The sequence below is a fragment of the Streptomyces sp. NBC_00690 genome, assembly GCF_036226685.1.
Classification (GTDB): domain Bacteria; phylum Actinomycetota; class Actinomycetes; order Streptomycetales; family Streptomycetaceae; genus Streptomyces.
The window spans coordinates 1-57671 of sequence record NZ_CP109010.1 but is presented as its reverse complement, the minus strand read 5'-3'; the positions used below and the strand labels follow the sequence as shown (position 1 = coordinate 57671).

44 protein-coding genes and 4 pseudogenes are annotated in these 57671 nt (G+C 68.5%); 26 read left to right on the top strand and 22 right to left on the bottom strand.

The window, feature by feature from the left end; translation table 11 throughout:
* Positions 1-113 precede the first annotated feature (113 nt).
* A pseudogene (locus OID54_RS37800) lies at positions 114-873 on the bottom strand (IS5 family transposase).
* A 110-nt stretch (positions 874-983) separates the two neighbouring features.
* Between OID54_RS37800 and OID54_RS37795 the strand changes: the two are divergent.
* Together OID54_RS37795 and OID54_RS37790 are read left to right on the top strand one after the other, a co-directional pair.
* The gene (locus OID54_RS37795) at positions 984-1343 is read left to right on the top strand and encodes a hypothetical protein (RefSeq protein ID WP_329012059.1); all 360 of its coding nucleotides are present in this window, start codon (positions 984-986) and stop codon (positions 1341-1343) included.
* Positions 1344-1775: 432 nt separating this feature from the next.
* Positions 1776-1961 carry a hypothetical protein gene (locus OID54_RS37790; protein ID WP_329012056.1) on the top strand — a complete coding sequence of 62 codons (186 nt, stop codon included), beginning with the start codon at positions 1776-1778 and terminating at the stop codon, positions 1959-1961.
* A 32-nt stretch (positions 1962-1993) separates the two neighbouring features.
* Here OID54_RS37790 and OID54_RS37785 read toward each other — a convergent pair whose 3' ends face one another.
* Complete coding sequence (locus tag OID54_RS37785; RefSeq protein WP_329012053.1) at positions 1994-2356, bottom strand: helix-turn-helix transcriptional regulator; 363 nt, start codon at positions 2354-2356, stop codon at positions 1994-1996.
* A 93-nt stretch (positions 2357-2449) separates the two neighbouring features.
* Between OID54_RS37785 and OID54_RS37780 the strand changes: the two genes are divergently transcribed.
* Complete coding sequence (locus OID54_RS37780) at positions 2450-2854, top strand: STAS domain-containing protein (RefSeq protein ID WP_329012051.1); 405 nt, start codon at positions 2450-2452, stop codon at positions 2852-2854.
* Between the two features lie 281 nt (positions 2855-3135).
* Here OID54_RS37780 and OID54_RS37775 read toward each other — a convergent pair whose 3' ends face one another.
* Together OID54_RS37775 and OID54_RS37770 are read right to left on the bottom strand one after the other, a co-directional pair.
* Complete coding sequence (locus OID54_RS37775; protein ID WP_329012048.1) at positions 3136-3897, bottom strand: N-acetyltransferase; 762 nt, start codon at positions 3895-3897, stop codon at positions 3136-3138.
* A gap of 253 nt (positions 3898-4150) precedes the next feature.
* A complete protein-coding gene (locus tag OID54_RS37770; protein WP_329012044.1) occupies positions 4151-4546 on the bottom strand; it encodes a hypothetical protein in 396 nt (131 codons plus the stop codon).
* A gap of 46 nt (positions 4547-4592) precedes the next feature.
* Between OID54_RS37770 and OID54_RS37765 the strand changes: the two genes are divergently transcribed.
* Positions 4593-5720, top strand: a complete 1128-nt coding sequence (locus tag OID54_RS37765) for an SAVED domain-containing protein (RefSeq protein WP_329012041.1) — start codon at positions 4593-4595, stop codon at positions 5718-5720.
* A 182-nt stretch (positions 5721-5902) separates the two neighbouring features.
* Here the strand turns inward: OID54_RS37765 and OID54_RS37760 are convergent, their stop codons facing one another.
* Positions 5903-6058, bottom strand: a complete 156-nt coding sequence (locus tag OID54_RS37760; RefSeq protein ID WP_329012038.1) for a helicase — start codon at positions 6056-6058, stop codon at positions 5903-5905.
* Positions 6059-6339: 281 nt separating this feature from the next.
* Here OID54_RS37760 and OID54_RS37755 point away from each other — a divergent pair, with 281 nt between their 5' ends.
* From OID54_RS37755 to OID54_RS37740, 4 genes are all read left to right on the top strand, one after another.
* Positions 6340-7722, top strand: a complete 1383-nt coding sequence (locus tag OID54_RS37755) for a hypothetical protein (protein WP_329012036.1) — start codon at positions 6340-6342, stop codon at positions 7720-7722.
* A 72-nt stretch (positions 7723-7794) separates the two neighbouring features.
* Entirely contained in the window at positions 7795-8097 is a 303-nt protein-coding gene (locus tag OID54_RS37750; RefSeq protein ID WP_329012032.1) for a hypothetical protein, read from the top strand.
* 104 nt (positions 8098-8201) lie between these two features.
* The gene (locus OID54_RS37745) at positions 8202-8402 is read left to right on the top strand and encodes a hypothetical protein (RefSeq protein ID WP_329012029.1); all 201 of its coding nucleotides are present in this window, start codon (positions 8202-8204) and stop codon (positions 8400-8402) included.
* A 14-nt stretch (positions 8403-8416) separates the two neighbouring features.
* Entirely contained in the window at positions 8417-8599 is a 183-nt protein-coding gene (locus OID54_RS37740) for a hypothetical protein (protein WP_329012026.1), read from the top strand.
* 350 nt (positions 8600-8949) lie between these two features.
* On the opposite strand, the gene OID54_RS37735 is transcribed toward OID54_RS37740, so the two are convergent.
* Positions 8950-9585, bottom strand: a complete 636-nt coding sequence (locus tag OID54_RS37735; RefSeq protein ID WP_329012024.1) for a hypothetical protein — start codon at positions 9583-9585, stop codon at positions 8950-8952.
* Positions 9586-10100: 515 nt separating this feature from the next.
* A complete protein-coding gene (locus OID54_RS37730; protein ID WP_329012021.1) occupies positions 10101-10286 on the bottom strand; it encodes a hypothetical protein in 186 nt (61 codons plus the stop codon).
* Positions 10287-10436: 150 nt separating this feature from the next.
* On the opposite strand from OID54_RS37730, the pseudogene OID54_RS37725 reads away from it, so the two are divergent.
* Positions 10437-10625 (top strand): annotated as a pseudogene (locus OID54_RS37725) (CBS domain-containing protein); the annotation flags it as partial.
* 110 nt (positions 10626-10735) lie between these two features.
* On the opposite strand, the gene OID54_RS37720 reads toward OID54_RS37725, so the two are convergent.
* A complete protein-coding gene (locus OID54_RS37720) occupies positions 10736-12151 on the bottom strand; it encodes a beta-propeller fold lactonase family protein (protein WP_329012018.1) in 1416 nt (471 codons plus the stop codon).
* A gap of 980 nt (positions 12152-13131) precedes the next feature.
* Here OID54_RS37720 and OID54_RS37715 point away from each other — a divergent pair.
* Both OID54_RS37715 and OID54_RS37710 read left to right on the top strand, forming a co-directional pair.
* Positions 13132-14553: a YVTN family beta-propeller repeat protein gene (locus OID54_RS37715; protein ID WP_329012015.1), complete on the top strand. Its 1422-nt coding sequence runs from the start codon at positions 13132-13134 to the stop codon at positions 14551-14553.
* Between the two features lie 367 nt (positions 14554-14920).
* Positions 14921-15514, top strand: a complete 594-nt coding sequence (locus OID54_RS37710) for a hypothetical protein (RefSeq protein WP_329012012.1) — start codon at positions 14921-14923, stop codon at positions 15512-15514.
* Positions 15515-15851: 337 nt separating this feature from the next.
* On the opposite strand, the gene OID54_RS37705 is transcribed toward OID54_RS37710, so the two are convergent.
* From OID54_RS37705 to OID54_RS37695, 3 genes are all read right to left on the bottom strand, one after another.
* Complete coding sequence (locus OID54_RS37705; RefSeq protein ID WP_329012009.1) at positions 15852-16091, bottom strand: hypothetical protein; 240 nt, start codon at positions 16089-16091, stop codon at positions 15852-15854.
* Between the two features lie 391 nt (positions 16092-16482).
* Positions 16483-17070, bottom strand: coding sequence for a hypothetical protein (locus OID54_RS37700; protein WP_329012005.1), 588 nt, complete (start codon positions 17068-17070; stop codon positions 16483-16485).
* Between the two features lie 595 nt (positions 17071-17665).
* Positions 17666-19063 (bottom strand): hypothetical protein, encoded by a 1398-nt coding sequence (locus OID54_RS37695; RefSeq protein WP_329012003.1) that lies wholly within the window; start codon positions 19061-19063, stop codon positions 17666-17668.
* Between the two features lie 1414 nt (positions 19064-20477).
* Between OID54_RS37695 and OID54_RS37690 the strand changes: the two genes are divergently transcribed.
* From OID54_RS37690 to OID54_RS37645, 10 genes are all read left to right on the top strand, one after another.
* Positions 20478-23024 carry a SufS family cysteine desulfurase gene (locus OID54_RS37690; protein ID WP_329011999.1) on the top strand — a complete coding sequence of 849 codons (2547 nt, stop codon included), beginning with the start codon at positions 20478-20480 and terminating at the stop codon, positions 23022-23024.
* Positions 23025-23037: 13 nt separating this feature from the next.
* Positions 23038-23538 (top strand): hypothetical protein, encoded by a 501-nt coding sequence (locus OID54_RS37685; protein WP_329011996.1) that lies wholly within the window; start codon positions 23038-23040, stop codon positions 23536-23538.
* A gap of 812 nt (positions 23539-24350) precedes the next feature.
* On the top strand, positions 24351-25403 hold the full coding sequence (locus tag OID54_RS37680; protein WP_329011993.1) for an LnmK family bifunctional acyltransferase/decarboxylase: 1053 nt from the start codon (positions 24351-24353) through the stop codon (positions 25401-25403).
* Entirely contained in the window at positions 25400-26572 is a 1173-nt protein-coding gene (locus tag OID54_RS37675) for an SDR family oxidoreductase (RefSeq protein ID WP_329011990.1), read from the top strand. The genes OID54_RS37680 and OID54_RS37675 overlap by 4 nt, the downstream gene beginning before the upstream one ends.
* Entirely contained in the window at positions 26536-26787 is a 252-nt protein-coding gene (locus tag OID54_RS37670) for an acyl carrier protein (RefSeq protein WP_329011987.1), read from the top strand. The genes OID54_RS37675 and OID54_RS37670 overlap by 37 nt, the downstream gene beginning before the upstream one ends.
* Complete coding sequence (locus OID54_RS37665; RefSeq protein WP_329011984.1) at positions 26784-28010, top strand: beta-ketoacyl-[acyl-carrier-protein] synthase family protein; 1227 nt, start codon at positions 26784-26786, stop codon at positions 28008-28010. The genes OID54_RS37670 and OID54_RS37665 overlap by 4 nt, the downstream gene beginning before the upstream one ends.
* Positions 28011-28037: 27 nt before the next feature.
* Positions 28038-29201 carry an acyl-CoA dehydrogenase family protein gene (locus OID54_RS37660; RefSeq protein WP_329011980.1) on the top strand — a complete coding sequence of 388 codons (1164 nt, stop codon included), beginning with the start codon at positions 28038-28040 and terminating at the stop codon, positions 29199-29201.
* 394 nt (positions 29202-29595) lie between these two features.
* On the top strand, positions 29596-30354 hold the full coding sequence (locus OID54_RS37655) for a hypothetical protein (protein WP_329011977.1): 759 nt from the start codon (positions 29596-29598) through the stop codon (positions 30352-30354).
* Between the two features lie 111 nt (positions 30355-30465).
* On the top strand, positions 30466-31266 hold the full coding sequence (locus tag OID54_RS37650; RefSeq protein ID WP_329011974.1) for a glycine-rich domain-containing protein: 801 nt from the start codon (positions 30466-30468) through the stop codon (positions 31264-31266).
* Between the two features lie 225 nt (positions 31267-31491).
* Complete coding sequence (locus tag OID54_RS37645; RefSeq protein ID WP_329011971.1) at positions 31492-32391, top strand: FG-GAP repeat domain-containing protein; 900 nt, start codon at positions 31492-31494, stop codon at positions 32389-32391.
* A 444-nt stretch (positions 32392-32835) separates the two neighbouring features.
* Here OID54_RS37645 and OID54_RS37640 read toward each other — a convergent pair.
* The 3 genes and pseudogenes from OID54_RS37640 to OID54_RS37630 form a co-directional block, all read right to left on the bottom strand.
* Positions 32836-33603, bottom strand: a pseudogene (locus OID54_RS37640) (helicase associated domain-containing protein); the annotation flags it as partial.
* A gap of 274 nt (positions 33604-33877) precedes the next feature.
* Positions 33878-34621, bottom strand: a complete 744-nt coding sequence (locus OID54_RS37635) for a tectonin domain-containing protein (protein ID WP_329011968.1) — start codon at positions 34619-34621, stop codon at positions 33878-33880.
* A 641-nt stretch (positions 34622-35262) separates the two neighbouring features.
* Positions 35263-38103 carry an FG-GAP-like repeat-containing protein gene (locus tag OID54_RS37630; RefSeq protein WP_329027183.1) on the bottom strand — a complete coding sequence of 947 codons (2841 nt, stop codon included), beginning with the start codon at positions 38101-38103 and terminating at the stop codon, positions 35263-35265.
* Between the two features lie 693 nt (positions 38104-38796).
* Here OID54_RS37630 and OID54_RS37625 point away from each other — a divergent pair.
* Positions 38797-41538, top strand: coding sequence for a helix-turn-helix transcriptional regulator (locus tag OID54_RS37625; protein WP_329011965.1), 2742 nt, complete (start codon positions 38797-38799; stop codon positions 41536-41538).
* Between the two features lie 131 nt (positions 41539-41669).
* On the opposite strand, the gene OID54_RS37620 is transcribed toward OID54_RS37625, so the two are convergent.
* Together OID54_RS37620 and OID54_RS37615 are read right to left on the bottom strand one after the other, a co-directional pair.
* The gene (locus tag OID54_RS37620) at positions 41670-42656 is read right to left on the bottom strand and encodes an ABC-three component system protein (RefSeq protein WP_329011962.1); all 987 of its coding nucleotides are present in this window, start codon (positions 42654-42656) and stop codon (positions 41670-41672) included.
* A gap of 1572 nt (positions 42657-44228) precedes the next feature.
* The gene (locus OID54_RS37615; protein WP_329011959.1) at positions 44229-45569 is read right to left on the bottom strand and encodes a TnsA-like heteromeric transposase endonuclease subunit; all 1341 of its coding nucleotides are present in this window, start codon (positions 45567-45569) and stop codon (positions 44229-44231) included.
* 203 nt (positions 45570-45772) lie between these two features.
* Here OID54_RS37615 and OID54_RS37610 point away from each other — a divergent pair, with 203 nt between their 5' ends.
* From OID54_RS37610 to OID54_RS37595, 4 genes are all read left to right on the top strand, one after another.
* Positions 45773-47968, top strand: coding sequence for a dsDNA nuclease domain-containing protein (locus OID54_RS37610; RefSeq protein ID WP_329011955.1), 2196 nt, complete (start codon positions 45773-45775; stop codon positions 47966-47968).
* A gap of 306 nt (positions 47969-48274) precedes the next feature.
* The gene (locus OID54_RS37605; RefSeq protein ID WP_329011952.1) at positions 48275-49453 is read left to right on the top strand and encodes a dsDNA nuclease domain-containing protein; all 1179 of its coding nucleotides are present in this window, start codon (positions 48275-48277) and stop codon (positions 49451-49453) included.
* A complete protein-coding gene (locus OID54_RS37600; protein WP_329011949.1) occupies positions 49437-50006 on the top strand; it encodes a hypothetical protein in 570 nt (189 codons plus the stop codon). Before OID54_RS37605 ends, OID54_RS37600 begins: the two co-directional genes overlap by 17 nt.
* Positions 50003-51922 (top strand): hypothetical protein, encoded by a 1920-nt coding sequence (locus tag OID54_RS37595; protein WP_329011947.1) that lies wholly within the window; start codon positions 50003-50005, stop codon positions 51920-51922. The genes OID54_RS37600 and OID54_RS37595 overlap by 4 nt, the downstream gene beginning before the upstream one ends.
* A gap of 101 nt (positions 51923-52023) precedes the next feature.
* Here the strand turns inward: OID54_RS37595 and OID54_RS37590 are convergent.
* From OID54_RS37590 to OID54_RS37565, 6 genes and pseudogenes are all read right to left on the bottom strand, one after another.
* Positions 52024-53058, bottom strand: a pseudogene (locus OID54_RS37590) (helicase associated domain-containing protein); the annotation flags it as partial.
* Between the two features lie 203 nt (positions 53059-53261).
* Positions 53262-53819 (bottom strand): hypothetical protein, encoded by a 558-nt coding sequence (locus tag OID54_RS37585; protein WP_329011944.1) that lies wholly within the window; start codon positions 53817-53819, stop codon positions 53262-53264.
* A gap of 69 nt (positions 53820-53888) precedes the next feature.
* Positions 53889-56555, bottom strand: coding sequence for a DEAD/DEAH box helicase (locus OID54_RS37580; protein WP_329011941.1), 2667 nt, complete (start codon positions 56553-56555; stop codon positions 53889-53891).
* Positions 56556-56592: 37 nt separating this feature from the next.
* On the bottom strand, positions 56593-56757 hold the full coding sequence (locus OID54_RS37575) for a hypothetical protein (RefSeq protein WP_329011938.1): 165 nt from the start codon (positions 56755-56757) through the stop codon (positions 56593-56595).
* A 2-nt stretch (positions 56758-56759) separates the two neighbouring features.
* On the bottom strand, positions 56760-57005 hold the full coding sequence (locus tag OID54_RS37570; protein ID WP_329011934.1) for a hypothetical protein: 246 nt from the start codon (positions 57003-57005) through the stop codon (positions 56760-56762).
* A 5-nt stretch (positions 57006-57010) separates the two neighbouring features.
* Complete coding sequence (locus OID54_RS37565; protein WP_329011931.1) at positions 57011-57229, bottom strand: hypothetical protein; 219 nt, start codon at positions 57227-57229, stop codon at positions 57011-57013.
* Positions 57230-57671 lie beyond the last annotated feature (442 nt).

The window sequence follows — 57671 nt, the reverse complement described above, 5'->3', positions numbered from 1 at the left end:
CCACTGGCGCAGCCCGAGCCGTACCGGCTGCTGCTGCGCACCGCCCACCACCTGCCTCCGCTCCTGCTGCGCACCGGGGCCGCAGTCCACAGTTGCCCGCCTAACTGATCGTTTCAGAATGAGGTCCGGAGCCGTCTCAAACAGATGATGTTGTAGGCAAGTTGGAGCAGTCCGAGGTGGAGGTCGGCTCGTATCTCGTAGCGGATGCGGAGTCGCTTGAACTGGTGGAGCCACGCGAAGGTGCGCTCGACGACTCAGCGTGTCTTGCCCAGGCCGGAGCCGTGCGGGGTGCCGCGGCGGGCGATCTTGGGTGTGATCCCACGCGCCCGGATGAGACGGCGGTATTTGTCGAAGTCGTAGCCTCGGTCGGCGAACAGCTGCCGGGGCCGGTGGCGTGGCCGGCCGCGCAAACCACGAATGTGGGGGATGGCATCGACGAGGGGCATCAGCTGGGTGACATCATGCCGGTTGCCGCCGGTCAGTGACACCGCGAGCGGCGTGCCGTGCTGGTCGACGATGATGTGGTGCTTGCTTCCAGGGCGGCCCCGGTCGACCGGAGATGGTCCGGTGTGAGTTCCTCCTTTGAGGGCGCGGATGTGCGAGCCGCCGATGGCACAATCGTCCATTTCCAGCAGCCTGGCCGCCCGCAGCTCGGCAAGGATCGCCGAGTGCAGTCGGGGCCAGACGCCAGCCTCGGTCCAGTCCCGTAAACGGCGCCAGGCCGTGACCCCGGAGCAGCCCACCTCCTGACGTGGCACGTCGCGCCAGGTCACGCCTGTGCGAGGACGAAGGTGATGCCTGCCAACGCGATGCGGTCGCTTGTTCGGTGTCGTCCTGCATACCGATGCGGCCGCTGTGGAGGGGCGGCAGCATCGCAGCGATGCGCGTCCACAGGTCATCGGGCACAAGATCACTGTTCACGCCCGGCAGCGTGGCGGAAGATCCCGGTTGAGGTGGGCCGATTGACCCGGCAAGCTCGCCTGATGAGTCAGAGCAGACAGCCGGGAGCCTGGGACGGCCCCTTCTACCGAGTTCGTACAGAACATTTCGAGGCCGCGTTCATACCGAATGCCGGTGAGGACCTGGAGTCCGTGGACAACGTTGACGTCTTCGTCGACCTTCCGGACGGCTCTCGATGGAGCGCGACCATCATCACTCTCGCCCAGGTCGAGCTTGTAATGGAGAGGTGGGCGGCAAGCGGGGAAGCCTTGGGAGGTCGCTACTTCTGGGTCTCGGACGGTCTCATCGTCCGCGATGCCGGCATCAGCAACATGACCCGAGTACTCGTCGGCCTTGTTGAGAACGAGGAGTTCGCGCAGGTCCTTCAGCGACTCGACGTCTGACAGGCTCCAGCAGTCACGAGATCCTGATTCTGAAATGGTCAGTAAGTGTTCCCCTGGTGCTGTTGGCCCGTGCGGACTGGGTTTGGCTCGTCTTCCTTGCTCAGTACGGCGAGTGGCAGGATGAATGGGGGAGTAGCGAGGGCAATTCGGCGGTGATCGTCGCCCGCGCCGCTTCCTGTATCGAGACTCCTCGTCATGCACACCAGCAGCCACAGCGTCCTGTATGACCCACCGGCCTGATCGAAGCCGGTCTCCCGCTCGACCGCGAACTGTACGAGCGTCTCGTCAGCGCCGTCCTGGCCTGGACCGGCAGGGACGTGCTCGCGCTACGCGACTACGAACAGAATCGGCCTCCAACTGACCGGCCACGCGTTCGCGCTCGTCGCCGTCGTCCGTCGTCCGTCGTCCGTCGTCCGGCGCCAGGCCGCCGCCTTGCCCGAGGACGACGGCCGCGGCATCCTCGCCCAAGTCGTCCTCCGCGAAGCCAACAGCCGCCTGTCCGCCCCGCTCAAGGGCACCGCTCTCTGCGTTCAGAACCGGGCCCGCCTCGTACCGGCCCTCTACACCCGGCTGGACTGCCTCATCGGACCTGCCCCGGCCACCCCACCCCATAGCTGACGGAAGAAGCCAGAAGGAGCCCGGAGTTTGCTCTATTTCGCGGTGGTGGCGTCGGCCGGGGGTTGCGTGTGTGCGGCTGGTGGGCGGGTGCGTTCGGTTTCGTCCTGCACGAGGAGGGAGAGTAGTGAGGCCACGGGCAGGCCGGCTTCGGCGGGATGGCGCAGCACTTTGTCGGGGTCGATGCGGTAGGTGTTCTGGCGTCCTTCGCGGGTGTGTGAGAGGTACCCGTTCTGCTCCAGGTCGGAGATGATCCGTGATACGGCACGCTCGGTGAGTCGGCAGTGGGCGGCGATGTCACGGATGCGGATGTTGGGGTTGTCGGCGATGGCTGCCAGCACGCGTGCGTGGCTGGTGATGAACGTCCATCCGGTGTGGGAGTCAGGTACTGCGGCCATAGCCAGCACTTTAAGCGACGCAGGTTGCATGACATACTTTTCCGGTAATCGATGGCGTGCTCCCGCACGGGAGAGTCACAAAAGGAGCTTCAGGTGTCCTGGAACGAGGCCGCCTTGTCCACATGCACGAGCAGCACCAGCGGGACGCTAACCCTGGAGGAGACCACTGTGCACGCCCCGTACGGTCCGGTGGTGCGGCAGTACGAGTACCGCGGGGCCTGGGTGATCGCCGCCGCCGGCGACTACGACCTGGGCTCGATCACAGCGCTGCGCCAGGCGCTGCACACCGCGGCGAGGCGCTATCCGAAGGTCGTCCTCGACGCCTCCGCTGTCACTTTCGCCGACTCGACGTTCCTGAACCTGCTGATCCTCACCCATCAGATGGGAACGCTGCGCGTGGTCGCACCCTCCGCGCAGGTACGACGCCTCTGCGAGATCACTGGCGTCGACCGCTTCTTGGAGATGCGACAGACGATTGAGGAAGCGGCCGCCTCGTAACCCCCGCGCCTTTCTATCTGCACCTCGGTCTGCCCGGCCAGGAACCGGCCGGGCTGTGGCTGATGACGGCCACCACGGACCGGGAACGCGAACTGATCGGCCAACAGTGCGGCGGCCAGCCCCTGCTCGTCCTGTACACCGCTGACTTGGACACGTCAGCAGATGACTGCGCGAGAACGGGGTGCGCGTCTGGAGCGAGCAGGTGGACGACGACAGCCGGTCCCTGCACTTCGCCGATCTGTACGGGAACATCATCATCGCCGCAGGGCTGGTCTTGCTGGTCAGGGTTGCGGATCGGCGCGGAGGGTGTGCCTGACCCAGATGTTGGGTTCGACGTAGACGGCGTATCCGCGTTCGGGTTCGCAGTGCACGGGCACGAGGGCTCCGGGGACCTCCACCGGGCCCGGTGTGTCGAAGGCAAGCCCCGTCCAGGCGCGCCACTGGGCCAGAGTTCCGGGAATGGTCATGGAGGCGGGAGCGACCGTTTCCACGGTGGCGCCGAGGCGGGCGTGGACCCTCAGCCAGGGATCGTAGGGCAGGCCGTCCGGGCGGGTGCGGAAGGCGTACTCGTGGATCGAGCAGCTGGTCTCGAGGTGTTTCGCTGTGGGTCTGACCGGTGCGACGAGGGTGGTGATGCCGAGCCGTCGGACGTTCTCCCGGAGCGCGGTGACCATGCGGACGGAGATCCCCTCGTTCTGGCGGCCCGCCGCCACGGTGATGTCCAGCGCGCTGACCGTGTCCGGTTGTTCGCCACTGTGCAGGTCGGCGAAGGCCCACAACAGGACCTGGTCCCAGCCCGTGCCCGGCAACTCGCCGCGGCCCGCCGCATCCAGACGGAACGGGGCACTGAACGCGTGCGCGACGACTTCGCCGTCACCGTCTGTGGCGATCAGCACATGCTCGGGGAACTCCCTGGGGACATGGGCGTAGCAGGCCCAGCCGACCGGGTCCTCGGCCATGAACGCGGGCCAGGTGTCCGGCATCTGCAGCATTGGCTCGTGGAGTTCGGGCCGTTCGGCGAGGGTGGTGATCGTCAGAGCCATGGGCCGAACGTTAGTGGCGGACCTGACCGGTCAGCATCACGATTTTTGTCGGACGCAGCGGCTCATCGGGGCCGGGTGCCGCTGTACTGGCGCCCGTCTGTAGCGGCTTCGATATCAGCTCCGCTGCCCACCTCCGACTGGTGAGCTCGATCGTGACGGTTGACGATCAGGAGCCGGACCCCTGCGTCGCCCGGGGCGATTCGTCCGTCTGTGGGGTCCGTCCGCCGCCGTCCGGTGCGGGCGGGGTGTGTGGTTAGGGCATCTGTGGTGGGTTCGGGTGCTGGCGGAGCCAGTGTTGGAGTTCCCGGTGCCGGTACTGATAAGCGGCCCCGCTGTATCGCAGCAGCCCCGCGTCGGTCGCCCAGTCGAGGAACCGCCCGAGACGGAACGGCAGCTGCCCGCGCAAGCAGAGCAGGAACACCAGATACCTGCGGGAAGCCGCGCCGACCACGAGTCCGATCATGAGGCCGACCGTGAGCCCGAACACGATCCCGGCCAAGACCACGACCATCAGCCCGGCCGTGATACCGGCCATGAGCCCGAGACGGGCGTCGGTTCTGATGGCGGCCCGGGTCCTGCGGCCCGTACCCGGCTCCTGCGTGATCCCGGCCATGAGCCCGACCGCGATCACGACCGCGATCCCGGTCATGAGCCCTGCCGTGAGCCCGGCCGCGACCCCGAACACGAGCCCACCCGTGGCCGCACGCCAGCTGTCGTTCCAGGCGGCGCGGCGCGGGTATGTCCAGCGCTGGGGCCTGACTGCTGGGACGGTCAGTGCCGCGGCCGGCAGGGCGGACAGCACCACGACCAGCCACCCCGGAAAAGCACGGGCGGCGAGTCCGAGCACGAGGACACCCAGGGCGGCCGAGCTCCACGACCTCCTCGCCCGTCTGCGCTTCGACTTGTCCCGGGAACTGGCCCACGTACACGAGCAGCTGCAGCTCCTGATGGCCGTCTGCGGTCTGCGCAACGACAGCCGCGCGGTCGACGAAGGCGCCAACTGGGTCGCCCAGCAGGTCCGCGACGGCCACCGCACCCTGACCCTCGACATGGTCAAGGCAGCCGTCGACAGTCTCGACCTCAAGACGGGACCCGCCCACGCGATCCTGTCGATCGCCACACTCAAGCCCGACCCGCTCGCCGCCGAAGCCGACCACACCATCAGCTGGATCGACCGGTTCGAAACCGACTCCGAATACACCAAACGCCGCCCGCTCGCCCCCGCCACCTGGGCACAGCTCCAGGCCGACATCGAGGCGGCCCCCGCCCGGCTGCCCGGCCGCACCGGCATCTCTGTGTCGGGAAGTCTCCGCCTCGCCCCCGCCTTCCTGACCGGCACGGCCTTCCGCATGGTCACCGGAGCCGACCTCGCCGTCCTCCAACGCGGAGACCTGTGGTCCACCCGCGACACCTACGACGCCGAATGCGCTCCCGTCGTCGAGGAGTACGACATCGGCCAGGGCGACGACCTCGCCGTCGGCATCAACATCACGGTCAGGGCCGAGGATTTCACTCAGGACGTCCTCGAATACGTCGAAGGACAGAACATCCCCGCGTCCAGACTCCTCATCCTCACACCACCCGCCGGCCCCAAGGACCGCTCTGTCCTCGACAGCCCCGCCGCCAACGCCCTCGCCGTCGGCATTCGCAACGCCCTGCGTCGCCCCGCCCGCACCACCCCTCGGATCCACCTCTTCCTTGCCTGCCCCATGGGGCTCGCCCTCCTCCTCGGCCACCGCTGGAACCGGTTGCGCCCCACCGTGGTGTACGAAGACGTCAGCACGGCACAGGTGTACGAACCGGCCTTCTTCATCCAGGCATGAACACCACCGTCAACCGGAGATCCGGCCCCGGGCCACGCGAGACCGGCACAGGGGGTCGCCTCTCGCCAGACCTCCCTGCGAGGCACCAACCCACGAGACGCCGCAACCCCTAGCAGGCCGCCTTGCCGTGACCCGACAGCAGCGACCTGGCCAGACGAGGCAGACCAACCCGTACGCCAACGTCATTCCGTAGCCCATTCCAGTCCGAGGGCGGCGAGCGTCTGTAACTTGTCGGCGGTCAGCTTGGCCTGGCGGCTCCGGCTGTTGCTGAGGAGTACCCCGAGCTTGGCCTCCGACCTGTCCGGCAACACCTCTACGTGGGCCCTGGGAACCGTCACGGAACCGGTCCGGGCTTTGTTACTGCGCCCAGGGCCGCCACGCTCTTCTCGAACGTGCTCACGGCTGTCTTGGGGTCCTGTGGGTGTTCCTGCTTTGGGGGGTAGCGGCATGACGCCTACCGGGCCCTGGGCTGGTACCAGTGCCGACACCGAACGCGCCCCGGCCCACTGTCTCCAGCCTGGCGAGTTGTGTCAGGCGCTTCGGACCGAGCTGGTCGCGTTGGAGGTCGGGCGTCTTGAATTTCTGACCGGGTGTCGGTGCCTTCTGCGAGGATCGGCGGATGGCCGCTAGCAGGGATCGCTCGACCCTTCGGCAATTGGTCGGCGAGGTCGCCGCTCGTCTGGGCGGGAACACGCACGCCACGCTCAGCGAAGCCTTTACGAAGGTGGGGATGCCGCAGTCGGACGAGGGGACGAAGCACGAGCGAGTCGAGCGGAGTTTCGCGCAGGTCTCCGACAGCGACCTCCCCGCCGTTGCGCAAAACCTTCTGGCAGGTGGCTACGCGAATACCGCGCAGAGGCACAGGATCGAAGACCTGCTGTGGGCGGAGTCCTCCCCTCCAGAGATACCCAGGAGGATCCGGCGCGAGCTTGCCCGCTCCCTCGATCTGGCCGATATTGTCCGCAGCGAGAGCCGGTTCATGGCGCTGCTGGAACGGTTCTGGGTCCTCGGCGACGAGATGAGCCCGCTTGTCGACGCGTTCTTCGGTTCCCCGGGCCCAAGCCTCAGGCGCGACATCGAGCAGCACGTCCTTCGCAACCCGGGGGACTGGTCGGCCGAGGATCTTATTGAGAACCTGGGTGCCTTCGAAGCTGGCGACGCCAGGTTCGCCCGGTTCCTCGAAGAGCTGGTCTCTGCCGACGTGCTCCTTGACGAAACGGTGCAACGGCCCCTCGTTGCCGCGATCAACGAGCACCTCCGCGGTGCCGCGATCGAGCTGAGGGAAACAGGGACAGACGGCGGCTACCCGCGCTTCAGCATGGTCTCCACCCGGCTCGCCGAGAACCGTAAGCCGAAGAACATCATCTTCGCCTCGCTCACCAAGCCCGACATCCGCTTCCAGTCCGCCATGGACAACGACATCGAGATCGTCGGTGACCCCGACAAATCTCTTGTCTACGACCGTCCCACGCCAGCAGCCGGCCTTCGCTGGCGAGACCTCCAGACCTGGTGGCAGGAAAAGCACAAGATCCCCACCGATGCCGACGCCAAGTCCTCCCTCTACCGCCGGCTCCGCCGCAGCCTGCCCGACAACTCTCCCGGGCAACAGAACCTCTTCGACTGCTACCACCAGATCCTCGGCGCCAAGGTCTACGACCACCCTGTACTGCTGCCCGAAGTGTGGCTCCACTGGGACCCCCAGACCGCCCGCGAACGCGGCCCCCAGGCATTGCTGCGCTCACGCATGGACTTCCTACTCCTGCTTCCTCACGGACAGCGCATCGTGCTCGAAGTCGACGGATCCCAGCACTACACGCGAGACCGCGGCCAGCGCCCCGACAGCGCGAAGTACGCGCAGACGATGGCCAGCGACCGAGACCTCAAGCTCAGAGGCTACGAGGTCTTCCGGTTCGGCCACGACGAACTGATGGACACCAGCGCAGCCCAGGCCCTCTTGGAGCAGTTCCTGCCAGCCCTGTTCCAGCGCTTCGACTGTGCTTAGATCCGCGCCCGCTCACACGAGGGAGAAATTAACCCAGCGGCGTCAACTCGACAGCGGGTAGCGTCCCAGGCCATGTACATCGCTGTGAGCGCCGACGAGGCGTGGGAGCGGCTGCCGGCCAGCCGCTGGAAGCCACCGGGCAGGGCCAGCAGCGGATCCCGCTGCAAGACCTACGCGGCGGCCCTGGAGCTCACGCTCGGCCGACGGCAGGAGCTCCCGATCCACACCGCGCACACCGCCGGGCTCACCCGGCTCTTCCGCGACGCCACCTACACCATCGACGTCCGCGACGATGCCGCGAGCGGCTTGTGCTTCCACTGCGACGGGAGTGGGCTCGCCCGCTCCCTGTGGAAGCCGGCCCCCGGGGAAGCCTGAACGGCTCGCAGGACAACGCAGCGCCCCGCGCCGCCTTCCGGCCGGTCGTGGGGCGCAGTGGGTGGAGACCGCCTGGAGGGTTAGGACTGGCCCTCGGTCAGCTGGTGGCGGTGTTCTCGAAGCCGGCCCGCAACACTGCCCTCCTGGACCTAGCCGCTGGGCTCCCCGCCGTTGTCCTCAGCCGGCTCCTCGGCATCCCCATCCGATCCGCCACCCGCTGGACTCAGTACTCCGGCGCATCCCGAAGCGCCTACGCGGCCGACCTCTCCCGCCGCCAGAAGGGAGAACTCCGCAAGTCCCAATAGCCGGACCTACCAATATGGAGCCGGACGAGCTCCGGCGCCTGGTCCTCGCCGCCGTCGACCCGTACGTCGACCGCGGCGTCCTCGCGCGGCAGATCGCCCCCGAGGAACAGCAGCGCCGCGTTCTGGAGGACTTCGCTGGTCGGTGGGGTGCAGAGCCGCTCACGCCCAGAACCTCCTGGACTTCTACGATCTCATGACCGCCCTGTTGGCAGGCGACGGTGTTGGCGGCACCCGAATCACCGACCGGCGCATCCCTCACGCCCCCGGCTGACGAGGGCGGCCGTACTCGGGGGAGCGTTCTTCGGCGTCTGCCCGGTACTGCTGTGCCGGCGCCCGCAGCACTGCGGGCGGTCTCGCCGGATGGCCGACCGCCCGCGATGCCTGACACGCGGCCCAAGGCGTGTTGCAGGAGCATCAGCACGATCACTCGACATGGCATCCATGGGATCGACTTGGGTGGGCCGACCAGATCAGAAGCGGCTAGTTCATCCGCTGAGCCGCTGGATCATGGCGCGAATAAAGTGTCTCGCAGGTTCTGCCACACCCTTCAGTGGAGGACGGTTAGGGAGACGGGACCGTGGGTCTGGGTGATGCCCTGGCTGGTGAAGCAGCCGAGGGGGTTGGCGGGGAGGAGAACGCTGACGAGTTCGACGGTGGATCCGGCGAATTTGCCGGAGGTGATGGGGCCGGTGGCAACGATCACGGGGATTCCGCCGGGGCGCAGGTCGACCACGGAGGAGAGGGTGGCGTTGCTGACGGCTCCGGTGTTCCAGAGGATGGTGCCGGTGGCGTCGAAGCCTCCCGAGAGACAGCCGAGGTCGCCCTGGCCGGTGCCGCTGTAGGCGGAGACCGCGGTGATGGCGGGGTCGGTGCTCGTACACGGGCCGGCGCTGCCGGTGAAGGAGAGACTGGTCTGCCGGGGGGCGAGGACGATGCCGGGTGTGTAGTTGACGGTGCCGGTGCCGACCGGGCAGGCCGCGTCGATGGTGAGGGCCGAGGAATTGGCACTCGTCCCGGCCGGTGCGGCGGGAGCCGCGGTCCCGGGGCCCGCAGAGGCCATGAGCAGGGCACTCGCGGCCAGAGAGGCGGCCGTCAGGGTCCGCAGGGTCGCGGAGGCGACGGACCGCCGCCGCGCGGCCGGCCGGCCGCGGCTCGCTGAGGACAGAGGTGAGGACAGATGCATGGCGATTCCTTCGACTTTTGTGTGCGATTCCGGTTCCGGGGACGCCGGGACAGGTGAGAACGCCGTCGGCCGAGGGGCCCGTCACCGGTGCCGCCCACTGCGTGCTTCGGGAAGAACACCCGGTCGCAAGGCTCCTGGAGCTGGTTTGCCCGCCCTGGTGGGCACGAAAGGCAAAGTAGTCCGAATGAGTGACTCGTAGGATCGGCGACACATTCGTGGAGCTCCGCCACCGTCCGCTCGCGCCCGGCAGGGGTGGCGAACTCGGGAAGCGGGGTGGCAACGGCGGGGCCACACACGTGGCTCCGCCACCGCCCGCGCGCGTACCGCTCCTGCGAGGGGATCCGGCCGCTCCGGTCCTCGATCCCGCGTGGGGCAGCGGCCCGCCCCCTCATGACAGTCGCGGCTCCAACTCCCCGGCCCCGGAGACCGTGTCCGGGCAGTGCTGGGCGAACTCCTGTCCGTGCACTCCGACCCCGGGTGCGCGGGCGTGGTCGGGCGAGTCCCCGGCGCTTCGGCTACAGGCCGATGAAGGTCCAGGTGGCGGTCCCGATGGTCTGGGTGAGCCCGGGTGAGGCGAAGCAGGCGGTCACATCGGTGTTGGGTTCGATGACGATGTTGTTGAGGCTGGCGCCCGCGTAGCGGCCGGCGACGATCTCGCCGTCGTAGGTTCCGACGAGCTGTCCGGCGGCGTTGGTGGCCACGGTGGAGGACCAGTTCCAGGTGGAGGTGGTGCCGTCGTTCCAGGTGAGGGTCTCGGTGCCGCTGCCGGACTGGATCGGGGAGATGCACGAGGCGGTGTAGCTGCCGGTGAAGGAGTTTTCAGGCCACTGATCCTGTTCGGGCCCGTACGTGAGGCGGTGCCCATCGGTGCTGACGACGACGCGGACGAGATCCTGCGGACCATGATCTCCCGCAAGGTCCGCCGCCTGCTCGTCATCGACGGGCACACCCTCATCGGCGTGGTCGCCCAGGCCGACGTCGCCCGTGTCCTGCCCGACCCGCAGGTCGGCCGGCTCCTCGACGCGCTGTCCACCGACTGAGCACACTGCGGCTCGGCAGGTGAACTCGTATGGCCCGCCCTTCGGCGGGGCTGTGGTCCTGTTTCGCGGCGTTGGTGGTGGTGGGGCGGGTTGTTGTGGGGTGTGGGTGGTCAGGTGCAGTTGATGATGAGGGTGGTGGTGGCGGTGCAGGTGCGGGTGGCGGTGTTGTTGGCGGGGTTGGGGTCGTTGGGGGTGCTGGTTGTGCGGGTGGCGGTGACGGTGTAGGGGGTGCCCAGGCTGAGGAGCGCGACGGGGACGGTGAGGCGCCTGGTGGTGGACGTTCCGGGGGCGAGGGGTGTGGTGAGGGTGCAGGTGGCGGTGTTGGTGGCGATGGCGCAGTCGGGGCTGGTCGCGGTGGTGGATGGGGGCAGGGCCGCGGTGACGGTGGCTGCGGTGAGAGTGGCGGGGCCGTTGTTGGCGAGGGTGAGGGTGTAGTTGATCCGGCCGTTCAGCAGGCCCGGGACGGGGACGGCCGTGAGGGTCACGGCGAGGTCGGCGTCGGGGCCGGGAACAGTCCCGACCGCCACCCCTTCCGGCACGCTGCCGACGGGGATGCCGGTGACGGCGTTGGTGGTGGTGTTGATCACCGACACCGTGTCGTCGCCGCTGTTGGCGGTGTAGGCGCGGGTGCCGTCGGGGGAGAGTGCCACCGACAGCGGGCCGTCACCGGTGGGGATGCCGGTGACGGCGTTGGTGGTGGTGTTGATCACCGATACCGAGTCGTCGTTGGGGTTGGCGGTGTAGAGGCGGGTGCCGTCGGGGGAGACCGCCACCGAGAACGGGAAGGCATCGACGGGGATGCCGGTGACGGCGTTGGTGGTGGTGTTGATCACCGACACTGAGCCGCTGAAGGGGTTGGCGGTGTAGGCGCGGGTGCCGTCCAGGGAGACCGCCACCGAGACCGGATCGTCACCGACGGGGATCGTGGCGGTAACCGTGTTGGTGGTGGTGTTGATCACCGATACCGAGTCGTCGCCACTGTTGGCGGTGTAGAGGCGGGTGCCGTCGGGGGAGACCGCCACCGAGAACGGGAAGGCCCCGACGGGGATGCCGGTGACGGCGTTGGTGGTGGTGTTGATCACCGATACCGAGTCGTCGCCACTGTTGGCGGTGTAGGCGCGGGTGCCGTCCAGGGAGACCGCCACCGACTGCGGGCCGTCACCGACGGGGATCGTGGCGGTAACCGTGTTGGTGGCGGTGTCGACCACCGACAACGTGTCGTCGTCGCTGTTGGCGGTGTAGGCGCGGGTGCCGTCCAGGGAGACCGCCACCGAGACCGGATCGTCACCGACGAGGATCGTGGCGGTAACCGCCTGCGTGGTGGTGTCGATCACCGACACCGTGTCGTCGCCGCTGTTGGCGACGTAGGCGAGGACTCGGTCGCCCGGGGCCGCGTGGGCGGGGTCGGCGGACAGGAGCGGGAGGATACAGGCCGCGACGGCCGTCGTGACGGCCGCGGCCAGGACACGCACCGGACTGCGTGCACCCCGGCCGCAGGAACGGGAGAACCAGGACAGGGAAGGCATGGAGGATGTTCCTCTCGGGCATGCGCCGTCGAGGGTCTCCCGCGACCGGCGGAGGGGACGACGCGAGCGTGTGGATCGGTCGGTCCGGACGCCGGAGCTTCACCTAGTGTGAGTCCATTGTCACATCCAGTGATCACCTGGAAGCGTCGCGCCCCCTTTGACGGATGGCAACGCCCCGGAACGCCGTCCCCCCCAACGAGCGCCCCCGCCGGGAAACATGGAACACCCGTACTGCCTCCGCCTCCGGGGCTGGGCCCGCGCGGACCTCGCCGAGATGGTGCCGCAGAAGATCAAAGGGCCTTCGCGCTGGCGCCGCCGGCCGGGGCGCGGTCGACGAAGCCCGGCAGTGGCTGTGCATCGCCCGCCGGGCGAGCGCCGCAGCGGTGGAGCGGGCCTCCGCCGAGTGCGCGGACCAAGCCCCGCCGGGCCGGGACATCCCCGCGCCGGCGCACGGCGCGCGCGGTCACTCGACGCAGCGTCCCGCCTCCGGTCGTACGAGGCGAAGTGCAGCGCGCCCGGCAGCGCGGCATCGCCCCGCCCCGCGCACCCGGCGGCGGCTTTCGTGCGCGGCTGTGCGCACGAAAGCCCCGGAGGAGGGGTGGCGGACGGGCATGCCCGTCCGTCCGCTTGCCGTCCGGGCGGGGGTGCTTCTCGTCTTCCGGTTCCGCGGTCCCGCGGTGCCGCCCGGCGGCGTGCCGCGTCCCGGCCGGGCATGTTGGCCGCCCGCCCGGGCAGGGTGCCGACTGCGGAGGGGGCTGCCGTGTTTCCCGGTGGCGTGCTCGTTCGGGGGAAAGCCGTGTCGGGGGGGTTGCTTCACCCGTGAGGGGCACACCATCCTTCGATCACAGGATGTGACCATGGGCTCACTTTGTGTGGAGTTCCGGTGTTCGGACCGACCGCTTCCCATGTCAGCGTCGTCCTCTTGCGCCGGCCCCGGGAGACCCCCTGGGCGACGCGTACCCGAAAGGAACCTCCCTTTCATGCCCAGGACCTCCGCCTCCACCCCCCGCGCTCGATGTTCCCGCAGGCCGGTGCGCATGCTGGCCGCGGCCGCCACGGCACTCACGATCGCCGCCTGCGTCCTACCGCCGGCCACCCCCGCCCTGGCCCGCGCCGCCGGGCCCGGCTACGTCTACGCCGCGAACAGCAACGGCAATTCCGTGTCGGTGATCGACACTGCCACGAATGCGGTCACCGACACCATCGCCGTGGGGGACGGGCCGGTGTCGGTGGCACTGTCCCCGGACGGCGCCCTCGTCTACGCCGCGAACAGCAATGACGATTCGGTCTCCGTGATCGACACCGCCACGAATGCGGTCACCGACACCATCGCCGTGGGGGACCGGCCGGTGTCGGTGGCCTTCTCCCCGGACGGGGCCCGCGCCTACACCGCCAATGAAGTCGATGGCTCGGTGTCGGTGATCGGTACCGCTGCCGGGACGGTCACCGCCAGTATCCCGGTCGGCGAAGCCCCTCTCTCGGTGGCGTTCTCACCCGACGGGGCCCGCGCCTACACCGCGAACAGCTTCGGCAATTCGGTCTCCGTGATCGACACCGCCAGCAGCACCGTCACCGCCACCGTTCCCGTCGGCTCTCGCCCGTCCGCGGTGGCCTTCTCCCCGGACGGGGCCCGCGCCTACACCGCAGACGGCCTCAGTGACTCGGTGTCGGTGATCGACACCGCCACGAATGCGGTCACCGACACCATCGCCGTGGGGGACCGGCCGGTGTCGGTGGCCTTCTCCCCGGACGGGGCCCGCGCGTACACCGCTGCCAGCGGCGATGACGCGATCTCCGTGATCGACACCGGCACGAATGCGGTCACCGGCAGTATCCCGGTCGGTGAATTCCCCCTCTCGGTGGCCCTCTCCCCGGACGGGGCGCTGGCCTACACCGCCGACAACTTCGCCGACACGGTCTCCGTGATCGACACCGCCGCCGCAACGGTCACCGCGACCGTCCCGGTCGGGGACGGTCCGTCGTCGGTGACGGTCGCCGCGGCTGCCATCCCCCCTGGTGCGGATCTGGCGCTGTCCCTGACGGCCACTCCCGTGCCGGGCCTGTTCAACGGACGCATCAACTACGTCCTCACCCTCACCAACCAGGGCCCCGTCACCCTCACTTCCGCGACGGTGACGGCGACCCTGCCCGCACCGATGTCGGCGACCAGCCCCGACTGCACCGTCACCACCGGCACCGCCACCTGCACCGCCACCAGTCTCGCCCCCGGCACCAGTACCACCCGGCACTTCTCCGCCCCCGTCGCCCTCCTCTCCCTCTTCACCCCCTACACCGTCACCGCCACCCGCACCACCAGCGCCCCCGCCGATCCCAACCCCGCCAATGACACCGCTACCCGCACCTGCACCGCCCTCACCACCCTCCTCGTCACCTGCACCTGACCCACCACCACCCCGACGTCCGGCATCCTTGCGGTATTCGCCAGACACCACAAGCGCCCCCCGGGAAGCCCCCGGAGGGCCACGCTCACCGGGCCGTCGCCCCACCCCGGCCGGTGGGGGCAGCTCGACGTCCGGGAGTACCCGGGGTTGCGGTGCCGCCCGTTGATCGCGTCGGCGATCTCAGCACGCCGGGCGTGCATGATCACATTGGCCGGCGTCCGCCATGATCTTGCCCACGGACTACGCCGAATGAATGGCGTTTCGCAGCAGAGGAGTGGTCTTCCCGGCCGGGGTTCAGGCGCGACGGATGATCGGGGAGGCTGGACTCCAGCCGGCGCACGCCGACCTGAACACTCGAGGAGTGCTTGTGCAGGCGAGGAAGAAGTGGATTGCCAGCGCACTAGCCGCTTCGGCGGTTGTCGCCACGGTGCAGAGCACTGGGGCCGCCTCTGTCGTGGCCCAGGCCAGGGCCGCGGCGCCGTCCGTACCGATCGTGGTGAAGTCGGGGTGGTCGGGAAGGGGTGACTACATCTCGGCGACGTGCCCGCAGGGCACGACGCTTGTCGGCGGTGGTCACGACTCCCAACCTGTTGTCAGCTCACTGGGCCATGTGCTGGACGAGCAGACCGCCGACGCCCCTTCCCCGGACGAGCCGAACTCGTGGTTCATCAGAAGGCTGGCCGGTAGGTCGCAGGCATACGCCATGTGCTCCCCCGCCTCCTCCACGCCGCCGATCGTCGTGGCATCGGATTGGTCCGACCCGGGTGAATACATCTCCGCGACCTGCCCGGAGGGCACCCAGCTCGTCGGCGGCGGCTTCGACTCCCGCCCCTATCTCAACGGCTTCGGCAACTCGTTGGACGACTTGGACGCGAACGCGCCCTCCGGTGACGAGCCGAACAGCTGGTTCACCAAGCAGCACCGCGGTACCTCCCGTGCGTTCGCCATGTGCGCACAATGAGCCACCCCCAGGCCGATGCGCACACATCTGAGTGCGTTGTGGCACACCCGATTTCGTTCGAGGTGTGCGGCGCGGGTGATCATCCGGACAGAGGTACGGGTGCGGCCGTGGGCATGAACGAACGGCTCCCTTGGTAGTGACGGTTGCGACACCAGCACGGCCAAGGAAGCCCGTCTTACCTTCTTGGCGGGTTCGGACCCAGCTCCTCTACCTTCGGGGCGAGCTCGCCCCGAAGCTATTGGATCTGCTCGTCGTCCAGGTCGTTCAGCGGCGGTTCGCCGGCACCGCTACCGATCCGCACATGGTCATCGCGCCGTTTCCCGGAGACCACCCCAGATCAGGAGGCCGCCTCGCGCAGGTAGGCGCGAGCGAAGCGGGTCACCGGATCAATGAGCGGTGCCGCGACCTCGACGTCGCCGAGTTCTTCGGCCTGCAGCGGCACTATCGCCTCGTTTGCCTCTCCCGACAGCCCGGAGCGGCACACGCACACATGGGCACTGGGGGCGGCGTCCCACCTGGCCGCCCTGGACCCGCAGACCGCGGTGGCGCCGGCCGCCCGGGTTGGAGACCACAGCATCGTGCGAGGACCTTACGGTGCCGTCCGGGTCGACGTCCTGCGGCATGAACGGGCCAGTACCAGGCCGCGCGTCTCGTCCTGGTCCACCATCTACCGTTCGTCGGGGAAGCCCGTGGCCCCGGGCGCGTGCTGTCGCAGTGCCGCCGTTTTTGCAACAGGCTGGCCGTGCCCCCACGGCCCACCCGATCGCGTAGCCGTCGCACGGACACCTCCGCCGAACCCTTCCGTGCGCGTTCCCGCCACGCGGCCGTACGGCCGCGCCCACCGCAAAAAGCGTGCTCAGATCAGGTGGCTTTGTTCACGAGAACGGACAGCAGGTGTTCACCACTTCCGGCGGCACCTGAGCGAACCGTGGGAATCGAACAGCTCATACACAGGGACCCGATGCCTCTCAGGAGACAGGCGGTGCGGCCTTCGCATAGGCGGCATCGACGTCCGCCCCGGTCCCAGCGAACTGGTACTTCTCCCAGGCGCTTTGGCGGGCGACGCCGAGCGCGTCGGCGACCTTCTGCCAGGAGTCGCCCTGGCGCCGGGCCTGACCCACCGCGATCACTCGCTGCGGCTCGATCATCCCTTCCAGTTCACGCAGCGCGCCGAGGGCGGCGAGCGGGCGTTCCTGGGCGAGAGCGGAGAGCCGCAGGACCAGGTCGCCCATCTCCTCTTCGACGTCGCGTGGCGGCATAGCGACGGTGGCGGCGGCGATGTGCTGCTCCCAGTCGGCTTTCACCGCGGCCGCAGTGACCGACGGGTCCGCGTCGAGCGGGCGGGCCGGGCCGTGCCAGACGCACTGGCACTCGGCGCGCAGCGCTGTCGGGCCGCCGGCGCGCAGCGGGAAGGTGACCAAGCCGGTCTCGCTCCAGGAGTCCCACTCCTGCCAGGCGCGCCCGTTCCAGATCCTCCCGTCCGGTGCCCCGCTCGCGTCCAGGGCGCGGGCCAGGCCCTCGTGCTCACGACGTCCGTCGCGGTCGTCATCCCACATGGCGCTTCCTCCTGCATCTACGGCAACAGGCTGTCAGGCTACCCTGACAATCGCATTCTTGTCAGGCAACCCTGACAAGTGAGAATCGAACAGTCACCGACTGGGGGGTGCCTCCGGAGGTGGTGAACATCTGCTGTCCGTTCTCGTGAACAAAGCCAATCAGGTGAAGTAGCCGGGGGCGAGGCGGTGGTCGCACGTCGGGCAGGCGGGTCCGCGTCCCATCGTGTGGGCGGCCATGAGGTCGAGGCCACGGCTACCGGCGCTGCGGGGCCGAGCCCGAGGGCGGCGGCTCGTGGCACATCGCGCAGGCCCGCTGCGTGCCAGCCGCACCTCCAGGGTCCTCCCCTTCCCTTCGGCCGGACTGGCCGAAGCGGGCCCTTCCTGCAGGTCCGCCCACCAGATGCGGCGATGGGCAGGACCGGAATTGAAGATCGCCGAACTCCTGGAGCAGGCGGCCGAAGCTACTACCGTGGCTCCTTGGCCGTTGATCTTGCCTCGCGCGCGACGTTCCCAGTCCCTTCACCTGCTGTCGCACAGTCTGCGCTGCGGACCGGGGGGCGCGGTTCAATATGGGCCCGCCGGGCGGGCCGGGGCTTCATGGCCTCGGCGGGTGGGGACTGGTCAGGAAGGACAGGTACGGGGATGGCGCGGTGGACGGCCTGCCGGGGGCCGTGCCGGGCGGAATGGCTCGCTGGAGCAGAGCGCGGGCGTCAGCCCGGTCACGGTGGGGGGCGAGCGTCGCCTGCATGACGACGACGGCGCTCTCGATACTCCGGGAACGGGCGAGCGACCTGTGGGTGAGGAAGTGCGACCATGTCTCGCACGCCCGGTCCAGGTGGCCTTCCTGGGCCTGCATCTCGGCGATCCGGGCCAGGACGATGGCCCGCGGGTGGGACATCTCCGCCGGACACAGGCGCAGGCAGAGTTTCAGCGCTGTGATCGCCCGCGTGCGTTCTCCCAGGTGCCAGGCGACTGTCGCGTGGTGGTAGGCGTGCTGTGCCCGGATCACTCGTGCACTGGAGGGCGAGGGTTGCGGGGAGGCGCTGTGCAGCACGATGTAGGTATCGGCGGTCCTCAGGCTCTGCTCTGCTGACGGGCCGTCCTGTAAGGCGGCGAAGGAGGCGGCGAGCTGTCCGTGGAGAAGGGCAAGGCTTCCTGGCCTGCCCTGCCGGCCCTGGTCGACCGCGGCCTGTGCGAGGTCCAGGGCGGCCGGGTAATGACCCAGATGCCGTGCCTGCATGCTGAGGGCCCGCAGGGCTGCGGCGAGATGGGCCCGGTCGCCGGACTCGTCCGCCAGAGCCGCGCTCACGTAGTAGAACTCCTGCGCGGTTCCATAGAGTTCGTCGTCATCGTAGACAGAGCCGCACAGGCGCGTGAGCGTGGCGGCGGCCCTCCGAAGTTCCCAGTGGACAGCGGGGCGGGTCTGCAGACTGAGGCAGTGCGCAATGCTGGTGAGGCAGGCGGTCAGCGCGGCGCGCACTCCTTCCGCGCCCAGCAGGCGGCTGGTCCGCACGAAGAACGCGGTGAGGTCGCGTATCCCCTGAACGACCGTGAGGGACAGGTCCAGCTCGTGGTCCACGGCGGAGACGGCCTGGTACCGGCCGGAACCGGCCACGCGGGGGACCCGGGAGAGCCGCTCGACCGAGTAGACGTGCGCTGTCTGCCGCGCCGCCTCGACGGCCAGGGTACGCAGCGCGCGGGTCGTGCTGGGGCACTCCAACGCCCCGGCGGGCCGCTGGGTACTGAAGCCGGCCTGTGCGGGGGTCACGGTGCGGCCGAGATGCCGGGTCAGCGCTTCCGCCACCAGCTCGGGACCCGGAGAGCGCGGCACGCTCCCGGACAGCCACTGGGCTACCGACGGTCTCTGATAGCGCAGGGCCAGCCCGGCTTCCCGGCCCGCGCTGTTGACTGCCCGCGCCAGGTCTGCCCCGCTCCAGGAACATTCAGCGAGCAGTGACCGCAGTCTCGTATTGGGGGACCGCACCTCGGGCATCAGCGCCCTCAATTCTCACGATCGGTACACCTGATGACGACGCCAGGTGTGCCTTTCCTGACAGCTTCCCACGGCGAAAGAGCGGCGGATTTCCCTGCCCGCAGCCCGCCCGGCGGGCGAAATGATCCTCTGGGACGCGGGGGTATCGAGTGACGTCGGATGCCGGACCAGGGACCGCCCCGGCAGGGTGCCGGAGAGGCTTCCGCCTATCGGCGGGCGCTGTCCGCTTCCCCTTGTCATCCCGCAGAGGTGGCCTTCGCTTAACCCGGCGTCCAACTGAACACATCCGTTTTGTCAAGGTTGCGAAGCGGACAGGCCGTCTGAGGCTGAAGCGGAACCCTGGCGTGCGGCCGGCACGCGGCGGCCGTCGCCGATGCACCGAAGACTCCTCACCGTCGAACGGCTGTGGCGACACCAATGTCACCCGCCCCGGCGGAGGAATCGACGACATGATGGGGGCCTCGTCACCGCGAACCCGACGACGCGCTCTCCCTCTACTGGACCGCCCCGGACACGGTTGGCGCAGACCGCGCCCCCTTTGCCGCGCTGAACCACCGCCCCCCAGGACCGAAACACGCCCAGGCGCCCTGTCGTTCCGCATCCCGCAAGGCGCGCCCCGCAGGGGCGAGTGCGCCTCCATCCGTAGAGGTGCTCCACCGACTCTTCGCCTGCCGGCGTAGATACGCCGTGCCGGTACGGCCAACACGACCGCCTGGTGCCGGTAGTACCCGCCGCGCTGATGACGTTCCGGCCCCATTCCAGGAGTGGCCGTCCGTCCCCGCCCCACCCCAAGGCCCGCCAGCCAAGCCGCTACCACGGCGATTCCGAGCTGCCCCGCCCCCGTCCCCGCGCTCTCGGCTCCGGGGCCCCACAGCCGCATCGTCCCGGGCCCGATCACCCACCCGGACGCACCCCACGCGGACCATCCGGGAAGACGACGCATCAGCGGCTCTGCATGACCCGGAAGAAGGGACCTCCACCCCGAGGCTCCACAATTCCCGCGTCCCAGCGAAACCCTGCCCGCGCACTGGATCGCGTCTTCCACGACCCCGCATTTCCAGCAGGGGGCTGACCGGAGGGCGAACCAGCCCGGCGAAACTTCCCAGCGACATCGCCGACCCCTTGCCCGGTGCTCACAGGGACGTTTCGCACCGCACCAAAGGCCGCCACCGACTCCCCTCGTAGTGTGCCGCTGCCGCCTCGGACCGTATTGCTTAACGGTGCCGTGAACTGTCGCTTCCGCAGCCCGCCGGAGACTTGTGCAGAACCACCCGGCTCACTGACGGTGGGCTGGAAACAGTTCGTGCGCAGGCCAGAAACTGCTACCGCTGACATTCGGCATATGCACTTTCCCGGGCTGGAGTACGCAAATCATCAGGCGGCCCCGAAACAAGCGCATACCCGAAAGGCAATCATGAACGCGAGCAGTATGAGCACGTCCTGTATATGCGCCGCGCACCAGGCGGTCTCGTCGGCCCGGAACGGGCGGACGAGTACCGGTGTCCTGGACGCGGCTGAGGTACGAGGCGACTTCCCCATCCTGCAGCGCACGGTCAACGGGGGCATGCCTCTGGTCTACCTGGACAGCGCGGCCACCTCGCAGAAGCCCCAGAGCGTGCTGGACGCCGAGACGGACTACTACCGGCTGCACAATGCGAATGTCCACCGCAGCCACCATGAGCTGGCCCGGGAGGCGACCGACCTCCTGGAGCGGGCGCGGGCGCGGATATCGGCCTTCGTCGGCGGGGCCCCCGATGAGATCGTGGCGACCAAGAACGCCTCCGAGGCACTGAACCTGGTCGCCTACTCACTGATGAACGCCTCCCATGCGCCCCGGGACTTACGGAGCCGGGCCCTGGGACCGGGCGACAGCGTGGTCATCACGGAGATGGAGCACCACTCGAATCTGATGCCCTGGCAGCAGTTGTGCCGTCACACCGGCGCGGAGCTGCGGTGGCTGAGCATCACCCCCGAGGGGAGGCTCGATCTGGACGAACTGGACAAGACCGTGGACGCCAGCACGCGGGTTCTGGCCTTCACCCACCAGTCCAACGTCTACGGCACGATCAACCCCGTCCACGAACTGGTCACGCGGGCCCGCGAGGTCGGGGCGCTCACGGTGCTCGACGCCTGCCAGTCGGTACCGCACATGCCCGTGGACGTGCACGACCTCGGCGTCGACTTCCTGGCCTTCTCCGGGCACAAGATGTGCGGCCCGACCGGCATCGGCGTCCTGTGGGGCCGCCCCGACATCCTGAAGTCGATGCCGCCGTTCCTCACAGGCGGAGAAATGAACGAATCCGTGACGATGACCGGCGCCGAGTACGCCCTGCCTCCCCACCGCTTCGAAGCCGGCACCCCCGTCATCGCCCAGACCATCGCTCTCGCCGCCGCATGCACCTACCTCGACCACCTGGACCGGACAGCTCTCGCCGCCCACCACGACCGGCTCACCGCACGCGCCCTGGACGCACTGTCCGCCATCAAGGGCGTACGCATCGTCGGCCCGGCCGACACCGTCGACCGCGGGCCGGCGATCTCCTTCGCCGTCAAGGACCATTTTCCCGACGACATCGGAGACCATCTCGACCGGCGCGGCATCGCCATCCGGGTCGGTCATCTCTGCGCACGCCCCGCCTGCGTCCGCTTCGGGCTGCCCGCCACCACCCGCGCCTCCTTCTACGCCTACACCACCGACGCCGACATCGACGCCTTCACCCGGGCGATCGCGGAACTGGCCGAGCCGCGCGCAGTGACCCCCGGCATCGACTTCACCGAGCCGCCCGCCGTGACGGCAGCCCTTCCACACGAAAGGGCCACCCTGCAGCAGATGCCCGGGACCGCGATCGCCCCCGCCCCCGTGTCCGGCGTCCCCGGTCGACCCGCCGTACCCTACCTGGCGCAGGACTCGGCAGACTTCATGGACACCGTGTTCTCCGACGCCGCGACCGCCGCGACCGGTCTCGCGGTCTCGCTGGGCGACCGTCTCGGCCTCTACCGCGCACTGGCCGGAGCCGGTCCGCTCACTGCGGCGGAACTCGCCGACCGCACCGCCACCCAGGAGCACTACATCCGCGAGTGGCTGCACACCCAGGCCGGGTCCGGATATCTCCGCACCACCCGCGACAGCACCGGCCCACGCCGCTACGAACTCCCCGACTCCCACGCCCGCGTCCTGGCCGACCCCGAATCCCCGACCGCCGCCGTCGGGATCTTCGCGGCCCTCCAGACTCTCTACCGGGTCGAGGACCGGCTCGCCGACTGCTTCCGCACCGGCGGCGGCGTGGACTGGAGCGAGTACCCGCCCCAGATGTTCAAGGCCGTCGCCCGGTTCTTCCGACCCGCCTACCGGGCCAACATCGTCCAGAACTGGATACCCGCCATCGACGGCCTCCACGAGCGGCTGACCCGCGGCGCGACCGTCGCAGACATCGGCTGCGGCGTCGGATACTCCACCCTCCTGATGGCCCAGGCATATCCCCGGTCCGTCTTCCACGGCTACGACTACCACCAGGACTCCATCGAACGCGCCCGCATCATCGCAGAGGAACGCGAACTGGACGACCGCACACACTTCCACACCGTGGCAGCAGGCGACCTCGACAACACCCGCCCCCCGGCCGACCTCGCGACCTTCTTCAACTGCCTCCACGACATGGGCGACCCCCTCGCAGCCCTCGAAGGCACCCGGCGCAGCCTCAAACAGGGCGCCGTCCTCATGGTCGTCGAACCCAACACTGAACCCGACCCGATGACCAACACCCACCCCGTCGGACGGCTCTTCATGGCCCTGTCCGCCACCCTGTGCCTACCCGCGGCAGCAGCCCAGGACGGGCCCCTCGCCCTCGGCAACCACGCGGGCGAAAGCGCGCTGCGCGAACTGACCGAACAAGCGGGCTTCACCCAGTGGAAGCGCGTCGCCGAAACACCCCGCAGCGCCGTCTACACCGCCCGAACCTGACGGCGCACACACCATGCCCCCCTCCACACGGGTCCCCGTCGCCGCCCCTCTGAGTGACATTCTGGGGCGACTCGACGGGACACCCCGGCTCGACCTCGAACACCTCCTGTTCCTCGCTGCGGGCACCCTTCCCGACCCGGGCTCGGGCATGTACCGCCGGGCGCTCGCCGAGGCCCTCGTCCACCTGCGCCGCACCGGAAGCGAGGCCTACCGGGTCCACGACCACACGGCCAGGTCCCGACAGGAATTCGCCGGACTCAGCCCTCGCATCGCCGCCCGTACCCAGTACGCGTCCCTGCCCCGGGGAACCCCGGTCCGCATCCTGGGAGAGCCCCACCACGGCATCGTCACACACACCGTCATCGCGGTGGACCGGGACGAAAACTGCCCTGCCCCCTGGTACACCGTCACCGTCCACGCCCTGCAACGCTGCCGCGCACACGGCGCCGACGAAATCGAACCCCTGCGTCACCGAACGGCTCATCGTCCAGCACGCCCGCGCCCCTGGCTGTGAACCACCGACCCACACCCGGCAACCGACATCAGCAGGAGGATCCCCTACCGCAGCCAGTGAGGGGAGGGTGGGTCGGCGGGCCGCGCCTGGATGCGCTTTGACCGTCGCCCCGGCCACAGCCCGGACATCGGGCTCCGAACGGGAGGCGATGGCGGCACCGCCAGCAGTCTCCCTCTTCGCCGCAGATGGCGGGACCGCCGGGACGGCTTACATCAGAGCGATCACCTCACCCCTCACGCGCGCGATCGTCGCCCCCTTCCGGCGGCGGGATCGCGGGAAGAGCCCCGGAACTCTTCCTGCCTTCCCAGTACTGTTCGCCCGGTATGGGCCTCGGTGACGGGGGCGCGGGCGGCACGGCGTCGCCCGGTCTGCTCTCCCCGTGCCGGCGGTACCAGCGGCCGCATCTTCACTCCCGGGACGAAGGGCAGCCCCGGAACGGACGGCAGTGACAACGCGGGGCCGGCTGCATCGGCGGCCCCCGCGCCGACGGAACCATCGGCGGCGACGGGTCCGGTGGCCGTATCAGCCTCACCTGCACCACCTGACCCGACACCCACCGCCTCGGCACGGGGGCCGGCGGTTCCGCACAGTCCGCCCTCCTTGCCCGACCGCAATCCGGCCGAGGCGGAGCAACGGTCTTCCCAGCGGATGCGGGGCTGTTCGGATGATGCGTGCCCGGGGGGGGCTGTGTCCTGTCCCTGTCCGGCTGCCGGGGCTGGTGGGATGTGGTCCCGTGTCACGGGGGCACGGGGGCGGAGGATCCGTTGCCAACCCGGGGGCGGTGAGTTCCGCTGATGAGCCGGGGTGGTGCGTTGTCCGAGAAGGTGTCCGCCTCTGCCGCTCCCGAACCTGCTCCTGTACTGGCTGGTGTCGGCTTCACCGTGCCGCAGGTGATCGCCCCGGGCTGTTTGCGCCGGCTGGTAACGGTCCAGCCGGGAATGTGCGGCCCGATCCAGTCACTGGCAGGCCGGGTCGGGGACTGGACCTGGGAGGCGGTCAGCGCCGCATGCGGGATCGAGGTGGCCGGCGCCCGGGACGCGTGCGGCGTGCCGTCCTACCTGGCGTACTGCTACTTCCGGATCGCTTCAGCCGGCGACTTCGACCCGCGCCGGCTGACATTCGGCGACCGGCTGGAAGTGGTCTCGCAGGTGTACCGTGCCGGGCCGCTGCTGGTGCTCACCGTGCACAGGATCCGCCGTGCCGAAGACGAAGACGAGGAGCCGGGGGAGGCTGTGCCGTTCGGTCCGGCCGAGTTGCACCGGGCCCCACGCGCCGACTGCTTCTACGTGGAGACCCTCAATGTCTGGCTCTCCCGGAGCACAGCCGGATCCAATGCCGCTCTGGTGCAAAGCGCGCCCGCCGGTTTCACCTCAGCTCACCTGCCAGAGATCGAACCCGCCTATTCCCCGCGTGCCCTGTGCGCCGATGTCCGCGGCCGGCACTCCTTCCCGGACCAGGACAGCGAGCCGTGGCAGCCCGTCCCGCCCGGCCTGGACCTGGACCATCCGGTGGATCTCACCCGGGACGTGAACGGCGCGGGGCTGGTGTACTTCGCCTCCTTCTTCTCCATCGCCGAAAGTGCCCAACTCATGCACTGGCGCGACCAGGGACGCGACAACCAAGCCTTCCTTGACCGCGTCGTCGAGGACGCCCGTATCTGCTACCTGGGAAACGCCGACCTGGACTCCACTCTGCGGCTGCGGCTGCGGCTCTCGCGTCATCGCCAGGACCAGGCACTGGAGAAGACGGCCATCACCATCAAGGACCTGGCCACCGACCGCGTCATCGCCGTCGGCGAGTTCCGCCACCGCACGGGCAGCTCACGGCCCACCACGCAGAAACCGGGGAGAGGGGAGCGCGGGTGAGGACACTCCACTATGTGACCGGCGGGACCGGCCTGGTCGGCTCCGCACTGATTCTGCAGCTCTCAGCCCTGGACGATGTGGACGTGGTCTGCCTGCTTCGCGGCGACCGCAGTGACGCGGAGAGCCGGCTGCACCGCACGCTGCGGCGGGCGGCCCGCGCCTATGGCACCGCGCCGAAGGTCGTGGAAAGCGCGCTGCGTCATATCCGTGTCGTGCCGGGTGTCGACCTGGCTCGTGAGGTGAGCGGCCTCGAACTGCCGGCCCCAGCCGGCGCTGGTCGGGTGGAGTTTTGGCACTTGGCCGCGTGCATGCGCTTTCGGGAGAGCGAGCGCCGCGTGACGTTCGCGACCAACGTGGCCGGTACGCGACGCGCCCTGGCCCTGGCCGACCGGGCGGGCACGCAGGTCTTCAACCTGATCAGCACCGCCTACGTGGCGGGATCGGCCCAGGGCATGACCAGGGAGGAGCCGGTTGCCGTGCCACGGGCACGCAATCCGTACGAGCGCAGCAAGATCGCGGCGGAGCGACTGGCCTTCGGTGCCCGCGATTTCGCGGTGCGGGTTCTGCGGCCCAGCGCGATCGTGGGGCACAGCAGCACGCTCGCCTACCCCGGTGTCCCCAGCGGCGCCTGCACCGTTCAGCGGCTCGTGGCGGCGTTTCACCGCTCCGCGGGCAGCGGCCCGCAACAGCAGCAGAGGCACCGGTTGCTGGTCCGTGAGGACGGGCCGCTGAATCTGGTGCCCGTCGACCATGTCGTCCGGGAAGCGCTCGAGATCAGCCGGTCGGGCCCGCCGCACGGGATCTTCCATCTGACCAACCCCACCCCGCCCACGGTCGGCGACTTTGTGCGGGCCTGTTTCTGGAACGCTGGCGGCATGGAACCCGAGTTCGTCCGTGATCAGGACGCCCTGGGCCCGGACGACCGCCTGCTGCACGAGATGCTGTCGGTCTTCCTCCCCTACCTGCGCACGACCCCGGCCTTCGGCCGGGAGCGTACCGACGCCGCCCTACGGGCCCCCGCCGCTGCCGGCTGGCTCCCCGACCCCGCGGCGCTGCGCCGGATGTTCCTGCCGTTCGCCGCCCGCCCCGCCCCCAGGTCCCACCGTCCTGATCGTCCAGTTGAGGAGTCACCGTGGCCCCCGTCCAGCAGCCGTCGTCGATGGACCTGATCCGCACCACCCTGACCGACAAGTTCGACATCGAGCCGGACAGCGCCGAGCCCGGGGCATTGCTGGCAGAGGTGGGAATGGACTCCATCATGATCGTCGAACTCGGGGTGATCATCAAAACGGAGACCGGTGCGGAGTTCACCGATGACGAGGCGGCGAGCCTGACCCTGGCCGGGCTCGCGGCGCTGGTCGACGAGCGGCGGCGCCCGGCGTGACGCACCCGCGCACGGATACGGAGGTGGTGGTGACCGGCCTCGGGATGGTCACCCCGGCCGGGTGTGACCGCGAGAGCACTTGGTCCGCCATCCGCGCCGGACGTACGAGCGCCGCGCCGGATCCGGCGCTGGCCGGCCTGCCCATTACCCTGTCGTGCCGGGTTCCCGACCTGGTGGGCGACCGGCCGATTCTGCATGGTGCGGGTTCGGCCTATCTGGATCCCGTCGCCCGGTTCGCCCTGGCCGCCGTCGCCGAGGCCCTCGAACACGCGGGCCTTGGCCCGCAGTCCTGGGATGGCGGCCGGGTGGCGGTCGTCGTCGGCTCCGGTCTCGGCGGCCTCACCACCCAGGACACCGCGCTTGCCTCCCTTGCCGAGGGCGGGGCGGGCAGCGTGTCCCCGTACTTCCACCCCGGCTACCTGATCAACATGGCCGGTGCGCAGATCGCCCTGCGACTGCACATCACCGGCCCCGGGCTGACCGTCTCCACGGCATGCGCCTCCGGGGCCACCGCCATTGGGGTGGCGCGGGACCTGCTCGCCGCCGGCAGCTGCGACCTGGCCCTGGCCTGCGGCGCCGAAGCGGGAATCTCCCGCCTGACCGTGGCCGGGTTCACCCAGCTCGGTGCCCTCTCGCCCCGCGGCTCACGTCCTTTCGACACCGACCGCGACGGGTTCGTCATTGGGGAAGGCGCCGCCGCGCTCGTCCTCGAACGCGCCGATCACGCGGCCGCCCGCGGAGTGCGACCGCTGGCCCGCCTCCTTGGCTACGGTGCTTCCACCGACGCCTTCCACGTCGTGGCCCCGCACCCGCGGGGAGAGGGAGCACAAACGGCGATCCTCTGCGCGCTCACCGACGCCGGGGTCATGCCCCGGCAGGTGGATCACGTCAACGCCCACGGCACGTCGACCCCCGACAACGACCGCATCGAAGCCGCGGTCCTGGGCCGCCTGTTTCCGCACCGGCCCCCGGTCACCTCGTCCAAAGGCGTCACCGGCCACAGCCTCGGCGCGGCCGGAGCCATCGAAGCCGCCCTGACGGTCCTCGCCATCCGCGACGGCGTCATCCCCCCGACAGCAGGCACCGAGCACATCACACCCACCATCGACGCCGATGCCGACATCGTCACCCGTACCGAACGCCCCGTCCCGGTCCGGACCGCGCTCACCAACTCGTTCGGATTCGGCGGCCACAACGCCGTCCTCGTCCTGGCCGCCCCCTGACCAACCACAACACGGAAGGAAGCCCTCATGCCCCAGGAGGACGACTGCCTACGAGCTGTCAAGGATTTCGTCCGGACCGAACTGCTGAGCGGGAAGCACGACCTCGACTCCCTGACCACCCTTCCGATGCCCGTGTACGAGGCCTTCGCCGAGACCGGCTGCGCGAACTGGTGGCTGCCCAAGGAGTACGGAGGCGCCGGCAAGGGCCTGGAGGTGAGCGTCGACATCGTCGCCGAACTCGCCTACGGCGACGCCGGGGTGGCGTTCGCCCTGTTCATCTCCCTGCTCTCCACCACGGCCCTGGCCCTGTACGGCAGCGACGACCTCAAAACCGGCTATCTCACCGCGCTGGCGGCCGGAAACGGGTTCGCCGCGACCCTCGCCAGCGAGCACGAAGCCGGCAGCGAGCTGTCCCGGACCGCCACCACGGTCCGCCGCGAGGGCGACACCCTCATCCTCGACGGGCACAAAGCCTTCTCCACCAACACCGCATTCGCGCACTTCGTGATCGTCATCGCCCGGAGCGCCGACAACGAGAAGGACTACCACGCGGTCCTCGTCCCTGGGGACACCCCCGGACTGCTGGTGGACAAACGCTGGAACGTGATCGGCCTGCGCGCATCGGGCACCTACCAGGTCACCCTCGACAACTGCCGCGTCCCCGCCGCGAACCTCCTGGAAGGCCACGGCCTGCGCATCCTGGAAGCCGGCCTGAACACCAGCCGGGTCCTGATCGCCGCGACCGCTGTCGGCCTGGCCCGCCGGATCCGCGACCTGTGCATGGACTACGCCAAAACCAAGACCGTCAAAGGCGCACCCCTGGCCCGCAACGACGTCTTCGCCGCCAAACTGGGCCAGATCGACATGCAGATCGCCGTGATGCACGACCAGTGCCGCACAGCGGCCCGCGAGCAGGACGAGATCGCCGCCCGCCCGGACGCCCCGGCACACCTCCTGCGCCAAGGGGCCCTCAAATCGGCGGTCGTGGCGAAAATGTTCTGCGGACAGGCAGGCTGGCGCATCGCCTGCGAGGCCTCCGAAATGTTCGGCGGCTACGGCTACACCGATGAATCCCCCATCGGTAAACTCGTGCGGGACATGCGCTTCGCCTCCCTCATCGAAGGCGGCGACGACGTCCTGCGGCAACTGCTCTACACCCGGTTCGTCATCCCGCCCGCCAAACGATCCTGACCACCACTCCAGACCGTCTGCACTCCCAGCCGGTCGTGCGGCCGTGCTGTGCCGAAGTCTGTCGGCCCGGTGGCGGGGAAGGTCTGCCGAGCCTCGTGCGCGCCGGCACCCGCAGAAGCGGGAGGGCGACGGGAGCATGCGTGCACCCGGCGGCTCCGGGACCTCCCGAGAGCGCACCGGCTGCCCCTGGCGGATGGCCCGCCTAGCCTGTACGGGTATACCACGGCCACCCGCCTGCGTGTCGTGTGCCGCCCCCGGCGACCGGTGTGTTCACCGTGAGGGCATGAACCCCTACCGCAGGACCCGCGCCCCCCGCCCTCCCCGTTCCTCTGACTCTGCTTCTTCCCCTCGCGGGCGGGGGCTGGTGCTGGCGGCGGCGGGAGGAGCGCTGGTGATGACCGTGGGAGCGGCCGTACCCGCCGGTGCTGCCGTGCCGGTGGCACCCGTGTCCCGTGTGGTGTCGACGCAGGTGTTCACCGAAGAGGGGGTGTTCACGGTGCCGGAGGGAGTCACCCGCCTCGCTCTCGTCCTGATCTCCGGCGGGAGCATGGGCGGTGACGGCGGCAGGGGCAATTTCCACGGCGGGGGCGGCGGGGGCGGCGGCGGAGGGGGCGGCAGGATGAACTGCACCATCAGGATCGCCCCGGGCGACCGGCTCACCGCAATCCCCGGCGCGGGAGGCGACCGGGTCCTCGTGAACGGCAACCGCTACACCTACGGCGAAGGGGCGCCGTCCATCATCCGCCGCACCGACGGCGACCCCGAGGACTACAACTCCTACATCGCCATCTCGGCCGAAGTGCTGGCCGGGCAGGGCGGCGGGCCCGCGCACGCCCCGTATGGCGGTGCCACCGGCCACGCGGGCCCCGGCGGTGGCGGGGGGAGCAGCCTCATCCCGTACTGCGAGCAGGGCGCCTATCGCACGGACGGAGGCAAGGGCGAGACGGGCAGTAGTGGTGAGTCCTACGGCGGGGGCGGCCGGGGCGGGGTGGGCGGCGCGCCGGGCGGGCCGGTGCCCGAGGAGTGCCTGCCCGACACCGGCCGGGGAGGTGACGGCGGGCGGGGCGGCAGCGGCGTTCCCGAGGGCGGCACCAGGGGCGAACACGGCGGGCTGGGACACGCCGGATGCATCGCCATCACCTACGGCAACTGAACCCCGCCCCGGCCCGGCACCGACGGACCCCGGCTGACTGGTCCACGATCAGCGGTCCCCCATGTGCCGCCACGGTGCGCGGCGCCGGGCCCGGGGCTTCATCGTGAGTGCATGAGCGCACATCACACACCCGCCACCCAGGTCTCCTTCCGCGGCCGCGTCCGCCGCTCGTCCCTCGCCGTGACAGCTCTGTCCTGTCTGGCGATGACGGCTCTGGCACCGCAGCCCGCCGCAGCCCAGAGCCGCGCCATCAACGTCAGGGTCTTCGGGACCAACGGGACATTCACCGTCCCGGCCAATGTCACCACCCTGACGGCCACGCTGATCGGCCCCGGCGGCGGAGGCGGGGCCGGCGGACGCGGAACAGGCGGCTTCACCGGCGGCGGGGGCGGAGGCGGGGCCGGCGGACCGCGCCTGGAATGCGTCCTCACGGTCACCCCCGGCCAGATCCTGACCATCCGGCCCGGCGAGGGAGGCGAAGGCGGCACCACCACCCTCCTCGGAGCCACCCCCGGCGGACTCGGCGAACCGGCGTCCATCACCGCCGACACCGAACTCCTCCCGCGCGCGATCACCGTCCCGCCCGGCGGCGGCCTCGGCGGCGGCCCCGCCACCGCGCCCGTCCTCGGCCTGCCCGGCCTCCTCGGCGGCGGCGGCCTCGGCGGCACCGCCGCCGCCGAGCAACTCTCCCAGTGCCAGGGCACCGGCCGCACCCTCACCCCCGGCGAGGAAGGCACCCGCGGAACCGACGGCAACGGAGGCGGCACGGGAGGAACAGGCGGCAGACCCGCCACCCTGTTCTGCCCCACCGGCAGCGGCAACGGCGGAACCGGCGGCAACGGCGGCACCGCAGCAGGCACGGACGGAAACGACGGCAACGGAGGCTGCGTCAGCCTCACCTACACCACCTGAACCGACAGACACTACTGCGGCACGGGGCCAATGCCCGCGCCCACGCAGCAGCGCTGCCCGCCCGGCGGCCACGAACCGGACGCTCCCGTCCGATAACCCGCCTGCGGCGGCACCGGCCGGGAGCAGCGGTCCCTGCAACCACGGCCCGCCGCGCACTGTCGCTCCGGCGCCTACACCGTCCTCAAGCCGCTCGCCAACACGGAGTCCAAGTACGACTACATCTTCGTGAGCAAGGACCACTTTAAGAACGTCGCCGCGGATGCGCTGCCCCGCAACGCCTTCTCGGATCACTATCCCTATCGCGGCGCCGCGACCTGGTCACACTGCAACAACCCCGCCGACGGCAAGGCCGACCTCCTCCGCCGCGGCGCCGACGGCAACCTGTACCGCCACTTCGGCGGCCACTCCCAGATGATGCTCCACGCGCTCTACTGCAAGGTGGGCGCGGCTTGGAACGCCGACTGGACCTCCATGCGTCATCTTGCCCGCGCAGGGGACACGGACGGCGACGGCACCGAGGATCTCTACGCCATCGACAACACGGGCAGCCTCCGCTTCTTCCCCGGAGACCCGACCGAGACATTCTTCCGCTGGCCCCGCGCCCTCGCCCCCACCGCGTCCTGGCCCAACACCGTCAACATGATGGCCGTGAGCCCGGACATGAACGGCGACGGGGGCCGCGATCTGGTGGTCCGGGTCACCGGCGGCACGCTGACGCGCATCTCCCTCCTGTCCGACGGCAGCCCGGGGAACAGCACCGACATCCCCACTCCCGGTGCCGAGTCGTGGTCCGACTACAACAAGATCGTGGCTCCCGGTGACATCACCGGTGACGGCACCCCCGACCTCGTGACCCGCACCCCCGCCGGACTCCTCTACCTCTACGAGACTGGCCCCAACAACACGTTCAAGCCCCGTGTCCAGATCGGCTGGAGCTGGAACCAGTACGACGACTTCACGGCCCCCGGCGATGTGAATGGGGACGGCAAGTCCGACCTCCTGGCGCGCGACACCAACGGCAACATGTGGTACTACGCCGGGCTAGGCGCGCTCAACGGCACCGCGGCCTTCGCCACCCGAGTCCAAGCTGGCTACGGCTACCCCTCCGGCGAGACCCTCTTCTAACGCCCTTCCGCACGGCCAGGGCCCGAAGCGGTGTCCCAGGGTCTGTCCTGGCCCTGGCCGTGCACAGCGATCGACGCTCTCCGTCCCGTCCGGCGTGCGCACGGTTCACACGCTCTTGCGGCCCTGGGCGTCGCAACGCGCCGCTGGCGGTGCCCCAGCCTGATGCCGGTTCCGGCGTAGTGGTGCTGGATGCGATCTCTCGGTTTGGTGTCAGTGGAGTCATGTCAGTGACGGCATGTCAGGTTGCTGTGTTTGTGCTGGTGGTGGCGTGTTCGGCGGGTCGGGTCACGCCGAGGGTGCAGCAGAGTCCGCATTGCACCTCTGACCTGCCAGAACATCCGCCGAACCATGGGCCACAGGACCGGACCTCGAGCCTTCAAGAGGCCCGGGGTCCGGTGTGCACTTCGCTGGACCGTCCGGTTCAACGACCGGTTGGATGCTGTGTCACGCCCATTCGATGCCCAACTCCCGCAGCGCGTCCAACTGCTCCGGGGTGAGCTTGTCCCTCCTGGAACGAACATTCGATGTCCATACGCCTAGTTTGACGATCACCGGTTCCGTCTCACCGTCGACCGCGATCGGTTCAGCGTGTCCCCTCGACACCGGCCGGCCTGTGCCCTCCCGTTCCACCCACTGTGCGAGGGCTGTGAGGCCCCGTTGGAACGCCTGCTGAGCCTTGCTCGACCCCTTCGCCGCGCTGCCTGCTGCTGGGGTGGGAGTCGGAACCCCACCGGGCTGCACGCCCAGCGCGGTCAACCGCTCCTGCTGCTCGGGCGACAGCTGCTTCCAGGTGCCTGGTTCTTGTTGTCGCCAGCGCCAGGCGCCGATGTCGTCGCTGTCGAAGTGGACGCCGGGTTGGATGTGGGGGGAGTGGCCGTTGGCGTCGACGAGGTCGGCGAGGACGCGGTAGTGGCGTTGCCAGTTCAGCGGCCAGGGGCAGTCCCAGTCCTCATCGATCGCGGTGAGCTGCTGCGCGCGCATGGTGGCCCGCTCGGTGTTCTTCCCCAAGCCGCCTTTCCGGCGCAGGTTGGCGAGGTGCTGCCCGATGGGCACCATCGCCTCGCCCTCGCCCCACACCGCGTCCTGCCTCGGCGCGAGATGCCCGGTCGCCCGCCGACACGAGCGGAGCGCGGCGAGCTTGCTCTCCTACGCCTCCTCGCCGGGTTCCCACACCATCCCGGCCTCCGGCGCGTGCTGACTCTCGCTTCGTCGCCCAGGTGAATTCTCGCTGAGATGCCCGAGCGGGAGGGAGACGAATCTCCTGGTGGCAGAGCACGGTCTACACGCAGCGATAGCGAACTTGCTGAGAAATCTGCGTACCGGCTCGCGAGAAAGACCTGTTCAGCGACGCGGGAATCCCCACGTGGTGCGGGCCGGGCGGATGTCTGCCGTCACCGGTGGCAGGCCGTCTGGCCGGGACGGGGTGAAAGCCGCATGGGGTGCCGGGCTGTCATGTTCGGGGCACCCCATCGGCGTGTGTCTAGGCCTAACCCGGCTGGTCGCCGGCGTAGCGGTAGATGTCGCCGGCGCTGTTGACGTGCCAGACGGTGCCGTCGGAGGCAGCACCGATATCGACGGCTTCGCCGGGGATCTGGACCCAGGGGCTGGGGTCGCCGGCGTCGTTGCCGGAGAACTTGTAGATGTTGCCGTTGGAGTTCACGCCCCACACGTTGGTCCGCGAGCCGACGGCGATGCGGGTGAGGTTGCCGCGGATGTGGACCCAGCGTGAGGAGCCTTGGATGTTCTGGTCGCCGGCGTAGCGGTAGATGTTGCCGCCGCTGTTGACGCCCCAGACGGTGCCGTCGGCGCCGGCGCCGATGTCGGACAGCGAGCCCGGAATCGGAACCCACGCACTGGGGTCGCCGGCGTCGTTGCCGGAGAACTTGTAGATGTTGCCGTTGGAGTTCACGCCCCACACGTTGGTCCGCGAACCGGCAGCGATGCGGGTGAGGGAGCCGCGGATCTGGACCCAGCGTGAGGAGCCCTGGATGTTCTGGTCGCCGGCGTAGCGGTAGATGTTGCCGCCGCTGTTGACGCCCCACACGGTGCCGTCGGCCCCTGCGCCGATGTCGGACAGCGAGCCCGGAATCGGAACCCAGGGGCTCGGATCCCCGGCGTCGTTGCCGGAGAACCGGTAGATGTTGCCGTTGGAGTTCACGCCCCACACATTGGTCCGCGAGCCGGCAGTGATCGCCGTGAGACCGCCTGAGATCTTGATCCACTCGGGCATAGAGCCTTCCTTTCTTGCTAGGGATGGTGCACTCGCATCATCGGAGGAAAGACCGGACGCCAAACGGATCAATTTTCAGATCATTCGTTGAAATGGCGCAGATGGAACGTTTGAGGCACCTCGTCGTTGCGCGCCCCGCTGTGTACTGACGGGTGTCACCGCCCCCGTGACTGAACATCGCCGTAACGCACAGGAGTGATCGACTTGTCACGCGGTTGACCACCGCCCGCCGTATCGGCGAGCGATTGCCCCCTCTGGACGCAGTGGTCGCTCTGACACGAGACCCCGGGAATCTCGCGGTCCTCACGGAACGTCATCGTCAACAGCACCCCACCTGCCCGCGGAGGCCCCTCAGCTGCGCCACTGCTTTCCGGTACGTCCCCGTCACGCGACCGCCCCCGCAAGGGGGACCCGGCCGGGCAGCTGAGGGCTCCCACCTTTCGGCGGGAGCCCTCAGCGATCGGGTTCAGCTCGTCTGGCATCCGGTGAAGTCCGGCCCGCGCGGCTGGATCGCGCTGTTGCGGCGGGCCGGATCTCTGTCCTGCCGGTGTCGGGACGATCAGTTGCTTCGACGTAGTGGGCGGTCATGCACAACGGTGCCGGACGGACTCCGAGGCCGAAGTGACCGCCCGGGTCGAGGGTCAGGTACCGATGCGGACTTGGCCGCCGTTCCATGAGTTGTCGGTCGAGCCGGTGGCGATGGTGCCGATGTTGTTCCAGCCGCCGATCCCGTTGGTGTTGAGGTGTGCTCGGACGCTGCCGTTGGCGCCGACCACGAGGTAGTCCGCTTTGCCGTCGGCGTTGATGTCGGCGAAGCGGACTTGGCCGCCGTTCCATGAGTTGTTGTTGGAGCCGGTGGCGATGGTGCCGATGTTGTTCCAGCCGCCGATCCCGTTGGTGTTGAGGTGTGCTCGGACGCTGCCGTTGGCGCCGACCACGAGGTAGTCCGCTTTGCCGTCGGCGTTGATGTCGGCGAAGCGGACTTGGCCGCCGTTCCATGAGTTGTTGTTGGAGCCGGTGGCGATGGTGCCGATGTTGTTCCAGCCGCCGATCCCGTTGGTGTTGAGGTGTGCTCGGACGCTGCCGTTGGCGCCGACCACGAGGTAGTCCGCTTTGCCGTCGGCGTTGATGTCGGCGAAGCGGACTTGGCCGCCGTTCCATGAGTTGTTGTTGGAGCCGGTGGCGATGGTGCCGATGTTGTTCCAGCCGCCGGCCCCGTTGGTGTTGAGGTGTGCTCGGACACTCCCGTTCGCACCCACCACCAGATAGTCGGTCCTGCAATCGCCGTTGATGTCGGCGAAGCGGACCTGCTCGCCGTTCCATGAGTTGTCGGTCGAGCCGGTGGCGATGGTGCCGATGTTGTTCCAGCCGCCGGCCCCGTTGGTGTTGAGGTGTGCTCGGACACTCCCGTTCGCACCCACCACCAGATAGTCCGCCCTACCATCAGCGTTGACGTCGGCGTCGCAGTCATAGGAGATCCGGCCCGGTGCGGGCTGGATGTTCACATTCTCGGTGATCCAGCTGTCCGTGGCGGCTCTGGCCAGCCCGCCGTAGAAGGCGGTGGCCATCTTCGCGTAGCCGCTGTCGTTGGGGTGGAGACCGTCTTGAAGGTCTCCGTTGTCGAGGGTGTCGAAGCGCACTAGGCCGACCTTGTGGCCCTTGGCCCGGCGGTCGTCCACCAGCTGGGGCAGCGCGTTGTTGAAGGCGTCGACGCGGGCCTGTGCCCCAGTCCTGCTGTTGGGTACCAGGGTGGCGACCAGCACGGTGATGTCGGGTGCGGCGGTCAGGATCTGGTCGATCAGGCCGGCCAGCCTCGCGGGTGCGGTGGCCGCGTTGTGGTTCCGGTTGATGTCATTGCTGCCGGCGTGGAGGGTCACCACATTCGGTTTGGCCGTCACCAGCCATGGCTCGATGCCCGCTGCCAGCTGTTCGATCAGATAGCCCGAGTGGCCTTCGTGGTCACGGTCGGGAGATGTGCCGTGCTGGAGCGATCCGACGAAGTCCAGAACACCCGCGTTCCCCTCGGTCGTCAGTCGCTGGCGCAGCGCTTTGCGGTAGCTGTCGCCGTCGCCGGTGCCTCCGACGCCCTGGGTGATCGAGTCGCCCAGCGGCATCACAGCGAGCCGGTTGACCCGCCAGTCGGGGGTCACACTGTCTCCTGGTGTACCTCCGTATCCAGGGGTGTCACTGGCGTAGGTGTAGGTGTTGAGGGAGTTGACGGCAAGTCGCGCGGGGCTGTTGGCGGGCGGCCTGTGGTGGTCGATGGCCAGGAAGTTCGGCTTCTTCCGTGCGGCCGGACGGCAGAAGCGCTCGGCGCGGTCCTGAAGCTTCTCATTGTCGGTCTCGGCGACATGCGCGAGCGTCTCTCGCCTGAAGTGGTTCATGACGAAGAGCCGGCGGAACTTCCCCTCCTCCTTGAGAAGCGGAACATTTCCCCAGCGGGTGTTGCAGGTCCAGTCGGAGGTTTCGGCCGGCGGACCCATGGACCAGTGGTTCTCCACCGTCCAGTCCTGACCGAACATGACTCCGAAATCCTCGCGACCCGGCCTGTCGGAGAAGATCAGCAGCCGTTTGTTCTGGGTGACCATCGATGAGACCTTGGGCCAGCCCTGAGTCTGAACGCCCTGGGTTCTCGGGTTGAAGATCAGCCCGGCCAGCGCCGGGACCGCGGCGAGTTCCTGTTGGAGGAGCGTTGCCGGGAGGTAGTCCTCGATGAAGACCGTCAGCACCTCGTTGGGGTTGGCCGCGAGCCAGGTGGCGATCGTGTTCAGACCGCTGTTGAGTGTCTGGTTCGACATGAAGCAAACCGCATCGTGGCAGAGGTAGGCCACTCCGCTGTAGTCCCAGACATCGAGCATGAGGGCGCGAACGCCCGAGTCCAGCTGCTGCTTCATGGAGAACGGCTGATTTGCGAACACCGTCACACCGTTGTCGTCGAAGTTGTTGTTGTAGGAGTTGTGGGTGGTGAGGAATGTCATCTGATCGAAGGTGGGATCGGCCGGCATGGGTGAGCGCGGCGGATCGAGGGGAGTGACGTACCAGCTCTCTGCGTCCGTCTTCGCGCCGGTGAGGCTGAGAGTGTCGCCCGGCGCCCCGGTCAGATGTGAAGCGGTGCCCGGCTCGGTGATGCGGTAGCGGTCACCGGCGAGCCACTGGAAACGCCACTCGCTCGCGGTACCACCGCAGCTCTGGAGGGTGATAGCAGGGGAAGCGGAGCCGTTCCTGGTGACACAGCGATCGGCCTGGGACGGCACCTTGATCCGGTAGACGCCGGTGGAGACCAGCTCCAGCTGTACCTGTTGATGGTCCTCGTTGCCCTTGGGCGCGGTCGATCTGACGCCGTCGTCCTGGCCGCTGATCTGGTGACCGCTCTGGAGGTTTTGCAGATAGACGAGAGAGTTGGTGATCGGTTCGCCCGGGGCCGCGGCGGCGGCACCGATACCGGCGGTGAACACCCCGGTGGTCAGCAGCCCCGCTGTCATTGTCACGGCCAGCGCATGGGCGACGGCGCGCCGGGAGCGAACGGCCCCCGGTGCGCGGCACATCCCCGGCGGGGTGGGTATCGCACGGGGCGTTGCGGCCAGCGCGGGCGGTCTAGGGAGCCGTCTTCGTCCGGAAGCGGGGCGGAGCACCTCGGCCAGGCGGGCAAGGCATCTTTGCGTAAGGAGTCCTCTGGTCAACTCTTCACCTTTCATCAACTTGTACGAGTGCATGGCATGGCGGATGCCGGGAGAGAGATGCGCACGGGTCCAACGGGCCGGTGCGCACGCGGTAGGGGCGGGTGCCGTCTCCCGAGGGGGCTCGGCGAAGCCCCTGCCACGGTGCCGCTCCAGGCCCCTTTCGTCCGGGAGGCGTACAGGCTCTCCCGGGCTGGAGAGGGGAGCCGCTACGGAGGGACGGGACGGGCTGTCCCTGCCGTGCGGACGCGAAGTACGGGCGGGGGAGGGGCCTTCGTGGTGCCGGACACGCAACTCCCTTGCGGCGTCGATTTCCGAGTTCCCGGGTGTTCGGACACGACAGCGCATATCGGAGCGCTCTGGCAGGCAGTTGCCGGTGGCGTGCCCGTCATCCTTCCGAAACTCCGTGGTCAGGGCATCGTGGAAAACCACGAACCCGGAGTGAGACCCGCTACGGATGGGAAAGGTGGTTCGAGCAAGTTTCTCTGGGGAGGGCGCATGTCCGAGTTGTTATTCGAGCGGGCCGGGGCACTCGCGGCGGCGGCGCGCGGTGCCTCGTCGGCACGCTCCGGCCGGGGCCGCTGGCTGCTGCTGCGCGGGGAAACGGGATCGGGGCGCAGCGCGCTGCTTGAGGAGATCGTGCGGCGGGAGACGACGGAAGGCACGCTCCGGCTCCTGCGGGCCCGTGCCGCACCGGAGGAGTCCCGTTTCGCATATGCGACGATACGGCAACTCTTACCCCCGTACGGGCCCTTGCCCTTCGATGCACCGGAGGAAGCGGAGGAGCAGCGGATACTCCACCGATTCATGGACGGTCTCGCCACGGATGCCGCCCGGCGACCGGTGCTGCTGGCGGTGGACGGTCTGGACTTCGTCGACGGGCCGTCGCGCCGGTGGCTGTGCCATCTCACCCGCCGACTGGCGGATGTCCCGGCGCTGCTGGTCCTCACCGGTACGGGAGCCTCGGCCGGACCGGGAGGAGGCCGGATCCCCGGTGACGGGGGAAGACTGTGCGAGACGACCGGCGAGGAGATCCCCCTCCCCTCCCTCGGCTCCGACTCCCTCATACAGCTGCTCGCTGCGCGGGGCGTCAGCGAGGAGGCAGCCGACTGGTACGCCGCGATGAGCACAGGCAACCCGATGCTGCTGCACGCGCTACTCGCCGACCTCCCCGAAGGAGCGCTGCCGCACTCCCCGGCCGGTTTCCCCGGCCCCCGCTTCCGCGACGCTCTCCCCCAGTGGCTGAACTCCTCCGACACACCGGCCCGTCACCCGCTCGCCCTGGCGATGGCACTCGCTGGTACCCGGCGGGCGTCCGATCCCGCACTTCTCCACGAGGTGGCCGGCCTCCCGCCGGACGAACGGGCCGAGGCGCGTCTTGTCACTCCGATGCTGCGGATGCTCGGACACCCGGCCGCCCGTGAAGCCGTCATCGGTGCCGCCGACCCCGCCGTACGCGAAGTGTTCCGCCGACGCCTGGCCCACGCTCTCTACGAGCGCGGCGTACCCGCTCCAGAGATCGCCGACCATCTGCTGCGGCTGGGGCGGATAGACGAAAAATGGATGACGCACGCCCTGGAGGACGCCGCCGAGCAGGCGCTCCACTCGGGTCATACGGAGCGGGCCGCGCGGCTGTTGCAGCGAGCCCTGTCGGGGCCTGTGGGTCCCGCCGGGCACAGCGAGATCTGCCTGCGTCTGGCGGCTCTGGAGACACTGCGGTCCACCGAGGCCGGCATCCGCCGCCTCCACGGAGGTCTACAGCGCGCCGATTGCCACGACCCGTACGCGATCGCCTCCGCCCTCAGCGGGGTACTCGCCGCACAGGGCCGCACCCGTACGGCGATCCGAGTGATGGAAGAAGCGGGCGGCAGGCTCGCCGACCAGCGGCTGAGCGTAGCGGTCCGGATCACCGTCGCCGGGATCTCCAACCATGAGGGCCGGGAGTGGCACAGCACGGCCACCGAGATGCGCACCCTGCTCAACACGGCCCCCAGCACCGTGGAACCACCGGTGTATGCCCTGGTCACCCTGCACGAGGCGGGGACGGGGAAACTCGATGCGGCCACGACCGTCGCCCGGATCACCTCCCGTATCAGCACCCCCATTGAACCGGAGCTGCGCGCGGGCTGGCGGATCGCCGCGGCCTCGCTGCTGGAGTGGGCCGATCACCTTGACGAGGCCAGATCCCTCGTCGAACAGGAGCTGCCCCCGCCTCCCGAGCCCCCGGACTTCACCCATATCGGAACCCAGTACCTGCTCACCACCCGAGCCACCGTCGATCTCCGGAGAGGACACTTCCAGCGGCTCATCAGCGAGAACACTCCACTCATGGAGGCCGCACGGAGCCGGGCCGTCCAACTGCCCTATCTGCACGCCATGGTGGCCCTGGCCTGGCACGAGCTCGGACACGGCGAGAAGGCCCAGCAGCAGCTCACGGCACTCGGCCCGGAGCCCGCGTCCGCGTCCTGGGGGTGGGAAGAGGTCCGCTGGGCCCGCGCCCGCATGCACGCGTCCGCGGGCCGCTGGGCGGAAGCGCTCGACAACTATCAGGAGTGCGGCGCCCGGCTGACCGCCCGCGGCTTTGTGATCCCCGTCAGCCAGCCGTGGCGATCCGGCGCGGCCATCGCCCTCGCCCGACTCGGCCGGTACACCGAGGCGGTTGCACTGGCGGAGGAGAACTTGCGGTACGCCCATGTCTGGGGCACCCCCCGTGTCATCGGAGTCGCGCTGCGGGCGCTGGCCGTGGCGACCGGGGGAACCAGGGGCTTGGGTCTTCTCACGGAAGCCGTGGAGTCGCTGCGCGCGGCACCGGCCGTGGTCGAGCTGATCGAGGCGCTGGCCGACCTCGGCCGGGCGCAAGCGGCCGCCGGCCAGCACCGCAAGGCACGCACCAGCCTCCGTGAGGCCATGCACCTGGCCCAGCGGCTCGCCCCCGAGTCCCCAAGGGCCGCACTCTGCGCGGAACCCCGGGTACCGCGCCTGGTAGCCGACATCGGCCACGACCTGAGGTCGGCGGGAACCCGCAAGGGCCACGACGACGGCGCATGCTGCGATCGGCTCTCCGCGGCGGAGCGACGGGTGGTTGACCTCGCTGTCCAAGGGCTGACCAACAGCCAGATCGGTGCTGCTCTGGAGCTGGCGCGCCGTACGGTCGAGAGCCATTTGACGAGTGCCTACCGGAAACTCCGCGTCTCCCGGCGGACCCAGTTGGCCGCCCGGCTCACCATCCCGCCCCCCTGAGCCCGCGCGGGCCTACCGGTTTCGACATCTTCGGCACGGAAAGGGCCGGGGTCGGCTGCAAGAGCCTGAGTGCCGATGGCGGGGCGGCGCCCACCGCATTCTCAGCTCCTGCTGTCCTGCACTGTGGCGCGCTACTTCTTGCCTGCGGTTTTGAAGCGGAACCCGAAGAGTCCGCCGGTTTCGTGTTCGTCGGTCAGGCGGGGGCTGCGGATGTAGGGCTCGGGGTTGAATCCGCGGTGTGAGGCCATTCCCAGGCTGTCGGTGTTGATGGTGACGATGTACTGCAGGTTCTCCTCCTCGGTGACTTCCGCAGCGAGCTTCAGGGCGGCGGCGACCTGCCGGTCGTCGACGCCGTCGTAGAGGTGGCTGTCGTGGACGAGGAAGTCCGGGCCGCGACCGTGTCGGTGCGCCAGGACGGCGAGGGTCAGGTCGAAGCAGAAGATGACCATGTTGCCGATGCCCCGGCTGCCGTCGCTGTCGATGCGCGGGGTGATCGTCAGGCTGTTACGACCAGCCTCAATGGCGAGGTATGCCTCGCGCCCTTGCCCGTAGAGCCGCTGGGCGTAGTGAGAGAACAGCAGGATCGCTTCGTCTGTCTGCTGGCGGCGTTCTTGGAGGTCGGTGTCAACCGCCTGTTGCAGCTCCACACTCTTCGCGGTGATCTGCCGTGCGCTCGCTTCGAGTGTCTGTGCCGCTTCGAAACGGTGGCGCAGTGCTTGGAGTGCGGCCTCTTCGCGTCCGAGAGCCGTCTGCAGTGCTGTGAGGGCCTCCAGGGCTCCGCCCTCAGCGAGGTCTCGAAGGAGCCGTGCCTGGTCTTCGCCCAGGCGTGCCCGCTCGGCACGGCGCGCATGGAGCCGTTCAGTGAGTTCGGTGATCTCCTCTTCCAGGAAGCGCCGGCGGTTGCGGACGACCGAGTGGTGGAAGGTCTTCACGTCCTCGAACCGGCGGCGGACCTGATCGCTGAGAACCACGCCGAGCTCTCGGTAGACAGGCTCCAAATAGTCGATCTCGACGTCGGATGTCTCAGTGACGGCTGCCTGGCCGCCATCTGCTGCTCCTCGTCCGGGACGGGACCGGCCTCGGGGACTGCTACCACTGGGTTGCCTCCTGGCGGGCATCGTAGATCCGCGACGGGCGAAGGACTGAGGCCCGCCCGGATGGCTGCTCGTCTCCGGCGGGGCCGCCGCCGGCATCGTCTGATGTGCCGAGCGGGTCTTCGTCCTCGTCCCAGCCGTCCTCGAACTCTTCGTCGTCGGGCTCATCCAGATCCGCTGGGGTGAAGGCGCCGACCAGGCCGTAGGAGAGGGTCGGGGCGGTGAGAGGGACGGACGGCTCCTGCTGGTTTGGGGCGGGCCCGGCGAGGGAGGCTGCGGCGCTGGCGCGTGCCGCGACGGTCCGCTCGCGGCGGGTGCCTTCCCCGTTACCGGCCCGCCGCAGGAGACGGTCCAGGGCCTGGGCGAGCTGTTGCTCGTGCTCATCGCGATCGCCGCGGCGCTCGACGGTCGCGCGGATGTGCCGCCAGGTGAAGTCGGTGAAGGGCAGGCTTACTCGCTCCTTGTGGATCCAGGGCACCTCCTCCCAGCCGCCAGGCAGCCGCACCCAGATCTGCTGGGGGTCATAAGGGTTGTGGTGCACCTCCCACATCCCGTCCGGGGCCGTCGACTGGAACCCGCGGTGCGGGTTGAGGACCTCATGGTCGTAGGTGCGATAGTCGAAGCGGATGCCGTAATCGTTGATGCCCACCCGCTTGACCGGCATGAGCTCGACATAGTCCTCTTCGCTGAGCAGCACCGGCACATAGCCGGTCACGCCGACCAGCGCGGCCCACATCTCGTTCGGCGACACCGCGAGTTTCGGGGCCAGAGGATGACGCAGGGATGCGTGCCGACGGTGCTGCCAGTCTGCGACCAGCCACTCGTCCAGCAGATCCTGCACCTGTGGCAGCGTCCAGCACGCCTCGTCCCCGACGTGAGAGCCCCGCTGAGTGACGTCGGAGCCGGTGTAACCGGCCACGTACTGAGAGAACCGGTCGCCGATGGTGCGGAACATCCGCTCGACATTTCCCTTGGCCGGGCCGTTGGCCGGAGGCGCCGGCTGCACCGACACCCCCAGGCTGTCGCACGCCGCGGTGAACGAGGCGGAGATGAACACCCGGCCCTGGTCGACGACGACCGTCTCCGGCGTGATCACCGGACGGGCTGCCGCACCCTCCAGCCGCGCGTCCAACGACACCAGCCGCTCGTAGGGGATGACCGACCGCGATATCGCCAGCGCCTCTTCCCACCCTCGGCGCATCCGCATTGGCGTCACCATCTGCGCCAGCAGAACCGCCGCATCCACCGACCCGGTGCCCATCGGCCGCAGCACGGTCGCACAGATACTGCGCGTCGCCACATCCAGGGCGATCGTCAGCTCGGCCTTACCCGCCACCCCGTCGGCCAGGACCACCATCACGTCCAAAGGGGTGCTGTCCAGCATCACCAGCTCACCGGGCCGCAGCGCCACCGTCGGGGTGAACGGCGGAGCCGGCCGTGAGGAGTGACGGCGCCGCTGCGCCGCTGTCCCCAGCAGCCCATGACGGTCCGCGAGGGCGTGCACCAGCCGGTTGAATGTCGAGGCCGGCGGCACCTTTACCGTCCCCACACCGTGGGCGTCCTCCAGAATCCAGCCGACGGTGCGCCGGAGCCGGCTCAGCGTCCCGGTCGACCGCTCCCGCTGCGCCTGGAGTGCCTGCGCGATCGCGGCGACACCCGCTCGTCCGCGCGCCCTATCGGCGAGCGCCGCCGGGCGGCCCGGCCGTCCACCAGCCCCCACAGGCATTGCTCCCGATAGCGGGCCCGCATCCGCCGCACCGTCACCGCACTTGCCGGCTGCCCGGCCGCCGTCAGCTCGGCGGCCTTGGCCTCCTCCCGCTCTGCCATGGTGCGCCGGGCCGGATCGAATTCGGCCCGAGGCGGCTGGTCCTGTCCCGGGACGGGGTATCCGGTCTCGACCTCACGCACGTGCCGCTCCCAGGCGTACGCACGCGCGCGCACCTGTTCAGGCAGCTCCTCCAGGAGCCCGAACGGAGGCACGCCGCGCTGCGGGGCGCCTACCACTTCGAAGTCGGGTTCGGCGAACAGGAAGTTCGCCAGGACAGTGGCCACGGAGTTGTCCGCGTCGACCAGCCGTACGCATGACCCTTCCAGCATGACCACCGTCCAGGTCCGCTTCGCGAAACGCACCTGTGTTCCGGGCTCTAGCACTGTGCCGCTCATGCCTGCCCCCCCTGTGGGGCGGTCCGCCGTCACGGTCACCCGCTCGTGCAAGGGCACCTCGAGGGGGGCCGACAACTTGCCGTGCCACAGCGCGTGGAAGACCACCGGGAAGACCTCCACTGGATCGCCGAGTTCACGCACGCCCTCGATCAGAGGCCGCGGTCGCCGAAAGACCTCGGCCGCGCGCCCGGCAAGTTCGCCGCCCCTGTAGCGGGGGTGCCGGTACCCGGCCAGCCAGCGCAGATTGGCCGCCAGAACCGGATCAGGAGGGCGCAGAACCCTGTACTGCCACCCTGCTGCCGCGGCCGCGGCCTTCATCACCGCCGCCCGACAGGCCAGGCGCGGTGAGATGTCCCCGTGCCCGGCGCAGTCCGCCAGCAGACCCCTGCCTTCCGCGAGCCGGGCCATCAGATGCGGTGCGTGCCGCACCCAGGTTCCGTCACGTTTACGCCAGGTGAATTCCACCGGGCGGCATGCAATGGCCTCGACCGAAGGATCCCGGTCCAGCAGCATCACCTGGGTGCGCATGACACCAGACCCGTAGTGCACCAGCCGCCCGTTCGTTGCCGACCACCACCAACCCGGCGCAAAACGACGGCCAGGACGCACGGGAAAGGGCCGCACCGGGCCGCAGTCCTCCAACGCGACCTCCCGTGCGACGTCTCGCCAGCACATCAGCCGCTCACTGCACGCAGGATCGACGAAGCGCGCCATCAGGTGGTCGTCGGCTCCCTCCGCGAACTCTCCGCTTGCCTCGCCGCCTTGTCGCCTCACGTCTGACAGCCAAATGCATGCCGGGCGGCCGGGTACGTGATCTGGCTGCTCCCACCCCGAACGGGTGAACACAATCCGCTGCCGAAGAGGGAGACCTCAGTGAGGGAAGGACACGCTGGCTTCACGAGTTCCGCCGAAGTGATCGACTCGCCAGTCGAGTACCGCTTACGCTGCGTGCTTGGGGAGAGTGGGCTGGGGGGTACATGGTTGATCCGATTGCGACTGCTGCCCTGAACGCGGGTTCGGCGACACTGCGGGGCTACGAGTACCAGACTCATGTGGCTGCACAGGCCGTCCTGGAGATGCTCGCTGATGAGGCAGTACGGCATGTGACATGCGAGCACATTGAGGACGTCATCATCGCCCGCAGTGAGGGGCAGGCCAAGGGCGGTCTGTTTTGGGAGTTTCAACAGATCAAGACGCGGGAAGTGGCCACTCCTTGGGCATTCAGAGACGTGCTCGCAAAGAGGCCGTTGCAAAGCCTGTGGCGTACGTATGGAACGTTGAAAGACCAGGGACTCTCCTACAGGCTAACGGCTGCCGTTGAGGGATTTCTTGATCCTGCCGATGCGCTCGTTACTGCTCTTGCGCACGGAGAAGGGGCCGACAACGAGCACTGTATGGAGCGGGTGACTGCCCACCTGAAAGCTGACGCCAAGGAGGTCTCTGCCTTCTTGGGCCTGATCCGTATCCAGGAACTTCCCAGGAGCGAAGACATCGAGGAACGTAACGTCGCGTTCCTTCGCGAACTGGGCTCGCCGTTGACCGGTACTGAAATTAGCGGTCTCTACGCCGAGCTCGTGCACCGTGTCAGGAAGGCGATGCAAGGCCGCCTGGATCCTCGGTGGACTGAGCAGTCAGGAGTGCAGGACCTGCCTGCGGGGCTGCTGGGGAAGCGCGTCGGGCCCAGCGCGGTTGCCGATATCCGTCAGCGCCTGCAACTACCTGATCGCATGCTGTTGACCGGCTTCTCACAGCGCGGAGGAGTCGACACAGCGCAGACCAGTGAAGTGCGGAGTGGCGCAGCAGCCCCGTACGAGGCTTGCGGTCTGCGCAAGGACTATGCCTGCGAGAAGTTCCCCTTCCACCGTCAAGAGGACGGCATGGCTGACGTCTTCTACGCGACGCACAAGCCGACCGGCACGCCCGTCGTCCTCAAGAAGCTACGCGGCCAGTACCCGCACCTCGACAAGAAAGCCCGGATGACCCGTGAGATCGAGGTGGGCCGTCTTCTGAGCGACCATCCGAATGCGATGCCGGTCTGGGACGCCAGCGCCGACGGCACGTGGTTCGTCATGCCCAAGGCGCAGGCTGTCGCAACGGAATGCCTCGATGACCTCAAGGATCCGGCCGTACTACGGGACCTGATTGAGAGCCTGTGCTCGGTGCTGATCGCTGCGCATGGGATGCAGGCACCGGGCGCCCCTCACGGATGGATACATCGGGACATCAAGCCGTCTAACGTACTTCGGCTTGATGGGCGATGGGTTCTTGCCGACTGGGGCATTGTGCGTCGTCCGCCTGGCCAGACCACGCATGCGCAGCGCACCCGGCTTGGGGCGAGCATGGGATCTGAGGGCTTTGCCGCTCCGGAGTTGAGCTTCGATGCCCATAGTGCCGGTCCGCCGACTGACGTCTACAGCCTGGGGCAGCTGATCGGCTGGGCGGTCACACGCAGGAACCCGCAGCAGAATATTCCACTCATACCGGACTCTGGGCCCTGGCGCGCGGTCGTCCGAGGAGCAACGCGTACGGACCCCGGGAGACGGCCGGCAACGGTGCAAGCGTTCCTTGACCTCATCGCCCAGGAGATCGACACACCCCCCACGCCGCCCGTAGTACATGCCGAAACGCTCCGTGATGCTTTGAGCGATGGAGCAGCGAATGCCTCAGAGGAGTTGGTGGCCCTGGCGGCTGCCCACCCCGACGACGCTGCTCTGTACTGCGACGTACTTCTCAATGTTGATCCTTTGGCGCTCATGCCGGCGTTGTTGGCTGACCCTCCCCGAGCCCTTGAGATTGTCCGGGCGATGCCCGACCTTCTGGGCACACACCGCTCAATAGAGCGTGGTGAAGTCGACGCCGTCATCCTGTGGCTGTTCACCGTCGCACGCCATGCCGCTAATGCTGCGCAGTTGGATCTGCTGGAGGTTTGCTGCAACGGCGCCTTCACCTGGGACGCCTTGTGGGACCAGTGGAGGCCGCAGGATGAGATCAGGCCCTGGCTGCGCACCCTGACAGGGGATGCCGCCGGCTCAGTCGCAGGAGCTCTGCGCGACCATCCCGACTGCGCACGCCACTTCTCCTCACTGGCCAACGAGATGCGAGTCGATCACCGGATCCGTTCGGCAGTCTCACCACCTTTGCCGGGCGCGACCGGCACCGCCGGGTCAACGTAGGGGGCGGCGCGACTATGCCCGGTACCTCGTCTTCAGCGCGTCCCGGTGTGGCTGGGGCCGGGTCGAGTGACGCTGGGAACCATGGGCAGGCGTAGTCGACTTCGATGGTGCTGAAGGCTTCGTCCGGCCAGGGGGCGGTGTCGTTGTCGGTGGTGATGAGCTGGAGGCCCGAGCCGTAGGCGTCCGCCGAAGAGGGACCCGTCCCCAGTGAGGGAACAGTGGCTCCACGAGTTCCGTCGAAGCGATCGACTGGCCAGTGTTGTACCGCTTACGCTGCGTGCTTGGGGAGAGTGGGCTGGGGGGTATATGGCTGATCCGATTGAGACCGTTGCTCCGGACGATTCTGGTTCGGTCACGCTGCGGCGGTACGAGTATCAGGTTCATGTGGCTGCGCAGGCCATCCTGGAAATGCTCGCTGACGAGCCGGTACGCCATGTGACCTGCGAGCACATCGAGGACGTCATCGTTGCCCGCGGCAGCGAGGAGCAGACCAAGGGCGGCCTCTTCTGGGATTTTCAGCAGATCAAGACACGGGACACGACCACGCCCTGGGCGCTTACGGACGTTCTCGCCAAGGGACCGTTGAAGAGCTTGTGGCGCACGTACGGGGCGGTGAAGGACCAGGCGCTCTCATACGGGCTCACAGCTGGGCTGGAGGGTTACCTCGATCCCGCCGACGCACTCGTCACCGCTCTCGCACATGGGGGAGGGGCGGATAACGAGCGGTGCTTGAGGCGGGTGACAGCCCACCTGAAGGCTGACATCAAGGAGGTTTCAGCCTTCCTGGGCCTGGTCCGCATCCGGGAACTGCCCAGACGCGAGGACATCGAGCTGCGCAACACCGCCTTCCTCCACGAGCTCGGCCCGTCCTTGACCGGTGCGGAGATCACCGGCCTCTACACCGAACTCGTACGCCGTACTCGGGAGGCAATGCAGGGCCGTTTGGGCCCGCGGTGGGCCGAGCAGCTAGCGGTGCAGGACCTGCCTGCGAAACTGTTGAGGAAGCGCATCGGCCCCGGCACCGTCGCAGACCTCCGACAGCGTCTGATGCGCCCTGACCACGTACTGCTGACTGATGTATCGCAGCGTCTCAGCGGAGTCGAGACAGCGTTGGTCCGCAAGCTACGCCGGGGCGCGGCGACGGACGATGTAATCCAGGAAGCTCAGATGGTCCGCGCGCATGCCGACATTCACCGTATGAAGCAGCAGTCCCTGGGCACGTGGCCGGCTGACCCGGCCATCGAGGCGGACCTGGACGAGCGGCTGCTGCTGGTCGCGCGCCGTACCATCCGCAGGCACGCGGCAGATCCTCGCCCAGCGAACGCCATCTTCGACGGCCTCCAGACCACTCTCGAAACCAGCGCCGCTACCCACGACCGCTGGCCCCTCTATGCCCGGGACGGCGTGCTGCTCATGGGCCGGGCGTGCGCCATCTCCGACGAATGCCGTTTCGACTGGGGGACTGGCCATGAGTCTCCTGCCTGATATCGCCCCGCCCCCCACTGCGCCCCCGGAGTATCCAGACGGACTCCCTCCTTCCGTCGACGCCCAAGCCAGGCTTCTTGTCCTCATCGACGCCTTCTCCGAGACAGCAGCATCCAAAGGCATCGAAGGCAGGATGAAGCTCGCCAAACTTGACTTTCTCCTGCGCTACCCCGAGCACTTCAACCATTTGATGGCCGAGCGCCGACCCGACGCCGACCCAGGCGACGATCCGTGGCTGACAGGAGCCATCGAGCAGAGCATGATCCGCTATCGCTATGGCCCCTGGGACCCCGCTTACTACGCCCTCCTCGGTGCTCTGACAGGCAAGGGCCTCATCGAGCCCAAGCACGAGAACGCGGTCGCGACCTACCGCACCACGCCAGCCGGAAGAGCGGTTGCGCAAGCCCTTGCCGAATCCGAAAGCTGGCGCCCCGTACGCGATCGGGCCCGGCTCCTGCGCCGGCACTTCAACCTCACCGGCACCACTCTCAAAGACATGATCTATCGAGCGTTCCCCGACATCGTCGAGGCGGACTGGGGGACACAGCTGTGAGAATCCGGATCGAAGAACTGCACCTGGTCGGAACCAGCCGCCGCATCCGGTTCGAGCGTGGGATGAACGCCATTACTGGCGCCATGAGCGGCGGTAAGACGGCGACGATCAGCTGCCTTCGGGCCTTGCTCGGCGCCGATGTAAGCGTCGTCCCCGAGCTCCGAGGGCGCACCATGGCCGGCACCGTACTCATCGGCGACCGCCGCTTCCGCATCGTCCGCCCCCTTGTCACCACGACGACCGCCAAGGTCGATATCGCCGAGATCGGAGGCCAAGAGGAAGCCTGGCGGTTGCCGGCCAGCGAACTCCAGGCCGGCTACGACCACACCTTCCGCGACTGGCTCCTCGACCGCCTCGGCCTGCCTCGCATCAAGGTGCCGCGAGCCCCAACCGACCAAACGAGCCCGCTTGTCCCCGTGACGGCAAGCGACTACCTCATGTACTGCGTCCTGAGACAGAAGGAGATCGACGCCTCTGTCTTCGGCACCGCTGACAACCACGCGAAGAACATCAAACGCCGCTACGTCTTCGAGATTTTGTACGGCATCCATGACCCTGAATCCACCGGACTTCGGGAACGGCTTCGCGAAGTGTCCACGGAGCTCAAGGCCCTCACTGCGGACTCCGTCACCCTGGAACGACTCTTGGCTGAGACAGCCTTCGGCTCACAAGCCCAGCTGGAGGTGCAGCGCACAGCCACTGAGACCAAGCTTCGGGCGGCACGCACAGCGGATCAGCAACTAACGAGTGAGCTCACCGACCCTTCCACGGTGACCCTGCGCTCTCGGATTGCTGATGCTGAAAGCGAACTCGCGCGCATCGACATGGCTACCGCCGCGGAATCTGCGGCGGTAGCCAACCTGCGCGAGCTACACGACCAGCTCATCGCCCAAAGCCGTCGCCTCACCCGCGCACTCGTCGCGGAACGGCTTCTCAACGACTTCGAGTTCCACACCTGTCCCCGTTGCGGGTCCGGCATCCCAGAGCGCGGTGACGACCACACCTGCCGACTGTGCCTGCAGACCCCTCCGCAGACCGCGGCACCGTCATCCCTCGCCAGCGAGCAGGACCGGGTGATCGAGCAGGTTTCGGAAACCAAGCAACTCATCGAGCGCAGCACGAAAAGAATCGAAGAACTCCAGGCCGCACGCGCAGGCCACGCCCGTCTCCGCAACGACCTCGGAGCACAGCTAGACCGAGCCACGTCAGCCTTCGTCAGCGATCAGACCGACCGCATCCGCGCCACCGCCGCCGAACAAGCCCGGCTTGAAGAACGCTTGATCAGCCTGGAACAAGCCCTGTCGTTGTACGAGCGTTCCCAGAAGCAGGCACGCCGCATCGCCGAGCTTGAGCAGGAACAAGAATCTCTCAACGCGAGCATCGACGCTTCCAGGCACAGCAACCCTGCCGTCCAAGAACGACTGCGGAAACTCGATGAAGCCTTCGAGACGATCCTCCGCGCCTTCGACACCCCACGATTCGAAGAACCGGCAGGCACGTACATCAGTCGCAAGACGTACCTGCCCATCGTCGACGGCCGGTCCTTCTCAGACCTCGGCTCTCAGGGAGTGGAAGTCCTCGTCAACGTGGCGCACGTCCTCGCACACCAACTTGTTGCCCTGCGGGACAACAGCATTCCGCTCCCGAACATCCTGATCATCGACGGCCTCAGCAACAACGTCGGCCACGAAGGCATCGATCTCGAGCGGCTACGCAAGATGTACACCACCCTGCTCAGCGCTGCCCTCCAGCACATCGATGACCTGCAGATCATCGTGGCGGACAACGATCCCCCGCCCATCTCGGGAGTTCACCGCGCGCTAAAACTGTCGGACACCGATCGCCTCGTCCCAGAAGCGACCGCCGGGCAAGAGGCCCCGGACACAGAAATTGATCAGAGTGGCGACAGCAGCTGAGACACCAGTCGAATCTGCAACCCGCAGTCCCGGCAGGCGTTCCCTTGGGGACTGCGGGCTCGGCGCTGTCTGGTTAGCGCACCGATGGGTCGGTGCCAGAGTCATGCCCAAGCGATACCGAGCTCCCGTAGGGCAACGAGTTGCTCCTGAGTGAGCTTGTCCCGCCTCGACTTGGTGTTCGAGACCCACACGCCAAGCTTCACCGGCACCGGCTCGTCCTGGCCATCGACCTCGATCTCGACGACCGCGCCGCGTGGGACCGGCCGATTGCCTTCCCGCTCGACCCACTGGGTGAGGGCCGCGAGGCCGCGTTGGAATGCTTGCTGCGCTTTGCTCGGCCCCTTCGTCGTGTGGCTTGCCGTCGGGGCGTGGGCCGGGGCCTGGTCGGGCTGTAGGCCCAGCTTCAACAGCCGCTGCTGCTGCTCCTCGGAGAGCTGTTTCCAGGTGCCCGGGTTCTTCTGGCGCTCCAGCCATCGTCCGATGTCATCGTCCTCGAACAGCACCCCGGGCTGAATCTCGGGCAGGGCGCCATCGCCCTCGTCGGCGGCTAGGTCGTGTAGTACGGCGTAGTGGCGTTGCCAGTCGAGTGGCCAGGGGCAGTTCCAGTCCTCATCGATCGCGGTGAGCTGTGCCGCGCGTGCGGCAGCCCGCTTCGGGTCTTTGCCGAGGCCATCCTTGCGGCGGAGGTTGGCCATGTGCTGTCCAACCGGCACCAGGCCTTCTCCCTCGCCTTCGCCCCAGAGGGTGTCTTGTCGGGGTGCGAGGTGCCCGTGCGTACGGTGGTAGGAGCGGAGGGCGGCGAGTTTGTTCTCCCATGCTTCGTCGCCTGGTTCCCAGACCATTCCGGCTTCGTCGAGGAGGGTTTTGCGGTGGGGGTCGAGTTCTCCGGCCCGCAGCGCTTTTCTCTGTTGGTGCACCCATCGGCCAAGCGGGAACGTCTTCGTCGTTCCGACTGGGGTCTCGACGTCATAGGCGACGGCATACAGGCCGGTGATCCCGTTCTCAGCTCGCCAGCGGGTGAGGGCTTGGTAGCCCTCGAGCCAGACCAGGGACTGGGGCCGGATGACGCGGCAGCGGGTGAGGGCGGCGATGTCGGCGGCGTCGCGGGGGGTAGCGAAGTTGCTGAGTCTCGCTTCGTCGCCCGGGAAAATTCTCACGGAGATGTCCGACTGGTAGAGAGAGGAATCTCCTGATGGCAGGGCATGGGCTACGTGTAGCGGCGGCGCACTTGCTGAGAAATCTGCGTGCTGGCTCGTGAGAAAAGCCTGTTCAGTGACGCGGGAATCCATAGTTCCGGAGCCCCGTGCGCATGCGGTTCAGCAGCCGGCGGCCGGGAGCCTCAGCTCGGTGTGAAGGGCTCGACCGCCACGGTGCCGTCGCCGGTCATTACGGCTTGCCCGGCGAGTTGGGTGAGGAGTTGTTCAGGCGTGATTCCGTACCGTTGGCTCAGGCTCAGGCTCCGGATACGGCGTCCGATGGTGGCGTTGAGCCGGATGTCGGCGTTGAGTTCGTGGACCGCGTCCCGCTGCCGCTGCTCGGTCTCGCGGGCTCGGGTGAGGACGCTTTGCCGCCAGCTCTCGTAGTCCGCGGCGCACCGGCTGCCCACCTCATCCCGCGCGGGCACATACGATTCCCAGTTCTGCGCCCGCGTTAGGTCGAGCACGTGGCGCCACTCGGCGACGCGGGCCGCGCAGTCGGCCGCTTCGACCTCGGGGTCGGGCATGAATGATGGCCGTCCGGGCGACGGCTGCCGCACTTCCGCCTCGGCCTCGGCCGCGTATCCCTCGGCGTCCGCGAGCGCCGCCTCGATATCGCCCACGCTCATTCCGTCGGCACGGCGGCACACACCGATCCGCGCCCGGAGGGTCTCCTCGTCGAGCCACAGAATGTTCTCCACCGGCTTCTCTTCTGCTCGTTCCTGTTCCGGATGCTGGCCCGCGCTCTGCGGGCTCGCCGTTGACCGCGGCTACGCCGCCCACTCCATGCCCAACTCCCGTAGTGCGTCCCGCTGCTCCGCGGTGAGCTTGTCCCGCCGGCTCTTGGTGTTGGAGACCCACACACCCAGCTTCACCACCACTGGTTCCGTCTGGTCGTCGACCGCGATCGGTTCGGCGTGTCCTCTCGGTACGGGCCGGCCCGCGCCTTCCCGTTCCACCCACTGCGCGAGGGCTGCGAGGCCGCGTTGGAACGCCGCCTGGGCTTTGCCCGTCCCCTTCGCCACGCCAGCCGCTGCTGGGGTGGGAGTCGGAACCCCACCAGGCTTCACGCCCAGTGCGGTTAGCCGCTCCTGCTGTTCACTGGTGAGTTGTTTCCAGGTGCCTGGTTCTTGTTGCCGTGCGAGCCATGTGCCGATGTCATCGCTGTCGAAGTGGACGCCGGGTTGGATGTGGGGCAGGTAGCCGTCGGCGTCGACGAGGTCGGCGAGGACGCGGTAGTGGCGTTGCCAGTTGAGTGGCCAGGGGCAGTTCCAGTCCTCATCGATCGCGGTGAGCTGCTGCGCGCGCATGGTGGCTCGCTCCGCGTCCTTGCCCAGGCCGCCTTTCCGGCGGAGGTTGGCGAGGTGCTGCCCGATGGGCACCATCGCCTCGCCCTCGCCCCACACCGCGTCCTGACGTGGCGCGAGGTGCCCCGTGGCCCGCCGATACGACCGGAGTGCGGCGAGCTTGCTCTCCCACGCTTCCTCGCCCGGCTCCCAGACCATCCCGGCTTCCGGGGCGTCCAGCAGGGTTTTGCGCCGCTCCTCCAGTTCACCTGCCCGCAGCGCCTTCCGCTGCTGGTGCACCCACCGCCCGAGGGGGAAGTCCTTCGTCACCCCCACTTCGACCTCAACGTCATAGGGCACGGCGTGGACGCCGGTGATCTGGTTCTCTTTCCGCCAGCGGATGAGGGCTTGGTAGCCCTCTAGCCACACCAGCGACTCGGGCCGGTACACCCGGGTGCGCAAGAAGGCGGCGATGGTCGCCGCGTCCCGGGGTGTGGAGAAGTGCAGCAGCGCCGCTTCGGCGGCGGCCTGGGTGTCGTCGTCCTCTTGGTCGTCGCCGTCACCCTCGCCACCGGCCCCGACGATCTGTCCGTCCTCGTCACGCCGGACATGAATCTTGCGCTTCCCGCTGGTGAGCGCACGGGAAGCGAGCTGCTCAACAAGTCGCTCATCATGCGAGCGCAGGCCCTGGAGGACTGCTACAAGTGGGCGAAAACTGGCGGAAGCAACCATATCGGTCGGGTCTTCGCCGGGTTCCAGGAAGACCGGCACGAGGATGCGCGCGATCTTCGTGCTGCCGTCCTTGTTGAGCCGTAGCGCGCGGCCGATGTTCTGGACGATCTCGACTTGGGAGCCGCGGGTGTCGGCGAAGCAGATCGAGTCGACGCCCCTGGTGCCGGTGATGTCGACGCCTTCTCCGAGAACGCGAACGCTGGCGAGGAACGCGCGGTGCACCCGGCGCCCGGCCGCGTCGATGCCGTTGGCGAATTGACGCAGTGCCTCCCGGCGTTCGGCCACCAGGTGGTCGCCGCACAGCCACGCCGACCAGACACGGTCCGGGGGTACGTGGCGTCCGGCTTCCAGCTCGTAGAACTCCGCGTCGATCGACGACCTCGGCAGCTTGTCCGCGGCGGCCAGGTCATCACCTGTGGTGTCGTTGGCGTACAGCGCGGCCGCGGTCTCCGGCAGCTTCTCCGCGAACGTGGCTGCTTCCTCGACCTTCTGGTGGAACGTCATGACGGTACGGAGGTTGTACGCTGCCGCGTGCTCCAAGAGTGCGGTTTGCAGCAGGGCCAGGCGCCGGCCCCGCTTCGCCTCTTCGGACTCTCCGAGGACCGGCGAGGGGTCGCGGATTTCCAGGACGTCGATCTCGAACCCGGCGAGGATCTCCCGCTCGATCGCCTCGCTCAAACCGAGCTCGGCCAGCCACGGCCCGTAGGTTGGCGAGTCCTGGCCCATCGAGGCCAGCTCTACTTCCTGCCCGTCCGCGCCCTTCTGCGGCCGGGGTGCGGCGAGGATGCGCGGGGTCGCGGTGAGGTAAAGCCGGAAGTCGGCGGGGATGCGGGTGTTGTCGTGGATGGCCGCCCATGGACGGCCAAGATCCCCAGCGGTTCCGTGCGCCTCATCCACGATCGCGAGGTCGAACGGGCTCATCTGCTGCCCGTAGAGCCGCTCCCCGCCCGCCAGGGCGGCCTCCAGCGGCCCGCGAACCTTCCGCTGGCCCAACGGTGCGTCGATGTCCTCGCGGTCCACCAGCGAGGCGTAGGTAGCGAACACGACGACCGGCCCCGACCCGGCCCACAGGGCGAGCTGGATCGGATTCGTCGTGGTCCGTACGCCCAACTCGTTCAGCACCGCGTCGTTCTCCAGCGAGCACACCGCGACCATCGGCGCCCGGTGGCCCACCAGGCGCCATGCCTGGGCAGTCTGCGCGAGCAGGTCCAAGGTCGGCAGGGTCACGAGGATCCGGCCGCCCGCGAACGACTCCAGCGCGCACGCGGCGGCCGTGATCGTCTTGCCCGAGCCGGTCGCTGACACGATCGTGCCTCGGGCACCCTGCGGGGGCACGGATGACCTTGCAGGGAATCCCACCCACCGACGAAACGCGGACCGCTGATCTACCTGATGTTCCTTGAGTCGAATCGCTGACATTTCCTTGCCTCCCCGAGCATTGAATTCGTGTGGTGTTTCAGACGGCCGCGTGCGGAATGCAGGCGGGGCCCGAGTCGTTCCAGATCGACACATCAGCCTTGTGCCAGCCGCCCGGGTTTCCGTCCCTGAACCCCGGCAGATCGTCCGGGTCGTAGTGCCCGGCATCGAGCGTGCAGACCACGACGCCCCCGCCGCTGCTCACCGTCAGGGCCGTGCACAGACCGCCGGCCTCACCCAGCGCCTCCAGCGCCCGGCGCCGCGCCGCGCCGTGGTCTGCGGATGGGCGGACGGCAGCACGGACTCCCGGACGAACCTCTCCAGCCGCACCAGAGAGACCCGCTCACGCCGCCTCACGTCCGCCATGTGTACAGCCAGTTCAGCAGCCCCGACAGACCGACCGCCACGCCGTGACCAGTCCCGATCCGCGATGCCCACCAGAGCCTCGCTCATCGTCGTCACACCTTCGTCCCAGCCGTCCGCGAAAGCGGGCCACGCGAACGCGGCGCCATGCCACCCAACTCGACCACCTCGCCCGCGGACACGCCCTGCGCCTCCAGAAGCGCGAACAGCTTTAACCGGGCGTTCACGCCCGCCGTCTGATACTGACTCACCCGCCGCACAGAATCGCTGCTCAGCGCGGGATCAGGTCCAGTAGATTCCTGGTGACCGGTCATCTACGGTCACTCCTCTCGAAATTCCGGGGAGATCCCGGGCGGTTGGGGGTGTCCTTTGTTTTCGCCAACGGTACATGGTGCATCTTCCTGATGCACCCGCTACACTCAAACCCAACACGAACGAGCAACCCCCACCCCTTTCCAGCCAGCCAAGCCCGCGCCAGCGGGCTCCAATCGTTGTGGAGGCGCAGCCAGAACAACCGTCAGGTGGGGGAGCGCAGCGGACCCACCTCCAAGGGTCTGGAGTGAAACGAAAGACTCACTCTGGCCAGGCACAGCCTGGCTACGTCTCGGAAGCGCAGCGGACGAGACGTCACCTCCCTTGCGCAGCAAGGGAGGTGAGTGTGATGCGCAGCATCACACCAGCGCTCCCGCGGAGCGGGAGCGCAACACCCAGGCGCAGCCTGGGTGTTCGCTTGCACCTCGCGCAGCGAGGTGGTAC

Coding starts and splice junctions, on each gene's coding strand:
- OID54_RS37700 (WP_329012005.1), bottom strand. CDS start 17,070: ATGTGGGATGACGACCGCGACGGACGTCGTGAGCACGAGGGCCTGGCC.
- OID54_RS37610 (WP_329011955.1), top strand. CDS start 45,773: ATGGTTGATCCGATTGCGACTGCTGCCCTGAACGCGGGTTCGGCGACA.
- OID54_RS37655 (WP_329011977.1), top strand. CDS start 29,596: ATGACCGTGGGAGCGGCCGTACCCGCCGGTGCTGCCGTGCCGGTGGCA.
- OID54_RS37685 (WP_329011996.1), top strand. CDS start 23,038: ATGCCCCCCTCCACACGGGTCCCCGTCGCCGCCCCTCTGAGTGACATT.
- OID54_RS37690 (WP_329011999.1), top strand. CDS start 20,478: ATGAACGCGAGCAGTATGAGCACGTCCTGTATATGCGCCGCGCACCAG.
- OID54_RS37605 (WP_329011952.1), top strand. CDS start 48,275: ATGGCTGATCCGATTGAGACCGTTGCTCCGGACGATTCTGGTTCGGTC.
- OID54_RS37740 (WP_329012026.1), top strand. CDS start 8,417: ATGGAGCCGGACGAGCTCCGGCGCCTGGTCCTCGCCGCCGTCGACCCG.
- OID54_RS37775 (WP_329012048.1), bottom strand. CDS start 3,897: ATGGCTCTGACGATCACCACCCTCGCCGAACGGCCCGAACTCCACGAG.
- OID54_RS37785 (WP_329012053.1), bottom strand. CDS start 2,356: ATGGCCGCAGTACCTGACTCCCACACCGGATGGACGTTCATCACCAGC.
- OID54_RS37660 (WP_329011980.1), top strand. CDS start 28,038: ATGCCCCAGGAGGACGACTGCCTACGAGCTGTCAAGGATTTCGTCCGG.
- OID54_RS37620 (WP_329011962.1), bottom strand. CDS start 42,656: ATGCCCGCCAGGAGGCAACCCAGTGGTAGCAGTCCCCGAGGCCGGTCC.
- OID54_RS37635 (WP_329011968.1), bottom strand. CDS start 34,621: ATGCCCGAGTGGATCAAGATCTCAGGCGGTCTCACGGCGATCACTGCC.
- OID54_RS37705 (WP_329012009.1), bottom strand. CDS start 16,091: ATGCTGTGGTCTCCAACCCGGGCGGCCGGCGCCACCGCGGTCTGCGGG.
- OID54_RS37755 (WP_329012036.1), top strand. CDS start 6,340: ATGGCCGCTAGCAGGGATCGCTCGACCCTTCGGCAATTGGTCGGCGAG.
- OID54_RS37770 (WP_329012044.1), bottom strand. CDS start 4,546: ATGACCGGGATCGCGGTCGTGATCGCGGTCGGGCTCATGGCCGGGATC.
- OID54_RS37570 (WP_329011934.1), bottom strand. CDS start 57,005: ATGAGCGAGGCTCTGGTGGGCATCGCGGATCGGGACTGGTCACGGCGT.
- OID54_RS37565 (WP_329011931.1), bottom strand. CDS start 57,229: ATGACCGGTCACCAGGAATCTACTGGACCTGATCCCGCGCTGAGCAGC.
- OID54_RS37715 (WP_329012015.1), top strand. CDS start 13,132: ATGCCCAGGACCTCCGCCTCCACCCCCCGCGCTCGATGTTCCCGCAGG.
- OID54_RS37735 (WP_329012024.1), bottom strand. CDS start 9,585: ATGCATCTGTCCTCACCTCTGTCCTCAGCGAGCCGCGGCCGGCCGGCC.
- OID54_RS37795 (WP_329012059.1), top strand. CDS start 984: ATGAGTCAGAGCAGACAGCCGGGAGCCTGGGACGGCCCCTTCTACCGA.
- OID54_RS37625 (WP_329011965.1), top strand. CDS start 38,797: ATGTCCGAGTTGTTATTCGAGCGGGCCGGGGCACTCGCGGCGGCGGCG.
- OID54_RS37600 (WP_329011949.1), top strand. CDS start 49,437: ATGAGTCTCCTGCCTGATATCGCCCCGCCCCCCACTGCGCCCCCGGAG.
- OID54_RS37650 (WP_329011974.1), top strand. CDS start 30,466: ATGAGCGCACATCACACACCCGCCACCCAGGTCTCCTTCCGCGGCCGC.
- OID54_RS37630 (WP_329027183.1), bottom strand. CDS start 38,103: ATGACAGCGGGGCTGCTGACCACCGGGGTGTTCACCGCCGGTATCGGT.
- OID54_RS37580 (WP_329011941.1), bottom strand. CDS start 56,555: ATGTCAGCGATTCGACTCAAGGAACATCAGGTAGATCAGCGGTCCGCG.
- OID54_RS37750 (WP_329012032.1), top strand. CDS start 7,795: ATGTACATCGCTGTGAGCGCCGACGAGGCGTGGGAGCGGCTGCCGGCC.
- OID54_RS37720 (WP_329012018.1), bottom strand. CDS start 12,151: ATGCCTTCCCTGTCCTGGTTCTCCCGTTCCTGCGGCCGGGGTGCACGC.
- OID54_RS37695 (WP_329012003.1), bottom strand. CDS start 19,063: ATGCCCGAGGTGCGGTCCCCCAATACGAGACTGCGGTCACTGCTCGCT.